The following is a 57,208-nucleotide window of genomic DNA, read 5'->3' on the forward strand; positions in this document are numbered from 1 at the left end:
CTCGGCGTCGACGACGTCGTCTTCGTCGGGAGCCCCGGCGTGGGTGGCGACACCGACCACGCCAGCGACACCGGCGTCGACCCCGACCACGTCTGGGCCGGCTCCAACAGCCGCGACCCCATCGCGGACCTCGGCAACCACGGCTGGGTCCACGGCGAGACCGTCTTCGGGGCCGGGCTGGGCGACGACCCCGCCGAGGACGACTTCGGCGCCCACCGGTTCCAGGCGGAGTCGACGACCCGGGGCGGCGCCTACTCCTTCGGCGACCACTCCAAGTACTTCGACCACGACACCGAGTCGCTGGCCAACATCAGCCACATCGTCAACGGCGACTACGACGCCGTCCAGGAGGCCGAGCACCTCCACGACCCGTTCCTGGGGCCGGTCGAGGATCCCGAGTACGACCGCGAGCCCACCAGCCCGACGACGAGCAGCCTCACGCCGTGAGGGTGATGGCAGGCTGGGTCCTCGTGGCGGCCGTGCTCAGCGGCTGCGGGGCAGGAGGCGACGGCGTGGACGACCCGGACAGTAGTCCCACGGCGAACGCGGCCCTGGAGCAGCAGCGTGAGGACGTCAGGGCCGCGGCCGCCGAGCTCGTGACCGGCGCGATCGGCGCCCTGGGCGGCCGGTCCTCGCACACCGGCGGCGGCTTCGACGGCTGCGCGTCGGCGGGCGTCGACGAGTTCGGCTCCTTCCGCTACCGCGCCAGCGGCCGGGTCGACGTGGGTCCCGGGGCCGTCCGCCCCTACCTCGACGCGCTGGGGCCGGTGCTGACCGCGGCCGGGTTCGACGAGCCGGCCCTGCGCGAGCGTCCGGGCGGGCAGACCCTGCAGGCCGAGCGCGACGGCGTGAGCGCGGCGTTCTCCGAGCTCCCGGGCAACGGCGACTACGTCCTGGTCAACCTCCAGGGCCCGTGCGTCGAGGTGCCTGAAAGCGACCGCGACACGTGGCTGCGCCGCCAGGACCCCACGCCGTACCTCTGAGCGGCTCGTCACACCCGCAACACGCGTCTCACCCGTCTCGGCGTGCCTGCGCCGTTCCGGGCCGTGGGAAACCTACGCTCGCTGTCGGGTACGGCGAGGCGTGCGCGCCGTCCTCTTCCCCGGGCGCACGCAACCGAGCTGCGAGGCTTTGGCATGGCGAACAGCTTCATCGGCCGCGACATGGCGGTGGATCTCGGCACGGCGAACACCCTCGTCTACGTGCGCCGCAAGGGCGTCATGCTCGACGAGCCCAGCGTCGTCGCCGTCAACGACACCACCGGCGAGATCCTGGCGGTCGGCCACGAGGCCAAGCGGATGATCGGGCGCACCCCCGACGACATCACCGCGATCCGGCCCCTCAAGGACGGCGTCATCGCCGACTTCGACGCCACCGAGCAGATGCTGCGCTTCTTCATCCAGCGCGTGCACAAGCGCCGCTACTTCGCCAAGCCCCGGATGGTCATCTGCGTCCCGAGCGGCATCACGCCCGTGGAGCAGCGCGCGGTCAAGGAGGCCGGCTACCAGGCCGGCGCCCGCCGCGTCTACATCGTCGAGGAGCCCATGGCCGCCGCCATCGGCGCCGGGCTGCCCGTGCACCAGCCCACCGGCAACATGGTCGTCGACGTCGGCGGGGGCACGACCGAGGTCGCCGTCATCTCGCTCGGCGGCATCGTCACCTCCCTGAGCATCCGCACCGCCGGCGACGAGCTCGACCAGGCGATCGTGACCTGGATGAAGAAGGAGCACTCCCTGATGCTGGGGGAGCGCACCGCCGAGGAGGTCAAGATGACCCTCGGCTCGGCGTTCCCGTCGGCGAAGGAGCCCGAGGCCGAGATCCGCGGCCGCGACCTGGTCACCGGGCTGCCCCGCACCGTCGTCGTCTCCGCGGTGGAGATCCGCCAGGCCCTCGAGGAGCCGCTGCACGCGATCGTCGACGCGGTCCGCGCCACCCTGGACCAGACCCCGCCCGAGCTCGCCGGCGACATCATGGACCGCGGGATCGTGCTCACCGGTGGGGGAGCCCTGCTGCGCGGCCTCGACGAGCGCCTGCGCCACGAGACCGGGATGCCGGTCCACGTGGCCGACGAGCCGCTGCTCTCGGTCGCGCTCGGCGCCGGCCGCTGCGTGGAGGAGTTCGAGGCCCTGCGCCAGGTGCTGGTCTCCGACCGGAGGCGGCCGTGAGGCGCCCCGACCTCGGCCGCGAGCGCCGCTGGCGCACCGACGTCGGCAGCAGCGGCCAGCCGCCGCGGGCGCTGGTCGTCGCCCTCGTCCTGGCCTGCGCCACCCTGATGACCCTCGACCGCTCGACCGGCGACAGCTCCCCGGTCGACGGCGCGCGCCGCGCGATGGGCGAGGTCTACGGGCCCGTCGAGGTCGGCGCCGCGGGTGCCGTGCGCCCGTTCGTCGCGATCCCCGAGTGGTTCCGCAGCCGCGGCGACATGCGCGACGAGATCGACGAGCTCGAGGCCGAGAACGCCGCGCTGCGCAGCTCGGTCAACACCTCCGGCTACGACCGCAACAAGCTCGCCGAGTACGACGGCCTCACCGCGGCCGCCGGCACCCTCGGCTACGCCCTGGTCCCGGCCCGCGTCGTGGGCATGGGCCCGTCCCAGTCGTTCTCCAGCACGGTCACGATCGACGCCGGCGCCAGCTCCGGACTGAGCCCCGACATGACGGTCGTCAACAACGACGGCCTCGTCGGCCGGGTCCTGCGCGTGACCCGCACGACCGCGACCGTCCTGCTCGTCATCGACGCCGACTCCGTCGTCGGCGGCCGCGTGGGCGACAGCATGGAGATCGGGATGCTCCACGGTCGCGGCGTCCTGGGCGACGAGGGCCGCCTGGACCTCGAGCTCATCGACCAGTCGGTCGTGCCGGCCCGCGGCGACTCCGTGGTCACGTGGGGAAGCGAGAGCGGCGCGCCGTACGTCTCGGGCGTCCCGGTCGGCAGCATCTCCAAGGTCTTCGCCAACGTGCGCGACGGCTCCCAGCGCGCGGTGATCGACCCGTTCGTCGACTTCGGCGCCCTCGACCTCGTCGGGGTCGTCGTCCCGTCCGGCACCGAGAGCGACCGCGCGGTGATCGAGGCGGACGGGAGCCTCCAGTGAACCCGCTGCGCGCCCTCCTCGCCGCCCTCGCGGTCTCCGTCGCCCTGGTCCTGCAGGTCTCGGTGTTCCCCTACGTCGCCTGGCAGGGCGTGGTCCCCAACCTGGTCCTCCTCGTGGTCGTGGGTGCGGCCGTCGTGCGCGGCGCCCAGTTCGCGATGGTGCTCGGCTTCGCCGCGGGCGTGCTCCTCGACCTGGCCCCGCCCGCCGACCACGTCGCCGGGCGCTGGGCCCTGGCCTTCGTCCTCGTCGGGTACGTCGCCGGCCGGGTCGCCCAGCACGGGCGGCCCACCGCCACCACGGTGCTCGCCACCGTCGCCGCGTCGTCCTTCCTCGGGACGTCGCTCTTCGCGCTCAGCGGCCTGGTCCTGCGCGACCCGCCGCTCACCATCCCGGACCTGCTCCAGGTCGTGCTCGTCTCGGTGGTGTGGGACGTCGTGCTCACGCCGTTCGTGCTGCCGCTGGTGATGACGATGTTCCACCGCATCGAGCCCGAGCGGGCGGTCCAGTGACCGCGGCCCCGCCCTCCCACCACGTCGCCCACAAGAGCCGGCTGCGGATGATCGTGCTGCAGGCGCTGGTCCTCTCGCTGTTCGCGACGCTCTTCGTGCGCCTCTACTACCTCCAGGTGGTCAGCGGTGACGAGTACCACGCCCAGGCCGCCGCGCAGTCCGTGCGCGAGATCGTCGTGCAGCCCGAGCGCGGCCTCATCGTCGACGCCCAGGGCCGCCCGCTCGTCTCCAACCGCACGTCCTGGGTCGTCTCGCTGGACCGCTCGGTGCTCGACAAGATGACCGACAGCGTCCGCACCAAGCTCGTCAAGCGCCTCGGCCGCACCGTCGGCGAGCGTCCCCAGCGCATCGAGCGCCGGCTCGCCACCTGCGGTGACGAGGGCAGCGTCGTCGGCGTCTGCTGGAACGGCTCGCCCTTCCAGCCGGTCCCGGTCGCCCGCGACGTGAAGCAGAACGTCGCGCTGCGCATCCTCGAGCAGCCCGAGGACTTCCCGGCGGTGCTGGTCGACCAGCAGACCGTGCGCTCCTACCCCCAGCCGTTCGGCATCAACGCCGCCCACGTGCTCGGCTACCTCAGCCCGATCACCGAGGAGGAGTACGACGCCGCGCAGGACGGCGGCGACCGGTCGGTCAACGGCGCCTCCGAGGTCGGTCGCGCGGGCGTCGAGAAGCAGTACGACCGGTGGCTGCGCGGCATGCCCGGCTACCGCAGCGTGGCCGTCGACTCGATGGGCCGGGTCCTGGGTGACGACGGCGAGGTCGAGAGCCAGCCCGGCGACACGCTGGTCACGTCCATCGACGCGAAGGTGCAGGGGATCGTCGAGGAGCAGCTGGCCGGCGCGATCACCACCGCGCGCAGCGAGCTCGACACCGTCACCGGCAAGAACTACGTCGCCGACTCCGGCGCCGCGGTGGTCCTCGAGGCCGACACCGGCCGGGTCGTCGCCATGGCCAGCCAGCCGACGTACGACCCCGGGGTGTGGGTCGACGGCATCACCAAGAAGCAGCTCGCGCGCCTCTACTCCCAGAAGGCCGGCACGCCGCTGCTCGGCCGCGCCACCCAGGGCCAGTTCGCGCCCGGCTCGACCTGGAAGCCGTTCATGACCGCCGGCGCGCTCACCAACGGCTACGGCGAGGACACCTCGCTCAACTGCTCCTCGTCGCTGCGCGTGGGCAACCGTGACTTCAAGAACTACGAGTCCGGCGCCTACGGCTACATCAGCTTCGCCAAGGCCCTCGAGGTCTCCTGCAACACCTTCTTCTACCGCGTCGGCCTGGACTTCTGGCAGCGCTACGGCTCCGACGTCGCCGACATCAACGCCCGCGACCCGCTCGTGGTCGCGGCGAAGAAGTTCGGCTTCGGCCGCGAGACCGGCGTGGACCTGCCGGGGGAGGCCTCCGGCCGCATCGCCGACCGCAAGTGGAAGCGCGCCTACTTCGAGTCGCAGAAGGACTACTACTGCGGCATCGCCGACAAGCCGAAGGACGCCGACACCAGCGACTTCGTCTACCTCTTCGCGAAGGAGTTCTGCGTCGAGGGCTTCGCCTACCGCGCCGGTGACGCCGTCAACTTCGCCATCGGGCAGGGCGACACCATCGTCACGCCGCTCCAGCTGGCCCGCGGCTACGCCGCCGTGGCCAACGGCGGCACCCTCTACGCCCCGCGCATCGGCAAGGCGATCGTCGGCTCCGACGGCCACGTGATCCGCAGGATCAAGCCCAAGAAGGTCGGCCAGGTCGACGTGCCGCCCGGCGTGTTCGGCTACATCGACGAGGCGCTCAAGGGCGTCACCCGGCAGGGCTCCATGGCCTGGCGCATGGGCGGCTTCCCGCTCGACGAGGTGCAGATCCGCTCCAAGACCGGTTCTGCGGAGGTCTACGGCAAGCAGTCGACCTCGTGGGTCGCGTCCTACTCCGACGACTACGTCGTGGTGATGATGGTCAGCCAGGGCGGCACCGGCTCGGGCACCTCGGGCCCGGCCATCCGCGCGATCTGGGAGGGCCTCTACGGCATCACCGGCGAGGAGGTGCGGCCCGCCGACGCGGCGATCCCCGGCACCCGCTCGCCGACCGAGCTGCCGACCTTCCGTCGTGACGGCACGATCCTGCCACCGGCCCGGGAGGCCAAGTGACCACCACCTCGTCCCGCCCCGTCCGCATCCCCGGCGTCGACTGGCTGCTGCTCGCCGCCGTACTCGCCCTCACCGTGCTCGGCACGCTCCTGGTGTGGTCGGCGACGAGCACCCGCGACGACCTCACCGCGGGCGACTCGGGCGCCTACCTCGCCAAGCAGGTCGTCAACGTCGCCCTCGGCTTCGTGCTGATGGTCGTGGTGATGACCACCGACCACCGCTGGGTGCGCATCCTGGCCCCGCTCGTCTACGTCGCCTCGGTCGCCGGGCTGGTCCTGGTCCTGGTCATGGGCACCACGGTCAACGGGTCCCGCTCGTGGCTGATGGTCGGCGGGATGTCCATCCAGCCCTCGGAGTTCGCCAAGCTGGCCGTCGTGGTCGGGATGGCCCTCGTGGTCGCGGAGCGCTCCGAGGGGCGCTGGCGCGGGCGCGTCGGTGGCGTGGACGTCCTGACCATGCTCGCGGTCGCGGCCGTCCCCGCGACGCTGATCATGCTGCAGCCCGACCTCGGCACGATGCTGGTCCTCTCGGCCACCGTCTTCGGCGTCCTGGCCGCCTCGGGAGCACGCCGCCGCTGGCTGGCGCTACTCGCGGCGGGCGGCGTGGCCGCGGGGGCCGCCGCGGTGCTGGGCGGCTTCCTGAAGGACTACCAGATCGACCGCTTCATGGCCTTCACCAACCCCGGCCTGGACCCCCGCGGCGCCGGCTACAACGTCGAGCAGTCGCGCATCGCGATCGGCAACGGCGGGCTCTTCGGGCAGGGGCTCTTCCACGGCTCGCAGACGCGCTCGGGCTTCGTCCCCGAGCAGCACACCGACTTCGTCTTCACGGTCGCCGGCGAGGAGCTCGGGCTGGTGGGCGCCGGCGTCCTGATCGCCCTGCTCGGCATCATCCTGTGGCGGGCGCTGGCCATCGCCTCGCGCACCGACGACGTGTTCGGCCGCATCGCCGCGGCCGGGATCGCGTGCTGGTTCGGCTTCCAGGCCTTCCAGAACATCGGCATGTGCCTGGGGATCATGCCGGTGACCGGCGTGCCGCTGCCGTTCGTCTCCTACGGCGGCAGCTCGATGTTCGCCGGCATGCTCGCGGTCGGCCTGCTGCAGAACATCCACCTGCGCGCCCTGTCCGCGCCCGCGGCGCGCATGACGCCGACCCCGCGGGTGCTGGTGCGGTCCTGACCCCGGCATGATGGGCCCATGCTGACCGCGCGCGTGGTGCCCCGTCCGGGCCTCGCCCTGCGCGCACTGCTCGCCACCGTCGAGATCATGCTCGGCACCGTGGCCGCCCACACCGCGGCCGGCGGCGCGCTGCCCTCGCCGGTCTGGGTGGCGGCGGCCTCCGCGCTTGTCCTGGGCGGCGGGCTGGTCGTACTGCGCGGGCGCGCCCCGCTGTGGCTGGTCGTCCCGGCCCTCGCGGGAGCTCAGCTGCTGCTGCACTGCTGGCTGGCGCTGACCCCCGGCCACGACATGGCCGCCCACGCCGGCATGCACACCGCCGGCGCCGGCGCGGCCCACCTCGAGCTCACCGGGCCGATGCTGCTCGCGCACCTCGCGGCCGCGCTGCTCACCGCCGCCGTCTGGCGCGTACGCCGCCGCGCCGTCCAGGTCCTGCTGGCCTGGTCGGACCTCGTCCGGACCCTGGTCCCCACCCGCCGCGCCGTCGGCACGCCGTCCGCCGCGGGCGCCGTCCTCCTGCGTGCCCTGCTCGCGGTCGCGCCGCGTCGCGGTCCTCCGGCGCTGTCGCTGCCTGCCTGACCGTCGTCGACGGCCGGGCGGCTCGACCACGCCCGACCACCCAGACGAACGAAGAGGACCACCATGTCGCACCACCTCCGCACTGCCGCACGCCTCGGCGCGCCCCTCGGGGCCGCCGCCCTGCTGACGCTCGGCCTCGCCGGCTCCGCGTCCGCCCACGTCACGATCACGCCCAGCGACACCGCCGCCGGCGCCTACGCGATCCTCACGGTCAGCAACCCGCACGGCTGCGAGGGCTCGCCGACCACGAAGGTCACCATCCAGATGCCCGAGGAGATCAACGCGGTCACCCCGACGCGCAACCCGCTCTACGACGTCACCAAGACGGTGGAGAAGCTCGACACGCCCGTCAAGGACGCGCACGGCAACGAGATCACCGAGCGGGTCGGGACGGTCGTCTACACCGCCAAGACCCCGCTCCTCGACGGCTACCGCGACGCCTTCGACCTCTCGCTCCAGCTGCCGGACACGCCGGGGGAGACCCTGGTGTTCCCGATCATCCAGACCTGCGAGACCGGCGAGAGCGCCTGGGTCGAGGTCCCGGCCGAGGGCCAGGACCCCGAGGAGCTGGAGCGTCCCGCGCCCACGGTGACCATCACCGAGGCCACCGGTGACGAGCACGGGGCCGGCGCCGAGGAGTCGGCCGCGGAGGCCGACGGCGCCGAGGCGGCCTCGCCGGCCGCCGACAGCGACGACGACGGCGGCTCCGACGGGCTCGCCTACGCCGGCCTGGGCGCCGGCGTGCTCGGCATCCTGGTCGGCGGCGCCGCGCTGGCCCGGGGGCGCCGCACCTCGTGACGTCGCCGGCGCGCCTCGGGGCGCGACGAGGAGCCACCACGCTCCTCGTCGCGCTCCTGGTCGCGCTCACGCTGCTGGCCGGGGCGGCGCCCGCCTCGGCGCACGCCACCCTGGTCAGCAGCGACCCCACGGAGGGCGAGGTCCTCACCGAGACCCCCGACGCCGTGACCTTCACCTTCGACGAGCCGGTGTCCCTCACGGCCGAGGCCGTGCAGGTCTTCGACGCGACGGGTGAGGACGTCGAGTCCGAGTCGAGCACCCGCGACGCGGTGATCACGACCGACCTGCCCGACCAGCTGGCCGACGGCACCTACGTCGTGACGTGGCGCGTGGTCTCCTCCGACGGGCACCCGATCACCGGCTCGCTGACGTTCTCCATCGGGGCGCCCAGCGAGACCGTCGTACCTCCCGACCTGTCCGAGGCCTCCGAGGCGGGCGTCAAGAGCGACCTGGGCATCGCCCAGGCCGTGCAGTACGTCGGCCTGCTGCTCGCCGCCGGGCTCGTGGTGTTCCTGTGCTGGCTGGCCGGAGGCGGCCTGCCGAGCCGCCCGCACCGCACGGTCCGCACGCTGCTGCGGGCCGCAGCCGCCCTGACGGTGCTCGCCTCGGCGGTCTCGGTGCCGCTGGCCGGCGCCTACCAGCAGGGGCTGCCCTTCGGCGACAGCCTGAGCCGCGAGGCGGTCGACCTGGACCTGGTGGGCGACGACGTGCTGGTCCTGCTCCTGCAGGTGGTCGGTCTCGGTGTCGCGCTGGCGGTCCTCCGCGGGGCGAGCCCGGGGCCTCGGGAACGCGTCGCCGCCACGGCCGGCGCCGCCGTGGCGGTCTGGTCGCCGGCCGTCGTCGGTCACACCCGCGCGTTCGAGCCGGTGCCGCTGCTGGTCGTGACCGACGTCGTGCACCTCAGCGCCGGCGCCGTCTGGCTCGGTGGCCTGGCGGGGGTCGCGCTCGCGCTGCCCGCGCTGGCCGCCCGGCCGCGCGAGGTGGCGGCGCTGGTCTCGAGGTTCTCGACCGTCGCCGCCGGCGTGCTCGTCCTGGTCGCCGCCACCGGCTCCCTCATGGCCTGGCGCATCCTGGGCTCCTGGGGCGGGCTCGTCGACACCCGCTACGGACAGCTGCTGCTGGTGAAGGTCGGCATCGTCGCCCTCGTCCTGCTCCTGGCCGCCTACAACCGCTTCCGCCTGCTCCCGCACGTGCGCTCCTCGCCCGGCCACCAGCACGCGCTCGCGCTGGCCCGCGAGGTGCGCACGACCGTGCTCGCCGAGGCCGGTCTCCTGGTCACCCTGCTCCTGGTCACCGGCTTCCTGGTCAACCAGTCACCGCGCGAGGAGACGAGCGCCGCCGCCCCGGCTCCCAGCCGCGTGGTCACGGGCTCGCTCGGCGAGGCCAAGGTGCTGGCCACCCTGGACCCCGCCACCCGCGGGCAGAACACCCTGACCCTCCAGCTGCAGGACCTGGCCGGCGAGCCCCTCGACGGGATCGACGCCCCCGAGGTCGCGGTCCGCACCGACGGCGTCGACCTCGGGCAGGTGCCCGTGGTGCCCACGGCCTCGGGGACCTACGTCGCCGACGTGGTGTTCCCCTCGTCGGGGACGTGGGAGGTGCAGGTAAGCCTGCGCGAGGACGAGTTCGACAACCCGGTCACCACGCTGACGGTCGAGGTCAGCTGACGGTCGCGGTGAACGGCACCTGGTGCAGGAAGCCGTCCACCCGCACCTGCAGGAAGAACCGGTAGAGGCCGGGCTCGCGGAACTCCGTGTGGAACGTCAGCTCGTCGCCGTCCTCGGTCGGCTCCGCGGCGCCGTAGGGGTGCACGTGCACGAACCGCCCGGTCTCCACCTGGAAGCCGGTCAGGTGGGCGAACGTGCCGAGGTAGCTGCCCAGCGAGACCCGCTCGCCGTCGGCGTCGGACACGGTCAGGACCATCCGCTGGTCGGGACCCGCCTTCAGCTGCTCCGGGGCCTCCACCCTCACGAGGCCGTCGTCGGCGGCCGGGGTGTCAGCCACGGCCACCGGCGCCCACTCGCCCGGGACCAGCTGCGTCGCGCCCAGCACCACGTGACGGGCCTCCGGGTCGTCCCCGGGAGTGAACTCGACGACGACCCGGTAGGACCCGGGCGTGGCCAGCGCGACGCGCCCGGTCCAGGTGCCGTCGGCGGCCATGGTGGGGTGCAGGTGCCGGAACTCCGCGAGGTCGGAGCGCACGACGTACATGTGCAGCTCCTTGGTCTGCTCCGGCGTGTACGTCGTGACCGCACGGCCGGCGCGGTCCAGGACGCGGAACGAGACGTCGCCGGGCCGGCCCGGCCGCGGCAGGTCGCCGACCAGCTCGAGGCGGTAGCCACCGGCCTGCGGGGTGGTCCCGGTGCCGATGGGCAGCGCGCCCGCGCCGCCGGAGTGGGTGTGGCCCGTGCCCTCCTCGGCGGGGCTCAGCACGACCCGGTCGGAGTCGACCGGCGGCTCGTCGCTGCACCCGGCGAGCACCACGCCCGCGAGCAGCAGCCCGGCAGCCAGGCGGCGGCTCATGGCTGCATCGAGAGGAACAGGAACGTCGCCAGCAGCACCAGGTGCACGAAGCCCTGGAGCGCCTTGGCGCGTCCCTGCACCACGGTCAGGGTGGCGACCGCCACGGTGATCGCGAGTAGCACCATCTGGGTCGGCTCGAGGCCGAGCACGAGGGGGCCGTCCACCCAGATCATCGCCACGGCGATCGTCGGGATGGTCAGGCCGATGGAGGCCATCGCCGAGCCGAGGGCGAGGTTGAGGCTGGTCTGGACCCGGTCGCGGGCCGCGTTGCGCACCGCTGCGATCGACTCGGGCGCCAGGACCAGCAGGGCGATGACGACACCCACGACGGCGTACGGGAAGCCGAGGCTCTCGACGCCGTCCTCGATGCTCGGCGAGAGCAGCTTGGCCAGCCCGACGACCGCGACCAGTGAGGTCACCAGCAGGGCGGCGCTGAGGCCGGCCTCCCGGCCGCTCGGCGGGTCGGCGTGGCCGTCGTCGTCCTCGTCGAGCAGGCCGGTGGCCCTGCCCTGGTCGTCGCTGCTCACCGGCAGGAAGAAGTCGCGGTGGCGGACGGTCTGGGTGAAGACGAAGGCGGCGTAGAGCGCGAGGGACGCGACCGCCGCGAAGGCCAGCTGCGAGACGGAGTACTCCCGGCCCTTGCCCGACGTGGTGAAGCTCGGCAGGACCAGGCACACCGCGGCCAGCGCCACGACCGTGGACAGCGCCGAGCCCGTGCCGGTCGCGTTGAAGCTCACCAGGTGGTGCTTGGCGGCGCCGACGAGCAGCGAGATGCCGAGGATGCCGTTGACGGTGATCATGATGGCCGCGAAGACGGTGTCGCGGGCGTAGGTGCTGGTGCCCTCGCCGCCGCTGGTCATCAGCATCACGATCAGGCCCACCTCGATGACCGTGACCGCCACGGCCAGGATCAGCGATCCGAACGGCTCCCCGACCTTGTGGGCCACCACCTCGGCGTGGTGGACGGCGCAGACGACCGAGGCCACCAGGGCCGCGGCGACCAGCACCAGGACCGGCCAGGACTCGTGGTTGGCCCAGGTGGCGGCCAGCAGGAGGAGGGCCACGACGGGCAGGGCGACGGTCCACTGGAAGCGGCCGCGGATGGTCGCTGTCATGCCTCAACCCTACGGATCGCCCCGTCGCGGTTCCGTCCTGGTGGGGGAGAGGCTCGTCGGATCGGCTCCTGGACCCCGCGCGGCTAGGCTGAGCGGATGTCTGTGAGCCTCTTCCCCCGCCTCGAGCCCCGCCTGTCGTCGGTGCAGAAGCCGATCCAGTACGTCGGCGGCGAGCTCAACTCCACGGTCAAGGAGTGGGACTGCGCGGTGGAGGGCCCGACGGTCCGCTGGGCCCTGATGTACCCCGACGCCTACGAGGTCGGGCTGCCCAACCAGGGCGTCCAGATCCTCTACGAGGTCCTCAACGAGCGCGACTGGATCCTCGCCGAGCGCACCTACTCGGTGTGGCAGGACATGGAGGCGGTGATGCGCGAGGACGGCATCCCGCAGTTCACCGTCGACGCCCACCGCGCCGTGCGCGACTTCGACGTCTTCGGCCTCAGCTTCTCCACCGAGCTCGGCTACACCAACATGCTCAACGCCCTCGACCTCGCGGGCATCCCCCTGCACGCGGTCGACCGCGGCGACGACGACCCGATCGTGCTGGCCGGCGGCCACGCGGCGTTCAACCCCGAGCCCGTCGCGGACTTCCTCGACGCCGCCGTGCTCGGCGACGGCGAGGAGGTCGTGCTCGCGATCTCCGAGGTCGTGCGCGAGTGGAAGACCGAGGGTCGCCCGGGTGGGCGCGACGAGCTCCTGCGCCGGCTCGCGGTCACCGGCAACATCTACGTCCCGAAGTTCTACGACGTCGCCTACGCCGCCGACGGCACCATCGAGGCGGTCGTGCCCAACCGTCCCGGCATCCCCTACCGCGTCACGAAGCACACGCTGATGGACCTCGACGCCTGGCCCTACCCGGCCAAACCGCTGGTGCCGCTCGCCGAGACCGTGCACGAGCGCTTCTCCGTCGAGATCTTCCGCGGCTGCACGCGCGGCTGCCGCTTCTGCCAGGCCGGGATGATCACCCGCCCCGTGCGCGAGCGCTCGATCGAGACCATCGGCGCGATGGTCGAGAACGGCATCCGCAAGACCGGCTTCGAGGAGGTCGGCCTGCTCTCGCTCTCCAGCGCCGACCACACCGAGATCGCCGAGGTCGCCAAGGGGCTGGCCGACCGCTACGAGGGCTCCAACGTCTCGCTGTCGCTGCCCAGCACCCGTGTCGACGCGTTCAACATCAACCTCGCCAACGAGTTCTCCCGCAACGGACGCCGCTCCGGCCTGACCTTCGCCCCCGAGGGCGGCAGCGAGCGGCTGCGCAAGGTGATCAACAAGATGGTCACCGAGGAGGACCTGATCCGCACGGTCTCCGCGGCGTACTCCCACGGCTGGCGGCAGGTGAAGCTCTACTTCATGTGCGGGCTGCCCACCGAGACCGACGAGGACGTGCTGCAGATCGCCGACCTCGCGCGCAAGGTGATCGCCGAGGGCCGCAAGGTCTCCGGCCGCAACGACATCCGCTGCACGGTCTCGATCGGCGGCTTCGTGCCCAAGCCGCACACCCCGTTCCAGTGGGCCGCCCAGCTCGACCACGAGACCACCGACGCGCGCCTGAAGAAGCTGCGCGACACCGTCCGCGAGGACAAGAAGTACGGCCGCGCCATCGGCTTCCGCTACCACGACGGCAAGCCCGGCACGATCGAGGGACTGCTCAGCCGCGGCGACCGCCGCGTCGGCGCGGTCATCGAGGAGGTCTGGCGCGACGGCGGCCGCTTCGACGGCTGGAGCGAGCACTTCTCCTACGACCGCTGGGTCGCCTCCGCCGAGAAGGGCCTGGCCGGCACCGGCGTCGACCTCGACTGGTACACCGTCCGCGAGCGCGACTACGACGAGGTGCTCCCCTGGGACCACCTCGACTCGGGCCTCGACAAGGACTGGCTCTGGGCCGACTGGGAGGACGCCATCGACCCGTCCTCGGAGACCGAGGTCGAGGACTGCCGCTGGACCCCCTGCTACGACTGCGGCGTCTGCCCCGAGATGAACACCGAGATCCAGATCGGCCCCACCGGCCGGCAGCTGCTGCCGCTCGCCGTCGTCTGAGGTCGCTGACCTGCGGACGACGTGGGTGCGCGGGGGGTCGATCGACGCCAAGAACGCCTACCTCGTCGACTTTCGGCCTGGCCTACGCCGACAGCACCTGACGGATCGCGCCGACACATCCGTCTGCCCCGCGATGTATACACCGAGATCCTGTTCGGCTGGTTCTGGCCCAGAGTCATCCGCATATTGCGGTGCCGAGGGTGCGAGTTGTAGCGCGGCGCTCATCGCTGGAAGCATCGGTGCAATGGTCGACGCGAGAAGTTCCGCCGTTCATCTGGAAGAAGTGGAGCGACAGTTCCTTCGCGCAGCGTTGCTGGACTGGGGTGGACCAGCCGAGCCCACCGATGCGCTCGCCATTGCCATGGGATTCTCCAGCGCCTCCAACATGTCCACTGAGACCTGGGGCCTCTGGAAACGGATCGAGGCCGGAGAGTCGCTGACAACTGCCGACTGGCGACGGGTCCTGCTGGCGGTCGAGGTGGTCTTCGCCAGCGATGTCGTGGGTTCGGGCCTTGACTGGTCGATCACGTCTGGGTTCTCGGACACCGAGTCGGTCGCGCTACTCCGAGGGCTGCAGCGCAAGCTGCCGAGGTGGCGGGGCAGCGTGCAGTTCACGGTGGGCGAGAACGGACGAGCAGCAGTGGCGAATCCCGAGCGCCCTGAGGGCTGACCTCGCCGACGACTGACAGCTCGGTCGCTCATGGCCGCTGGTTCTGCTCGCGGTGGGAACCCCACGCTTCAGGACGTCATACGGACCGTGGCACCCGTGCCCCGGTCCGCATGACGTCTCGTGCGACTACTTCGCGGGGAGCTTGGAGCCGTCCTGGTTCTCCACAATGCAGACGAAGGACTCGCCCTCCTTGGGGGAGAGGTCCGCGGTGAGGATGTTGACGTAGTCGCCCGGCAGGTCGTTCACGTCCTTGCCGTCCTCGGTGTAGCGGGTCACGCAGATCTGGCCGGGGTCGGTGCCGTAGAGGGTGACCTCGTCGGCGGTCAGGTCGCCCACGACGAACACCTCCGCCTCGTGCGCCTTGGCGCAGTCCTGCTTCATCAGGCCGACCTCGTCGCTGTCACCGGTGTCGGTCGTGACGCACTGGCCGACCTCGGCGTTGTCGACGGTGATGATGTTGTTGAAGAGCCACACGCCGCCGGCGAAGAGGACCACCCAGATCGCCAGGACGATCACGTCGATGATGATCGCGGCGATGGCCAGGCCCTTGCCGCCCTTCTTCTTCACCAGGACGACGATCGCCAGGACCAGCGAGATCAGGTTGGGGATGGCGCAGGCGATGATCGCGAGCACGAGCGCGGCGATCGCGAGGCCCTTGCCCTGGGGCTGCTCGACCGGCCCGCCGCCGGGGAAGGCCGCGCCGTAGCCGCCGCCACCCGTCGGCTGGGTCGGCGGGGCGCCGTAGGGGTTGGGGTTGGCGGGTTGACCGTACGGGCTCGGGGGCTGGCCGTAGGGGTTGGCGGGCTGGCCCTCGGGGCCGTCGGTAGGTGTGCTCACGCGGGACACCCTAGGGGGCAGGATGGGGGCCATGCGGCACATCCCCGACACCGAGCGGCGCTCCCGGCTGGCGCGGCGTCACGGGGTCGCGCCGGGGCTGAGGCAGCCCGACCCGGAGGCCGCGACCCGGGCCATGACCGTGCTGCACTCCACGGAGCCCGCGACCGTCTATCTCTCCCTCCATGCGCGCGTCGACGGCCTCAGCGTGGAGGACGTCGACCGGGCGCTGTACGTCGACCGCACGCTCGTGAAGCAGCTGGCGATGCGCCGCACGCTGTTCGTCCTCCCGCGCGACCTGCTGCCGGCCGCGTGGGGCAGCGCGTCGGCCCGGGTGGCCGCCACGGAGCGCAAGCGCGTCGCCAAGGACATCGAGCTGGCCGGCATCCACGTCGACGGGAGCGCCTGGCTCGACCAGGCGCGGGCCGCGGTGCTGCGCGAGCTCGACGCCGCGCCCGACGGGCTGACCGCGCTGGCCCTGCGGGAGGCCATCGCCCACATCGACGTCAAGATCGACGTCACCGCCGGGTCGGTGTGGAGCGCCGGCCGCGTCCTCACCCACCTCGGCCTCACGGCCGACATCGTCCGCGGCACCAACACCTCCCACTGGCGCGTCTCCCGCCCGCGCTGGACCCGGATGGCGGACTGGCTCGGCGAGGTGCCCCCGCCGCTCGACGAGCGGCAGGGCTACGCCGTGCTGGTGGGCCGGTGGCTGGCGACGTTCGGCCCCGGCACGGTCGAGGACGTGCAGTGGTGGCTCGGCGGCACCAAGGGCGCCGTGCGCGCGGCCCTGGCCGACGTCGCGGCGGTGGAGGTCTCCCTGGACGGCGGCGCGGTGGGCTGGGTGCTGCCCGACGACGTCGAGGAGGTGGCACCCGTCGAGCCGTGGGCGGCGCTGCTGCCCGTGCTGGACCCCACCGTGATGGGCTGGAAGTCCCGGGACTTCTACCTGGGGCCGCACGGCCCGCAGCTCTTCGACCGCAACGGCAACGCCGGCACCACCGCCTGGTGGGACGGCCGGGTCGTGGGGTGCTGGGTGCAGGACCCCGACGGCGTGGTGGTGCTCGGCCTGCTCGAGGACGTGCCCGCCGAGGGCCGCGCCTGCCTGGAGGTGGAGGCCGCCCGGCTCAGCGAATGGCTGCAGGGGCAGCGGGTCAGTACCGTCTACCCCTCCCCGGCCATGAAGGAGGCACGATGAGCGAGCAGCCACCCGCGGGCTCGTCGGGCCCCGCCGTGCAGCCGGTCCCGCCCACCAACGGCTATGCGATCGCCTGCCTCGGGCTCGGCATCGTCTCCCTCATGGGCTGCTCCTTCGTGACCGGGATCCCGGCCATGGTGCTCAGCCGCGTCGCCCGGCGCGACATCGCCGCCCACCCGGGCGAGACGACGGGTCAGGACCTCGCGACGATCGGCTTCGCGCTCGGGGCCGTCGCCACGGCCATCGGGGCCCTGGTCGTCGTCGGGCTGCTGATCCTGGGCACGCTGGGGATGTTCGTCTTCGACTTCTGTGGTGGTGGCAAGTGCTGAGAGAGAGTCCGTCTGATGCGTGACCAGCCCGAGCAGCAGGCACCCCCGGTGCAGAAGCTGCGGATCCGCTACGCCAAGCGCGGCCGGCTCCGCTTCACCAGCCACCGCGACTTCAGCCGCGCCTTCGAGCGGGCGATCTTCCGGGCGCGGGTGCCGATGGCCTACTCCTCGGGCTTCAACCCCCACCCCCGGATCTCCTACGCCGGCGCGAGCCCGACCGGGTCGGCCAGCGAGGCGGAGTTCCTCGAGATCGGCCTCGCGGAGGTCGTCGACCCCGCCACCGTCCACGCGGCGCTCGTCGAGGCGCTGCCCGACGGCCTGGACGTCGTCGAGGTGGTCACCTCACCCGGGGGAGCCCTCGCCGACCAGCTCGAGGCCAGCCACTGGCAGGTCGACCTGGACCTCCCGCCGGCGGAGGCGGCCACCGCGGTGGCGGCCTTCCTCGCCGCCGAGGAGGTGCCCGTGCAGCGGATGACCAAGAAGGGGCTGCGCGAGTTCGACTGCCGGGCGGCGGTCATCTCGCTGAGCGCGAGCGTGGGGGAGCGCGGCTCCCGCCTCGACCTGGTCCTGCGCCACGGCACCCCCTCCGTCCGGCCCGACGACGTGCTGGCCGGACTGGCCCACACCTCGGGCCGTCCCGAGGTGCCCTCCCCGCTGCTCACCAGGCTCACCCAGGGGCCGCTGGACCCGGACACCGGCGAGATCGGCGACCCGCTGCACCCGATGAGATAGGCCACCGGCCGGGGCTTGTGCGATACTCGCCCTGGTCGATGACCGTGCGTGTGGTTCGTGAAAGGGACCATCTGCCTGATTCGACCCGACGACGTTCTCGCCGGCTCCGCTCCTGTGGGTCGGCACAGTGGATGAGGGCCGTCGCCGGACCGCGACGCGGCCAGTGGGAGTCGGTGACAGCGACCCCCGCCTGTGGCCCTGCGACCGCGGCAGGTGACGAACCGCCGTCCAGTGACGCACCTGCGGAGGGTGTCGCCGCCACCCGAAGGCTTTGCGTCGACGACCCGCGTGACGGGTCCGCGGCGTCCGACACCCCCCGGCGGGGCTCTCCCCACCGGGTCGAGGAGCAGCACCATGGCTGACGACACCAGCACTCCCAGCGGCACCACCGACAGCACCACCGAGGGCGGCGAGGCTGCGGCCGACGCCCCCGCTCCGGCGAAGAAGGCGGCCAAGAAGGCCCCCGCCAAGCGTGCCGCCGCGAAGCGCACCACCAAGAAGGCCGCCGCCGCCCCGTCGGCCGAGACCCCCGCCGACGCGCCGGTCGACCCGGCCGCCGACGCCCCCGAGGGCGAGGCGCCGGTGAAGAAGGCGGCCGCCAAGAAGGCCGCGAAGAAGGCCCCCGCCAGGCGGGCGGCCAAGAAGGCCGCCGCGCCGGCACCGGACGCCTCCTCCGAGACCCCGAGCGCCCCCGCCGAGCCGGTGGAGCCCGCCGCAGCCGAGGCCGCCGAGACGGCGGCGCCGATGGTGCTCTTCCAGGCCCCCGAGACCAAGGTCACCACGCGCACCCGTGGGCGCCGCGCCGCGGTCAAGGTCGTCGAGGCTGCCCCCCAGCCCGAGCCGACGCTGCCCACGGACGAGGACGCCGAGGAGGAGACCGCCCCGGAGGTCGTCGAGCCCCCCAAGCGGACCCCGCGCAAGCGGGCGGCCAAGAAGGCCGCCGCCGTGCCGGACGAGGACGACCAGACCGACTCCGCCGCCCCGGAGGCCCCCGTCGAGGAGACCTCGGCCCCCGCCGAGACCGACGACGAGGCCGACTCCGACTCCGACGACGAGGGCTCCGACGGTGGTCCGCGCCGCCGGCGCCGCCGTGGTGGCCGCCGCCGCCGCAAGGCCGGTGACGGCGACGACGCCGGCTCCGCCGACGACGCGCAGGACGACACCGAAGACGCAGCCCCGGCCCCCGCCAAGAGCTCGGGCCGCGGTGGTGGCCGCGGTGCCGCCGCGCAGGACGCCGACTCCGACGACTCCGGCGAGGGCGGCACCCGCCGTCGTCGTCGCCGCCGGCGCGAGGGCGACGAGGGCGGCAACGGGGGCGACGACGCCAACACCGTCACCCGCGTCCGCAAGCCGCGCTCCGCCGAGGACGAGATCACCGCGATCGCCGGCTCGACCCGCCTCGAGGCCAAGAAGCAGCGTCGCCGCGAGGGCCGCGAGGCCGGCCGCCGCCGCGCCCCCATCGTGAGCGAGGCGGAGTTCCTCGCCCGCCGCGAGTCGGTCGACCGGGTCATGGTCATCCGCCAGCGCGAGGAGCTGACCCAGATCGGCGTCCTCGAGGACAAGGTGCTCGTCGAGCACTACGTCGCCCGCGAGTCGCAGACCTCCCTCATCGGCAACGTCTACCTCGGTCGGGTGCAGAACGTCCTGCCCTCGATGGAGGCCGCGTTCATCGACATCGGCAAGGGCCGCAACGCCGTCCTGTACGCCGGCGAGGTCAACTGGTCCTCGCTCGGCCACAAGGACGGCCAGCCCCGCAAGATCGAGTCGTTCCTCAGCTCGGGCCAGTCGATCCTGGTCCAGGTGACCAAGGACCCGATCGGCCACAAGGGCGCCCGGCTGACCAGCCAGGTCAGCCTCGCCGGCCGTTTCCTGGTCTACGTGCCCGACGGCACCACCTCGGGCATCTCGCGCAAGCTGCCCGACACCGAGCGCAACCGCCTCAAGACCCTGCTGAAGGAGATCGTCCCGGACACCGCGGGCGTGATCGTGCGCACCGCCGCCGAGGGCGCCAGCGAGGAGGAGCTCACCCGCGACGTCGAGCGCCTCAAGGCCCGCTGGGAGGACATCGAGGGCAAGGCCAAGGGCCAGGCGCCCCAGCTGCTCTACGGCGAGCCCGACCTGACCCTCAAGGTCGTGCGCGACCTCTTCACCGAGGACTTCAAGAAGCTGGTCATCCAGGGCGAGGACGCCTGGAGCAGCGTGCAGGACTACGTGTCCCACATCGCGCCCGACCTGACCGACCGCGTGGAGCGCTACGACACCAACGACGGCCCGGACGTCTTCGCGACGTACCGGATCGACGAGCAGATCGCCAAGGGCCTGGACCGCAAGGTCTGGCTGCCCTCGGGCGGCTCCCTGGTCATCGACCGCACCGAGGCCATGACCGTGGTCGACGTCAACACCGGCAAGTTCACCGGCTCCGGGGGCAACCTTGAGGAGACCGTCACCAAGAACAACCTGGAGGCGGCCGAGGAGATCGTGCGCCAGCTCCGGCTGCGCGACATCGGCGGGATCATCGTCGTCGACTTCATCGACATGGTGCTGGAGTCCAACCGCGACCTCGTCCTGCGCCGCATGGTGGAGTGCCTGGGCCGCGACCGCACCCGCCACCAGGTCGCCGAGGTCACCTCCCTCGGCCTGGTGCAGATGACGCGCAAGCGCATCGGCACGGGCCTGGTGGAGGCCTTCAGCGAGAACTGCGAGCACTGCCAGGGCCGCGGCCTCGTGCTGCACGACCAGCCCGTCGAGCCGCGCCGCAGCGAGGACTCCTCGCGCGGCGGCGGCAACGGTGGCAACGGCGGCGGCAACGGGAGCAGCGGCGGCAACGGCGGCGGTGGCCGGCGCACGCGCGGCGGCCGTGGCCGCGGCAGCGAGGACCAGGCGCCTCCCGCCCCCAAGGCGACCCCGTCGCCCAAGGACATCGCCGCGATGGCCAAGCCCGAGAACGCCGGTCGCACCGAGCCCGACGCCGACCCGGTCGGCGACGTCGACACCGTGGTCGAGACCGACATCGACACCGACGCCCCGGCGCCGGTCGAGACCGCACCCGAGCCGGCCACCGAGGCCGAGCCCGAGGTCGAGGTCGAGGCCACGCCGGAGCCGGAGACCGCCGCCGAGGTGGCGGTCGAGTCCCCTGCGGAGCCCGAGGTGGAGCCGCAGGGCGCCGCCCAGCCCGAGGCGCCTGCGGTCGTCACCCGGACCCGGCGCAAGACGCGCTCGACGGAGACGATCAGCACCACCCCGGCCCCCATGCCGGCCCCGGTGCCGGTCGTGGAGCCTGTCGCGGCCGCCGCGCCGGTCGAGGTGGCTCCGGCCGCCGGCCCGCCGAAGGTCGTGACCCGCACCCGCGGGCGCAACCGGGCGGCCCAGCCGGCCGCCGTGGTGGCCCCGGACGAGGTCGCGGACGAGGCGACGGGTGAGGTCGACGGCGACGCCGGCTCCTCGGTCGAGCACGTCCCGGTCAAGAAGCGGACCCGCAAGCGCTGAGCACGGGGCGTCGCTCGCTCCGCGTTTTGCGGTGCGAGCGGCGCATCCGTAGTATTGACTCTCGGTGCGCTCGGCGTGCCCACCTGCTTCAACTGCCCCATCCTGCCGGCAGCGCCTCCACCCCCGGGTGGTCGTCGCGTGCCGCAGCCCCAGCTTGTTCAGTGAGACCTACGAAGGAGACCGCGGTGTACGCGATCGTGCGCGCAGGCGCCACCCAGCAGAAGGTCGCCGTCGGCGACGTCATCGAGATCGACAAGGTGACGACCGGCGTCGGCGAGTCGGTGACCCTTCCGGTGGTGCTCGTGGTCGACGGCGAGTCCGTCACCTCGACCGGGCTGGACAAGGCGTCGGTGACCGTCGAGGTCCTCGGCGCCACCAAGGGCCCCAAGATCATCATCCAGAAGTACAAGAACAAGACCGGCTACAAGAAGCGCCAGGGGCACCGCCAGAAGTACACCCAGGTCAAGGTCACCGACATCTCTCTCTGAGCCTCGCTCGAGACACACCCGAAGGACTACGAAATGGCTCACAAGAAGGGCGCCGCGTCCACCAAGAACGGTCGCGACTCCAACTCCCAGCGCCTCGGCGTCAAGCGGTTCGGTGGCCAGGAAGTCAACGCCGGCGAGATCATCGTGCGCCAGCGCGGCACCCACTTCCACCCGGGCAGCGGCGTCGGCCGCGGCGGTGACGACACCCTGTTCGCGCTCGTCGCGGGCGCGGTGGAGTTCGGCCGCAAGCGCGGCCGCAAGGTCGTCAACATCGTCCCGGGCGAGTGACCTGACGCTCGCAGCACCACTTCGCGCTAAGGGCGTCCCTGCACGTGGGGGCCGCCCTTTCGCCATTTCTGCACCACCCCGTGTCAGCCCGCACCATCCCCGCACCACAACCGTCTGAGAGGCGGTGCCCCATGGCAGTCCCCACCTTCGTCGACCGTGTGACGCTCCACGTGAGCGCCGGTCGCGGTGGCGACGGCGTCGCCTCGGTGCACCGCGAGAAGTTCAAGCCCCTCGGTGGTCCCGACGGCGGCAACGGCGGCCCGGGCGGCTCGGTCATCCTGCGCGTCGACCCCGACGTGACCACGCTGATCGACTACCACCACAGCCCGCACCGGCGTGGCGAGAACGGCGGCCACGGCGCCGGTGCGCACCGCAACGGCTCGCACGGCGCCGACGTGGTCCTGCCCGTGCCCGAGGGCACGGTCGTCACCGACGCCGACGGCACCGTGCTGGCCGACCTGGTCGGTCCCGGCACCGAGCTGGTCATCGCCCAGGGCGGACGCGGCGGTCTCGGCAACGCGGCGCTGGCCAGCTCCAAGCGCAAGGCCCCGGGCTTCGCGCTGCTGGGCGAGCCCGGCGACGAGCTCGACATCGCCCTCGAGCTCAAGGTCGTCGCCGACATCGGCCTCGTCGGCTTCCCGAGCGCGGGCAAGTCCAGCCTGATCGCCTCCATCTCGCGGGCCCGGCCCAAGATCGCCGACTACCCGTTCACCACCCTGGTGCCCAACCTCGGCGTGGTCACGGCCGGCGAGACGACGTTCACCGTGGCCGACGTGCCCGGCCTGATCGAGGGTGCCAGCGAGGGCCGCGGCCTCGGCCACGACTTCCTGCGCCACATCGAGCGCTGCGCGGCGCTGGTCCACGTGATCGACACCGCGACCATGGAGCCCGGGCGCAACCCGCTCGAGGACCTCGACGTCATGGAGAACGAGCTCGCGCGCTACGGCGGGCTCGAGGACCGGCCCCGGCTGGTCGCGCTCAACAAGATCGACGTGCCCGACGGGCGCGACATCTCCGACATCACCATCGACGACCTGCGCGAGCGCGGGCTCCGCGTCTTCCCCGTCTCGGCCGCGAGCGGCGAGGGCATGCGCGAGCTGACGTTCGCGATGGCCGAGATCGTGCTGGCCGCCCGCGCCGAGCGCGAGGTCGTCGAGGCCCAGCGCATCGTCCTGCGCCCGCCCAGCGCCGGCGGCGGCGACGACTTCACCGTCAGCGACAGCGAGGACGGCTGGCGCGTGCGCGGCACCAAGCCCGAGCGCTGGGTGCGCCAGACCAACTTCAGCAACGACGAGGCCGTCGGCTTCCTGGCCGACCGGCTCAACCGGCTCGGGGTCGAGACCCGCCTCCTGCAGCTGGGCGCGAAGCCCGGGGACACGGTCATCATCGGCGCCGAGGACAACGCGGTCGTCTTCGACTTCAAGCCCGGCATCGACGCCGGCGCGGAGAACCTCGCCCGCCGCGGCGAGGACGAGCGCTTCGAGGAAAAGCGTCCCGCCCACGGTCGGCGCCGCGCGATCCAGGAGGCCATGCCCGAGCGGGCCGAGACCGAGACCCGCGCCGACGTGGCCCGCCGCCTCGACAAGCCCGAGAAGTTCGGTCCCAAGGCCTACACGATCGGCTCGCCCGAGGACCCTGACTGGGCTGAGAGCGACCCCGAGGCATGACCGCGGAGCGGCTCGCGGTGACCGGCGCGCGCCGGATCGTCGTGAAGGTCGGGTCGTCCTCGCTCACCTCCGCCGCGGGTGGGATCGACCCGGCCACGGTCAGCCGCCTCGCCGACGTCCTGGCCGCCGCGCGCGCCCGGGGCGCGGAGGTCGTGCTCGTCTCCTCCGGTGCCATCGCCGCCGGCCTCTCGCCGCTCGGCCTCGCCCGGCGCCCGCGGGGCCTGGCCGCCCAGCAGGCGGCCGCCTCGGTCGGCCAGGGGCTGCTGATGCACCGCTACACCGAGGAGCTGGCCCGCCACGGCGTCGTCGTCGGCCAGGTGCTGCTCACCCTCGACGACGTGACCCGCCGCTCGCACTACCGCAACGCCTTCTCGACCTTCGCCAAGCTCCTCGAGCTCGGGGTGCTCCCCGTGGTCAACGAGAACGACACCGTCGCCACCAACGAGATCCGCTTCGGTGACAACGACCGGCTGGCCTCCCTGGTCGCCCACCTGGTCCACGCCGACCTGCTGGTCCTGCTCTCGGACGTCGACGGTCTCTACGACGCCGACCCGCGGCTGCCGGGCAGCTCGCTGGTGCCCGAGGTGACGTCGTTCGACGAGCTCGACCACGTGCAGATCGGCAAGGCCGGTGCCGCCGGCGTCGGCACCGGCGGCATGCAGACCAAGGTCGAGGCGGCCAGGATCGCCACCGGCGCCGGGATCCCGGTGCTGCTGGCCTCGGCCGAGCACGCCGCCGAGGCGCTCGCCGGGGAGCCGGTCGGCACCTTCTTCCACGCCACCGGCCGCCGCCGACCCATCCGCCTGCTGTGGCTGGCCCACGCCACGAACCCCAAGGGCACGCTCCTGCTGGACGCCGGCGCCGTCCGCGCCGTCGTCGAGCGCCGGGCCTCGCTGCTCGCCGCCGGCGTCACCGGCGTCCTGGGCGGCTTCACCGCCGGCGACCCGGTCAACCTGGCCGGCCCCGACGGGGAGGTCGTCGCGCGCGGCCTGGTCAACTTCGACGCCGACGAGGTGCCGCAGCTGCTCGGCCGCACCTCCCACGACCTCAAGCGCGAGCTCGGCGCGGCCTACGAGCGTGAGGTCGTCCACCGCGACGACCTCGTGCTGCTCTAGGACTCGCTAGGTTGGCGCCATGACCTGGGGGCGCACCTTCTACTGGTGCGCCGTGGCGGTGCTGCTGCTGCCGGCGCTCGCGCTGAGCGGCGTGCGGCTGCTCGAGCCCGACCACGCCCGGGCCATCCAGCTGGGGGCGTTCACGCCCTACGGCCTCCCGCTGTACGCCGCCGCGCTGCTGCTCCTGCTGGCCGGGCTGCTGCGCGGGGCCGGTCGGCGGGCGGTCGTGCTCGGGGGAGCGGCGCTCGCTCTGGCGGGCCTGCTCCTGCACGCGTGGTGGTACGCGCCGCTGGTCACGGGCGCGACGCCCGCCGCGGCCGCGGACGCGACGCCGGTGCGGCTGGTGACCGCCAACCTCTTCAAGGGCGCGGGCGACGCCGTCGAGCTGCTCGAGACGGCCGTGGATGCCGACGTCGACGTGCTCGTGGTCAGCGAGCTCACCACTGGCGCCGTGGCCGAGATGGAGGCCGCCGGGCTGGACGAGGCGTTCCCGCACCGCACCGGCGAGGCCGGCGGCGGCACCGAGGGGACCATGGTGTTCTCCCGGCAGCCGGTCGAGGTGGTGCAGACCCTGGACACGACGTTCGACGGGCTCCTGGTGCGCACCGCCGGCCTGTCCCTGCTCGCGGTCCACCCCTACCCACCGGTGGACCCCGAGGCGTGGCGCGACGACCATGCGCAGATCCGCGCGCTCGCGGCCTCCGGCGACGCCACGGTGATCGCCGGCGACCTCAACGCCACGCTCGACCAGGCGCCGCTGCGCGCGCTCGTCGACGACGGCTTCCGCGACTCCGCCGAGCTGGCCAACGCCGGCGTCGAGGCCACGTGGCCGGTCGGCGGCGACTTCCCGGTCCTCAGCGCCCTGCCGCCCACCGTCGGGATCGACCACGTCCTGGTCACCGACGAGTGGACGGTCACCGAGACCCGCACCGTCGACGTCTCCGGCGCCGACCACCGCGCCGTGCTCGTCTCGCTGGCGGCGAGGGGCGACGGGTGAACGGGCCGCCATCGCCGCCGCCCACCCCGGCCACCCCTGGCTCGAGCGGCTCGGATGAGTCGGCCCCGAGGGGTGAGCCGTACGCTTGACCACGCCATGAGTCACGCCAGCCCCGACCCGGTCGTCTACCTCGACCACGCCGCCACCACGCCGATGGTGCCCGCGGCGGTCGACGCGCTCACCGCGCACCTGCTCGACGTCGGCAACCCGAGCTCGCTGCACGCCTCCGGGCGGCGCGCGCGCCGCATCGTCGAGGAGTCCCGCGAGACGATCGCGCAGGCGCTCAACTGCCGTCCCGGCGAGGTCGTCTTCACCGCCGGTGGCACCGAGGCCGACAACCTGGCTCTCAAGGGCATCTTCTGGGCACGCCAGGGCGCCGACGCGCGCCGTACCCGCATCCTGGTGTCCGCCATCGAGCACCACGCCGTCCTCGACCCGGTCTTCTGGCTCGGCGAGGACGCCGGCGCGCAGGTCGACCTGGTCCCCGTCGACCGCGACGGGCGCCTGGACCTCGACGCCCTGCGTGCGCTCATCGAGCAGGACCCCGCCACGGTGGCGCTGGTCTCGGTCATGTGGGCCAACAACGAGGTCGGCACGATCCAGCCGATCGACGAGGTGGTGGCCCTCGCCGCGGCCCACGGCATCCCGGTGCACACCGACGCCGTGCAGGCCGTCGGCACCCTGCCCATCGACTTCGCCGCCTCCGGCGTCGACGCCCTCACCCTCACCGGCCACAAGCTCGGCGGGCCCTACGGCGTCGGCGCGCTCGTCGTACGCCGCGAGCTCGACGTCACCGCGCTCGTCCACGGCGGCGGCCAGGAGCGCGACATCCGCAGCGGCACCATCGACACCCCCGCCATCGCCGGCTTCGCCGCGGCCGTGGAGCTCGCGGTCAAGCACCAGCCCGACCACGCCTCGCGGGTCGCCGCGCTGCGCGACCGCCTCGTCGCGGGCGTCCTGGAGGCGGTGCCCGATGCCCAGGTCAACGGCGACGCGGTCCACCGGCTCCCCGGCAACGCCCACCTGAGCTTCCCCGGCTGCGAGGGCGACTCGCTGCTGATGCTGCTCGACGCCCGGGGCATCGAGTGCTCCACCGGCTCGGCCTGCTCCGCGGGCGTGCCCCAGCCGTCGCACGTGCTGCTCGCGATGGGCCGTGCCGACCACGAGGCGCGCAGCTCGCTGCGCTTCTCGCTGGGCCACACCTCCACCGAGGCCGACGTCCGTGCGCTCGTCGAGGCGATCGGCCCGTGCGTCGAGCGGGCCCGGGCAGCGTCTCGGTGAAGGTCCTCGCCGCCATGTCCGGCGGCGTCGACTCGGCCGTCGCCGCCGCGCGCGCCGCCGAGGCCGGCCACGACGTCACAGGCATCCACCTCGCGCTGTCGCGCAACCCGGCGTCCTACCGCTCCGGCGCGCGCGGCTGCTGCACGATCGAGGACAGCAACGACGCCCGCCGCGCGGCCGACGTCATCGGCATCCCGTTCTACGTCTGGGACCTCAGCGAGCGCTTCCACGAGGACGTGGTCGAGGACTTCATGGACGAGTACGCCGCCGGGCGGACCCCCAACCCGTGCCTGCGCTGCAACGAGAAGATCAAGTTCGCCGCGGTGCTCGACCGGGCGCTGGCGCTGGGCTTCGACGCCGTCGCGACCGGCCACTACGCCCAGCTGCGCACCGGCGCGGACGGGCTGATCGAGATGCACCGCGCCGTCGACCACGGCAAGGACCAGTCCTACGTGCTCGGCGTCCTCGACCAGCACCAGCTGGCCCACTCGCTGTTCCCACTGGGCGACTCGCCCAAGTCGGCGGTCCGGGCCGAGGCCGCCGAGCGCGGCCTGCTCGTCGCCGACAAGCCCGACAGCCACGACATCTGCTTCGTCGCCGACGGCGACAACGCCGGGTGGCTGCGCGAGAAGCTCGGCGACCGCGCCCCCAACCACGGCGGCGCGATCGTGGACGAGGCCACGGGGGAGGAGCTGGGCCGTCACCAGGGCAGCTACGGCTTCACGATCGGCCAGCGCAAGGGCCTGCGGCTGGGCACCCCCGCCGCCGACGGCAAGCCGCGCTTCGTCCTCGACATCGAGCCGGTCTCCGGCACGGTCACGGTCGGTCCGCGCGAGCGCCTCGCCGTCCACCGCCTGAGCGGCATCAAGCCGCGCTGGTGCGGCAGCGTGCCCACCCGCCTCGACGCCACCGTCCAGCTGCGCGCCCACGGCGACGAGCACCGCGCCGTGGTGGCGACCGCCGGCGACCGGGTCGACATCGAGCTGCTCGACCCCGCCTTCGGCATCGCGCCGGGGCAGGCGGCCGTGATCTACGACGGCAGCCGCGTGGTCGGCTCGGCCACGATCGCGACCACCGCATGATCGCGACCGGCGTCGGGTCGATGCCCGGCGACGACCAGTCGGCCTACGACGAGGCCGTGCGGCTCGTCCTGGGCGAGCTCGCCGACCTGCCCCACCTGCCGGAGGTGCCCGGCCGCGGCGCGCCCGCGGGGATGCTCGGGCGTGGGCTGGCCGTCACCGACGGCCTCGGCGTCGACCTGCAGCCCGCCGGCTGGCGGCTCACCGACGCCTCCGGCGTCGACCACCGCCGCGCCCGCAGCCTGCTCGCGCGGGACCTCGACGGGCTCGAGGAGCAGGGCCAGGACTACGCCGGCGCCTTCAAGATCCAGGTCGCCGGGCCGTGGACGCTGTCCGCGACCGTCGAGAAGCCGCGCGGCGACAAGGTGCTCTCCGACGTCGGCGCGCGCCGCGAGCTGGCGCAGGCGCTGGCCGAGGGCCTGCGCGGCCACGTCCGCGACGTACGCCGCCGGCTGCCGGGCGTCGACCGCCTGGTCGTGCAGGTCGACGAGCCCATGCTCGCGGCGGTCCTGGGCGGCCGGGTGCCGACGGCCTCGGGTTTCGGCCGGCACCGCACGGTCCACCCGCCGGAGGCCTCCGAGCACCTCGGCTGGGTGCTCGACGCCGTCAGCGCCGAGGACGCCGAGCCGTGGGTGCACTCGTGCGCGCCCGAGACCCCCTGGGCGCTGCTGCGCGGCGCCGGCGCCCGCGGCCTCTCGGCCGACCTGGACACCCTGGCCGCACGCGACCACGAGGCGCTCGCCGAGGCGCTGGACGCGGGGGAGAGCGTCGCCCTTGGCGTCGTCCCGTCGGTGGACCCCGGCGTGGCTCCTACCGAGACCGAGGTGACCGAGCGGGTGCTGCGCTGGCTCGACTTCGTGGGCCTGGACCCGGTGAGCGTCGCCGGCTCGCTCATCCTCTCCCCGACGTGCGGCCTCGCCGGCGCCACCCCGGCGTGGTCGGCCCAGGCGCTGCGCCTGCTCTCGGCCGCTGCCCGTCACCTGACCTGAGGGTCGTGTGCCGCAGGCAGCGCAGGGGCGCTGTCCGGGACACACGACCCACACCACCCGTCCACCGGTCCACGAGACGCCGACGGCCCGGCCCCCTTGCGGGGACCGGGCCGTCGACCGTGCGGTGCTGCGGTGTCGGGGTCAGCCGACGTGGACGCCGCCCTCAGGGCCGTCCGTGGCGAGCTCCTCGTGCTTGACGTTGAGGAAGGCCCAGATGGCCGCCGAGCCGAGCGCGATCAGGACCGCGCCGACCAGGAAGGCCGCCGTGGCGCCCTCGGTGAAGGAGCCGAGGAAGGCCAGCTGGCCCGCGTCCGCCGGGGAGGCACCCTTGGAGACGAGGTCGCCGAACAGGTCGGTCTTGGTCCCGTCGGCGTAGTGCAGCGAGACGGTGCCGAGGATCGCCAGGCCGAGCGCGCCGCCGACCTGCTGCATCGTGTTGAGCACGCCCGAGCCGATGCCGGAGTCCTCGGCGCGCAGGTGGTGCACCGCGGTCAGCGTGAGCGGCACGAACACCATGCCCATGCCGACCGACATCAGGATGATGTAGGGGAAGATCGACGCCCAGTAGTTCACGTCGGCACCGAGCGGGTTGTCCGGGGTGACGGCGAGGAGCGCCTCGGTGCTGTTGGGCACGTCGAGCAGGGAGAAGCCCACGAGCGCGGCGGCGGCCATGAGCGTGCCGATGCCGGCGATGAAGCGCGGGTTGATCCGGTTGACCAGGTTGGACGAGAGGCCCGCGCCGATCACGATGCCGAAGGAGAACGGCAGGAACGCGAAGCCCGTGCGCAGCGGGCTGTAGCCCACCACGAGCTGGATGAACAGGCTCAGGAAGTAGAACATCGCGAACATCGCGGCCGGCACGAGCGCCATCACCAGGAAGCTGGTGGCGCGAGTGCGGTTGGCGAAGACCCGGACGGGCAGCAGCGGGTGCTTGACCCGCGACTCGATGAAGGCGAAGACCGCGAGCAGCACGACGCCGGCCGCGAGGGACGCGATCGTCCAGGTGTCGCCCCAGCCGTGGGCCTCCTCGCCGGCGCGGCTGAAGCCGTAGACCAGGCCGAGCAGGCCGAGGGTTCCGGTGATCGCGCCGGGCACGTCGAGCCAGCCCGGGTGCGACTCGGACTCGTTGAGGTAGCGCGGAGCCAGCGAAGCGGCGATGAGGCCGATGGGGACGTTGATCAGGAAGGTCCAGCGCCAGCCCTCGAGGCCGAGGACCGGGTCGAGACCGGTCAGCCAGCCACCGAGGATCAGACCGACCGCCGCACCCGCGCCGGACATGGCCGCGTAGACCGCGAACGCACGGTTGCGGGCCGGGCCGGCCGGGAAGGTGGTGGTGATCAGGGCGAGCGCGGCCGGGGAGGCCAGTGCGGCGCCGAGACCCTGCAGGCCACGCGAGGCGAGCAGCATGGCCTCGTTCTGGGCGAAGCCACCCACGAAGGAGGCGACCGCGAAGATGACCAGGCCGGTCATGAAGATGCGGCGGCGGCCGTAGAGGTCGCCGAGGCGTCCACCGAGGAGCAGCAGGCCACCGAACGCCAGCGCGTAACCGGTGACGATCCAGGTGAGGTTGGCCTGCTCGATGTTGAGGTCCTTGCCGATGAACGGCAGGGCGATGTTGGCGATGGAGGCGTCGAGCACCACCATGAGCTGGGCCATGGAGATGAGGACCAGCGCCCATCCGAGGTGGAGCTTCCTCTCCTCGGTGGGCTCGGGGGCGTGCCCCTCGAGGGCTTGTACGTCGGTCATGATTCTTCTTTCTGGACGGGCACGGACTGCACGCCGCAGGTGGCGGCGGGCAGGATGATCTGGTCGATGACGCGGGTGACGAGGTCGGCGTCGGGGATCTCGCCGAGCATGAAGAGGCGCTGCAGCACGATCCCGGGGATGGCCGGGGCGAAGAGGTCGATGTCGAGATCGGCGCTGATCTCGCCACGGGCCTGGGCCCGCTCGTAGACGACGCGACTGAGCGCCGCCTTGGGTCCGATGAAGTCGCTGCGGAACTTCTCCGCGAACTGCGCGTCACGGCTGATCGCGGTCAGCACGCTGGCGAAGATCGAGATCTGCCGGGGGTCGGTGACGCCCCCCATGCCGCAGAACGACGCCACGAGGTCGTCGCGCAGGTTGCCGGTGTCGGGCGTGGAGAACTCCTCCTTCATCGACACCAGGGCGTCGATGACGAGGCTCGCCTTGTCGTTCCACCGGCGGTAGAGGGTCGCCTTGGACGCCCGCGCACGGGTGGCCACGGCGTCCATGGTGAGGCGGTCGTAGCCGACCTCGGCGAGCGCCTCGAGCGCCGCGTCGAGGATCTGCTGCTCGCGGTCGCCCTCGACACGGGGTCGCTGGTGGGTGGCCCCGGTGTCGCTCGTGAGACTGGTGCTGGTGTCGTGATCGGTGCTGGTCATGGGGCCCTCCCCTCGAATGTGACGACCGTTACTGGATGAAACGAAACGGTTCCGTTTCATGCCGAACAGCGTAGGCAGGGCGCCCATTCCCGGCCAAGCCATTTTTCTTTTCGGGCCGGTGAACACTTCCGCACGCGCCCGCGCGGATCCCGCCCCGACCTGCCCCGGAGGGGTGTGCGCGGTGTCGGCGGCACGCGGCAGGATGTGCCCATGAGCGACGCCGCCGACGAGCAGCCTCAGCAGCCCGCCAGCCCCGTGGATCCGGCGACCCCCGAGGCTCGCGACGAGCACCAGCGCCTGACCGAGGAGGTCGAGGACGCCCGCTGGCGCTACTACGTCCTCGACGATCCCACGCTGTCCGACGCCGACTTCGACCACCGGATGCGGCGCCTGGAGGAGCTCGAGGAGGAGTTCCCCGACCTGCGCACCCCCGACTCCCCGACGCAGAAGGTCGGGGGAGCGGTCTCGACGGAGTTCACCGCCGTCGACCACCTCGAGCGCATGGAGAGCCTCGACAACGCCTTCTCCTTCGAGGAGCTCGAGACCTGGCACGCCCGGCTGGCGCGCGACGGCATCGAGTCGCCCGACCTGCTGTGCGAGCTGAAGGTCGACGGCCTGGCCATCAACCTGCTCTACGAGAAGGGCCGCCTGGTCCGCGCGCTCACCCGCGGCGACGGGCGCACCGGCGAGGACGTCACCCCCAACGTCAAGACGATCGACGCCATCCCGCACCGGCTGGCCGAGTCGGCGACGTACGCCGTGCCGGACCTGCTCGAGGTCCGCGGCGAGGTCTTCCTGCCCCGCGACGCCTTCGACCGGCTCAACGCCTCCATGGCCGACGCCGGCAAGGCGATGTTCGCCAACCCGCGCAACGCCGCCGCCGGGTCGCTGCGGCAGAAGGACCCCCGGGTCACCGCCACCCGCGCGCTCGGCATGGTCTGCCACGGCATCGGCGCCCGCCGCGGCTTCGAGCCGACCGCGCAGTCCATGGCCTACGACGCGCTGCGCGAGTGGGGGCTGCCGATCTCCGAGCAGGTCAAGGTGCTGCCCACGCTCGAGGAGGTCCAGGGCTACGTCACCCACGCCGGCGAGCACCGCCACACGATCGTGCCCTACGAGATCGACGGGGTCGTGGTCAAGGTCGACGACGTGTCCCTCCAACGACGTCTCGGCTCGACCAGCCGCGCGCCGCGCTGGGCGATCGCGTTCAAGTACCCGCCCGAGGAGGTCAACGCCCGGCTCCTCGAGATCCGCGTCAACATCGGGCGCACCGGCCGCGCCACGCCCTACGGCGTGATGGAGCCGACGCTGGTGGCCGGCTCCACCGTCGAGAACGCCACGCTCCACAACTTCTACGAGGTCGACCGCAAGGACGTCCGCCCCGGCGACCCCGGTGACACGGTCATCCTGCGCAAGGCCGGCGACGTGATCCCGGAGATCCTGGGGCCGGTGCTCGCCCTGCGGCCTCCCGGCCTCGAGCCGTGGGTGCCACCCACGGTGTGCCCGACGGAGTACGGCGGCTGCGGCACCCCGCTGGTCGAGCAGAAGGAGGGCGACAAGGACCGGCGCTGCCCCAACCACCAGTTCTGCCCCGCCCAGGTCCGCGAGCGCGTCTTCCACGTCGCCGGCCGCGGCGCCTTCGACATCGAGGGCCTCGGCTACGAGGCGGCCACGGCCCTGCTCGAGGCCGAGGTCATCGGCAACGAGGGCGACGTGTTCGACCTCGACGAGGACCGCCTGCTGCGCACCGACCTCTTCACCCGCGCCGCCAAGAAGACCGAGCTGGACGACGCCGTGGAGGGCCGGGTCCTCTCGGCCAACGGCCGCCGCCTGCTCGACAACCTCGGCAAGGCGCTCGGCGTCCCCCTCTGGCGGGTCCTGGTCGCGCTCTCCATCCGCCACGTCGGCCCCACCGCCGCGCGGGCGCTGGCCCAGGAGTTCGGCTCCATGGCGGCCATCCGCGGGGCCGCCGAGGCCGAGCTGGCCGCCGCCGAGGGCGTCGGGTCCACGATCGCCGAGGCCGTCATCGAGTGGTTCTCCGTCGACTGGCACCGCGAGATCGTCGACAAGTGGGAGGCCGCCGGCGTCACCACGGAGGACGAGCGCGACGCCTCGGTCGACCGCACCCTCGAGGGACTCAGCATCGTCGTGACCGGCTCGCTGGTCGACTTCAGCCGCGACTCCGCCAAGGAGGCGATCCTCAGCCGCGGCGGCAAGGCATCGGGCTCGGTGTCGAAGAAGACCGACTACGTCGTCGTGGGCGACAACGCCGGCTCCAAGGCCGACAAGGCCGAGCAGCTCAAGGTGCCGATCCTCGACGAGGACGGCTTCAAGCAGCTGCTGGCCGAGGGGCCGCCGGCTTCGGCTCCCGACGAGGCCTCCGACGGGTGACGCGCCGGCCGGACGGCCACCCTAGGATTGACCCATGCCTGAAATCTCCAGGGACGAGGTGGCCCACCTCGCCGACCTCGCCCGGATCGACCTCGACGACGCCGAGCTCGACCACCTCGCCCCGCAGCTGTCGGTCATCCTCGAGTCGGTGGCCTCGATCAGCGGGGTCGCGGGCGACGACGTACCGCCCACCTCGCACCCGATGCCGCTGACCAACGTCTTCCGCGAGGACGTCGTCACGCCGAGCCTCACCGCCGAGCAGGCGCTGTCCGGCGCCCCGGCCAGCGACCAGCAGCGTTTCATGGTCCCGCGCATCCTGGGGGACGAGCAGTGAGCGCCGGAGCCGACCTGACCCGCAGGACCGCCGCCCAGCTGGCCGACGCGCTGGCCGCGGGGGAGACCACCTCGGTGGAGGTCACCCAGGCCCACCTCGACCGCATCGGCACGGTCGACGGTGCCGTCCACGCGTTCCTCCACGTCGACGCCGAGGGAGCCCTCGCCCAGGCGGCCGAGTCAGACGCCCGTCGCGCCGCGGGCCGCCCCGCCGGCGCCCTCGACGGGGTCCCGATCGCGGTCAAGGACGTCCTCGCCACCGAGGGGCTGCCGACCACCTGCGGCTCCAAGATCCTCGAGGGCTGGGTCCCGCCCTACGACGCCACGGTGGTGAGCCGGCTGCGCGCCGCCGGGCTGCCGATCCTGGGCAAGACCAACATGGACGAGTTCGCGATGGGCTCCTCCACCGAGCACTCCGCCTACGGCCCGACCCACAACCCCTGGGACCTCGACCGGATCCCCGGCGGCTCCGGTGGCGGCTCGGCCGCCGCCGTCGCCGCCTTCGAGGCGCCGTTGGCGCTCGGCACCGACACCGGCGGCTCGATCCGCCAGCCCGGCGCCGTCACGGGCACCGTCGGCGTGAAGCCGACCTACGGCTCGGTCTCGCGCTACGGGCTGGTCGCGCTGGCCAACTCGCTCGACCAGGTCGGTCCGGTCACGCGCACGGTGATGGACGCCGCGCTGCTGCACGAGGTCATCGGCGGGCACGACCCGCGCGACTCGACGTCGATCACCCAGTCGGTCCCCGACCTCACCGACGCGGTCCGCCGCGGCGCGACTGGCGACCTGACCGGCGTACGCATCGGCGTGGTGAAGGAGCTCGGCGGCGACGGCTACCAGGACGGCGTGCAGGCGCGCTTCGCCGAGGCCGTCGACCTGATGGTCGCCAACGGCGCCGAGGTGGTCGAGGTGTCCTGCCCGACCTTCGTGCACGCGCTGGCCACTTACTACCTGATCCTGCCGGCCGAGGCGTCGAGCAACCTCGCGAAGTTCGACGCGATGCGCTACGGCCTGCGGGTGCTGCCCGAGGGCATCGACAGCCCGAGCGCGGAGGACGTCATGCGCGCCACCCGCGACGCCGGCTTCGGCGACGAGGTCAAGCGCCGGATCATCCTCGGCACCTACGCGCTGTCCAGCGGCTACTACGACGCCTACTACGGGCAGGCGCAGAAGGTCCGCACGCTGATCTCACGCGACTTCGACGCGGCCTTCCAGCAGGCCGACGTGCTGGTCTCGCCGACGGCGCCGACCACGGCGTTCAAGCTGGGGGAGAAGCTCGACGACCCGATCGCGATGTACCTCAACGACCTCGCGACCATTCCCGCCAACCTCTCCGGCGTGCCCGGCATCTCGGTGCCCGGAGGCCTCGCCGAGGAGGACGGCCTGCCGATGGGCGTGCAGATCCTCGCCCCGACGATGGCCGACGACCGCGTCTACCGCGTCGGCGCGGCGCTCGAGACGCTGCTCGCCGACCAGTGGGGCGGCCCGCTGCTCGACCGCGCCCCCGCCCTGAACGGAGCATCCTGATGACCGACACCCTCGTCCCGTGGGACGACGTCCTGGCGGCGTACGACCCCGCGCTCGGCCTGGAGGTCCACGTCGAGCTCAACACCCACACCAAGATGTTCTGCGGCTGCCCGGCGGTCTTCGGCGGTGAGCCGAACACCCAGGTGTGCCCGACCTGCCTCGGCCTGCCCGGCGCGATGCCGGTCGTCAACGGCAAGGCGGTGGAGTCGGCGATCCGCATCGGCCTCGCGCTCAACTGCGAGATCGCCGAGTGGTGCCGCTTCGCGCGGAAGAACTACTTCTACCCGGACATGCCGAAGAACTTCCAGACCTCCCAGTACGACGAGCCGATCTGCTTCGAGGGCTGGATCGACGTCGAGGTGGAGGGTGAGACCTTCCGCGTGGAGATCGAGCGCGCCCACATGGAGGAGGACACCGGCAAGTCGCTGCACGTCGGCGGCGCCACCGGTCGCATCCACGGCGCCGACTACTCGCTGGTCGACTACAACCGCGCCGGCATCCCGCTCATCGAGATCGTCACCAAGCCGATCATGGGCGCGGGCGCCAAGGCCCCGGCCGTCGCGCGCGCCTACGTCAGCCAGCTGCGCGACCTGATCCTGGCGCTCGGAGTGTCCGAGGCCCGCATGGACCAGGGCAACCTGCGCGCCGACGTCAACCTGTCGCTCGCGCCCAAGGGCACCGGTGGCCTCGGCACCCGCACGGAGACCAAGAACGTCAACTCCTTCCGCTCGGTCGAGCGGGCGGTGCGCTACGAGATGCAGCGCCACGCGGCGGTGCTCGACGCCGGCGGGGCGATCTTCCAGGAGACGCGCCACTGGCACGAGGACACCGGCGTGACCACCGCCGGTCGCGCCAAGTCCGACGCCGACGACTACCGCTACTTCCCCGAGCCCGACCTGGTGCCGGTCGCGCCGAGCCGCGAGTGGGTCGAGGAGCTGCGCGGGACCCTGCCGGAGAACCCGGTCGAGCGCCGGGCCCGACTCCAGTCCGACTGGGGCTACACCGACCTCGAGATGCGCGACGTCGTCGCCTCGGGCGTGCTCGTGCCGATCGAGGAGACCGTCGCCGCCGGCGCCTCCCCGCAGGCCGCCCGCAAGTGGTGGAGCTCCGAGCTGGCCCGCCGCGCCAACGACGCGGGCGTCGACGTCGTCGACCTCGGCGTCAGCCCCGCGCAGGTCGCGGCCGTCCAGGCGCTGGTCGACGCCGGCACGGTCAACGACAAGCTGGCCCGTCAGGTCTTCGACGGCCTCATCGCCGGCGAGGGCACGCCCGAGGAGATCGTCGCCGCCCGTGGGCTCGCGGTGGTCTCCGACGACGGCGCGCTCGGTGCCGCGGTCGACGCCGCCATCGCCGCCAACCCCGACGTGGCCGACAAGATCCGCGACGGCAAGGTCGCCGCGGCCGGCGCCCTCATCGGTGCGGTCATGAAGGAGATGCGCGGCCAGGCCGACGCCGCCCGCGTGCGGGAGCTGGTGCTCGAGAAGCTCACCTGAGGGCCCTTCCCGCCGCCGGCCGACCGCCGTAGCGTGCGCGGGGTGACGCCCTCCGAGTCCCCGCTGCTCGACCCGGTGACCCTGGAGATCCTCGAGACGGCGTACCTGCAGCGCTGCGCGAGCGTCGACGAGCTGCGAGGCGCCCTGCCGGCGCCGCCCGGTGACCTCCAGGCGCGCCTCGAGGCGCTCTACGCGGGCGGCTTCCTCGCCGAGGCGGACGGCCGGCTCGACTACACCTCGCCCTACACGGCGTTCGTCGCGATCGGCGCGGCCAGGGCCGAGCGGATCGTGGACGAGGCGGTGCGGACGACGGCGCTGATGCAGGCGCTGCCGCGGCTGATCCGGGCCTGGGACATCAGCGAGGTCGAGGACGGCGGCCGGCACCCGCTGGCGGTCAACATCATCCACGCGGTCTCGGACTCCGGGGACGCCTGGTTCCGCCACGCCGCCGCGGAGACGACGTCGCGCCCGTCGATGGTCTTCCCCGAGGAGGGCCCCCTGCTCGCGGCGCTGCGGGCCGGCCACCTGGCCGACCTCCAGGGCCGGATGGAGGAGGGCCACCTCCGGGTCCTGGTCAACGTCGACCTCCACCCGACCGGTGAGCTGGCGGAGCGCCTCGACGACGTACGCCGGCGGGGGGTGCAGCTGCGCCGCTCGCGCAACACCCCGAGCTGGCTCTACGTCGACGCCGGCAGCATCGTCGGGGTGCCCATCCTGTGGGGCTCGCCGGCGCCGACGCGGCTGCTGGCGGTGCGGACCCCACCCGTCGTGGCCGCGGTCGCCCTGGTCTTCGACGAGCTCTGGCACGCCGCGGACCGCTGGGAGGAGTCGGAGTCGCCGTGGGTGCCGATCCTCGGCCTCATGGGCCAGGGGCTCACCGACGACGCGATCGCGCAGCGGCTCGGGCTGACCGACCGCACGGTGCGCCGCCGGATCGCGGAGGCCATGGTCGAGCTGGGCGTCACCAGCCGCTTCGCGCTCGGGATGGCGTGGGAGCGGCTCTCGGCGCCCTGAGTGCCCGGACCGCGGTCAGCCCCGGCCGAGCCGGCCGTCGGTCGCCTTCGCCAGCTTGCGCGCCAGGGCGGCGGTGGCGGTCTCGGCGTAGGTGTCGGTGATGTGGTCACCGCCGCGGTAGACCAGCACGTTGCCGATCACCGCCGCGCAGCGGTCGCGGTCCGGGCACAGCAGCGGCGTCAGGTCGACGACGTGAGCGTCGGGGACCTGCTCGGCCGCCTCGCGCTGGGTCGGGGCGCCCGAGAGGCGGACGCCGCGCTTCTTGCGGCTGACGCACTGGGTGAGGTCGTCGGAGTGGTCCTGCACGCAGTCGGGGATCGTGCCGTTCATCGGCACGGGGGTGTCCAGGATGGGCACGAGCGTGGCGCCCGTGGCCAGCACCCGCTCCCAGTAGCCGACCAGCCCGTCGACCATCGGCTCGTGCCGCTCATCGGTCGACGACGCGTCGTCGGGAGGCAGGGCGTCGCGGAAGCGCGTGACCGTGAGGACCACGTCGGGGGCCAGCTCCTCCACGGTCTCGATCGCCCAGGGCGACCAGGCGTCGCAGGAGGGGTTGCGCTGGCCCTCCGCGAGCCGGGTCACGTCGGCGAACGCGCAGCCGTTCTTGGTGACCACGACCAGGCGCCAGCCCTCCCGCTCGGCGATGGCCCGGACGGGGGCGAACCACTGCGCGGCCTTGGAGTCCCCGACCAGCGCCACCGTGCGGTCGGAGTCGACGTCGCCGAACTCGCAGACCTGGAAGTCCTCGACGTAGCGGCCCACGACGCAGGGCGCCGAGCCGCGGTAGATCTCGGGGAGGTCGCGGTAGGCCTCGAGGGGCGAGGGCCGCAGCTTGTCGACGCTCCGGATCGCCGCCCAGTCCGTGTCGGCGTAGCGCGGGTCGCTCAGCGCCACCGCGCCGATCGCCTCGTCGGGGGAGGCCTGCTCCACGGTGTCGATGAGCCCGAACGACGCCACCAGGGCCAGGCCGGCGACGGCCGACACCGCCATCGAGGACGCGCCCGCGAGCAGCGCGGGCCGGGGCAGCGCGAGACGCGGCGCCCGGCGCAGCGGCCCCTCGACGTAGCGGTAGGACAGCCACGCCGGAACCACGGAGGCCGCCACGACGAGCAGTCCGTCCCGCACGCGCAGCTCGCCCCACAACCCCTCGGCCGCGACCAGGAAAGGCCAGTGCCAGAGGTAGAGCGAGTAGGAGAGGCCGCCGACCCACACGGCCGGTCGCAGGCCGAGCAGCCGGCCCACGCCCCAGGTCGCCGCGACGCCGCCGCCGGCCAGGATGGCCGCCGCCGTGCCGAGGACCGGCAGCAGCGTGGCCGTGCCCGGCCACCGCGTCGTCTCGTCGAGGGTGAGGACCGCGTAGGCCACGAGCCCCAGGCCGACCCACCCGAGCACGCCGCGCGCGGCCGCGGGCAGGCGGACCAGCGAGGGGAGGGCCAGCGCCAGCAGCGCGCCGACGCCCAGCTCCCAGACCCGGGTGGTGGACACGAAGAACGCCAGGCCCGGCTGCTCGGCGGCGTACGACAGGGTGAAGAGGAACGACGCCAGGGTGACCACGGCGATGCCCACGACCAGGGCGAGGCGCCACCGGGCGCGGAAGAGGCCCACCATCGCGGCGATGAGCAGCGGCCAGACGACGTAGAACTGCTCCTCGACCGCCAGCGACCAGTAGTGCTGCACGGGCGAGGCGCCGACGTTCTCGGCGAGGTAGTCGACCGCGCGCAGGCCGAGGCGCCAGTTCACGACGTAGCCGGCCGCCGCCACGATGTCGCCGCCGAACTCCTTGCGGTTGTTGACCGGCAGGCACACCAGCGCCACGAGCGCGCTGAACACCAGGACCAGGGTGCTGGCCGGAAGCAGGCGCCGCGCCCTCCGGGCCCAGAAGCCGGCCAGGCTGAGCCGGCCCGTGCGCTCCACCTCACGCACCATGAGCGAGGTGATGAGGAAGCCCGAGATGACGAAGAAGACGTCGACGCCCACGAAGCCGCCGGGCACCCACGCGAGATCGGCGTGGTAGATCAGCACCGATAGCACCGCCACCGCGCGCAGGCCCTCGATGTCGGGGCGGAAGCCGGTGCGCGCGCCGGGGGGCACGGCATCACCAGTCGCGGCAGTCACGACGCGCAAGGCTAGTGCGGGGTCCGGGGGATCGGGCAATCACGCGCCGGTGGCCCGCCCGGGGCCGGGACGCCGCGAAGACGGCGGGAGGGCGCGTCGTTGGTAGGGTGCCGCCCGGACACTCATCACGCCCACACCAGGGGAAGCCGGTCCGAGTCCGGCGCTGACCCGCAACCGTAGGCACCACGGTCTCTCGAGACCGGGGTGCGAGCCGGAGCACCTGGGGTGACGCGTCCTGATCACTCGCTGTCGCGGACCAGCAGCGGTGGCGCCCCCCGGGCAAACGGCTCGGACGCCTCCGCTGCGTGCAGCGGAGAGGAACACATGAACAAGCCCGTCCTCCGACGCGCGGCCGCTCTCCTGGCCACCCCGGCCCTCGCGCTGGCGACCGTCGCCGCACTGCCCTCGGCGCCGTCGTACGCCGCCGAGCCCGACCCGGCGCCCGTCCAGGCCGGTGCCGCCTGGCTCGCCGAGGTGCCGCCCGCCTACGGCTTCCTGACCGGCAACACGATCGACCAGCAGCTGGCCCTCGCGTTCGTCGGCGGGTACGACGAGCAGGTCGACGTCATCGGCGCCGGTGTCGCCGACAACCTCACCGCCTACACCGACTACGCCTACTGCGACGACCCGACCTTCGCCGAGTCGCCGCCCTGCGAGACGACGCCGCTGATCGAGGGCGTCGCGGCCGGCAGCCTCGGCAAGGCGCTCGTCTCCTTGCAGGCGGCGGAGATCGACGCCACCGACGTCGACGGCGTCGACCTGGTGGCCAAGCTCGAGGGGGTCATCCCCGACGCCGGCCCCCTCACGGGTCGCGCCGTCTCTCCGCAGACCAGCAACGGTGGGCCGACCGTCAGCGGCTTCACCAACGTCCTCGGACAGGCCTTCGCCGTCCGCGGCCTCGCGGCCGCCTCGAGCCTCGAGGCGCAGCGGGCCGCGACGTACCTGATCGGCCTCCAGTGCGCCGACGGGTCCTTCATGGAGGACCTGCCCGGCGAGGAGGTCGCCCAGACCTGCGCGGCCACGACCTTCAGCCGGACGAGCGTGGACGCCACGGCGCTCGCCGTCCTCGCCCTGCGCGGCGTGGACACCTCCCCCGCCCAGACCGCGGTCACCGCCGCTACCGCCTGGCTGACCTCCGTGCAGCGCGCCGACGGCGGCTTCACCGACGACGGCTCCGCCGGCACGCCCAACGCCAACAGCACCGGCCTGGCCGGCTGGGCGCTCGGGGTCACCGGCCAGGACCCCGCGGCCGCCAAGGCCGCGACGTGGGTCCGGGCGCACCAGGCCAGCAATGACGGCACCTGCGCGGCCTACGCCGCCGGTGACCTGGGCGCCATCGCCCTCAACGACAAGGACCTCGCCGCCGGCGTCGGCGGCATCGGCTCCGAGGCCGCCGGCCGGTGGCAGCGCGCCACCGTGCAGGCGCTGCCGGCGCTCACCTACGCGCCCGCCGCCGTGGGCACCCCCGTGGTCACCGGCACCAGCGCCTACGTGCCCGCCGGGTCGGTCCAGACCGTGACCGTCCGCAACGTGGCGCCGGGCGACGCCGTCTGCGGCACCCTCGGCACCACCTCGCAGCGCGCGGTCGCGAACGTCGCCGGGGTGGCGACCTTCCGGGCCACCACGCCGCTGCGCACCGCGGCCACCCCGTTCCGGGTGGTGAACGGGAGCTCGGCCGTGGGCGCGACGACGTTCAGGACCCTGGCCCGCAAGAAGCTGCCGTTCACGCTGAAGAGCGCGGTCGCGCGCGGCAGGAAGCAGGTCGTCCGAGTCTCCGGGCTCGCCGCGGGTGAGCGCGTCACCATCACCTTCCGCGGCAAGCGGGTCGCTGCAGGGAAGGCGACCGCCAAGGGCACCTTCGCCAAGCGCTTCACGGTCACCGGCAAGGCCGGCAAGGCCGCCGTCTCGGTGCGCGGGGAGTTCCCGGCGATCCGGTCCCACACCAAGAAGTTCCGGGTGACCCGCTGATCATGCTCGCTCCGATGTCTCGTCTCGTCGCTGCGGCCGCCCTGGCCGCGGCGATGCTGGTGTGGCCCTCCAGCGCGCCGGTCCAGGCGACGGGCTGCTCGAGCGGCAGTGGCGTGAGCGTCGTCGTCGACTTCGCCGGCCTCGGCGGCGGCGGCGTGCAGTCGGCGTGCGTCGGCGGCTCGGGCGGCGACGCCCGCGAGCTCTTCGGGGCCGCGGGCTTCGCGCTGACCGACGTCGCCACCACCCCCGGCTTCGTGTGCCGGGTGTCCGGGGTGCCGCAGCGGTCCTGCGCGGACACGCCGCCCGCCAGCTCCTACTGGGGCCTGTGGTGGTCCGACGGGCGCGGCGGCGGCTGGGTCTACGCCTCCGAGGGCGTGGACTCCCTCACGGTCCCGGCCGGTGGCTACGTCGCCTTCGCCTGGGACGCCGTCGACGGCTCGCCCCAGCCACGCTTCGACCCGGCCAAGCACGCCGCGGCTCCGTCGCCGTCACCCGCTCCCAGCGCGGGGGGCGCCGGCAACGGCGGATCCGGCACCGGCAACGGCGCCGGCAACGGCAACGGCGGTCAGTCCTCAGGCAACGGGTCGGGCTCGGGCGGCGGCCAGGGCGGCGGCGCCACGACAGGTCCGAGCGCCTCGGGATCGGCAGCGCCCTCGGCGTCTCCGAGCGCGTCGTCCACCGCTGCGCCCGGCAAGCCGGGCAAGCCCGGCAAGGCGGACAAGCGCCGCGTGCCCCGCACCACACCGGCACCTTCGGGCTCGCCCAGCGCGACGCCGACCATCCCGGCGGACGACGGCGAGCTGACGGGCACGGCGCCGACGGCGGCCGAGCCGCAGGACGACGGGCTGCCGGCGTTCGTGGCACCGGTGCTGATCGGTGGCCTGTTCGCCGTGGCCGGGATCGTGTTCCTGCTGCGGCGGCGGTCCGGCCCCGCGTGACCGACCCGGCATGAGCGGGGCCAGGCTCCCGCGCGACGTCCATCCCGTGGCCTGGTGGCTGTGGGCGATCGGACTGTGCACGGCGGCCTCGCTCACCACCAACCCGCTCGTGCTCCTGCTCCTCGTGGGGGTCGCGACCGTGGTGGTCATCGCCCGACGCTCGGACCAGCCGTGGGCCCGCTCGTTCCGCCTCTACGTCTGGCTGGGTGCGGCCATCGTCGTGCTGCGCGTGGTGTTCCGCCTGGTCTTCGGCGGGACCTACCCCGGCACCGTCCTGCTCGACCTGCCGACGGTCCCGCTGCCCGACTGGGTCCTCGGCATCACCCTGCTCGGACCGGTCACGCGGGAGGCGCTGCTCGCCGGGCTCTACGACGGCATGCGCCTGGCGACGATCGTGATCTGCATCGGCGCCGCCAACGCGCTGGCCAACCCCAAGCGGCTGCTGCGGTCCATGCCGCCCGCGCTCTACGAGATCGGCACCGCGCTGGTCGTGGCGGTGACCGTGCTGCCGCAGTTCGCCGACAGCGTCCGCCGGGTGCGGGCCGCGCAGTCGCTGCGGGCGGGGGAGAGCGGGCGGGTCCGCCGGCTGCGGCGCTTCCTGGTGCCCGTGCTCGAGGACGCCCTGGAGCGCTCGCTCGCGCTGGCGGCCGGCATGGACACGCGCGGCTACGGCCGCGCCGGCGGGCTCACCCCGGCCCAGCGGCGTACGACGGGGGCGCTGATGCTGGCCGGTCTCTGCGGCGTCTGCGTGGGCGTCTACGCCCTGCTCGACCAGACCGCACCCCGACTGCTCGCGCTCCCGATGCTCGCCCTCGGGCTGGTCGTCGCGGTGGCCGGGCTGGTGAGCGCCGGGAGCCGGGTGCAGCGCACGCGCTACCGCCCCGACCGCTGGCGCTGGCCGGAGCTGGCGGTGGTGGCCGCCGGCCTGGCCGTCGGCGTCGTCGGGTGGTGGGTCAGCACCCACCAGGTGCTGATCGCCTACCCCGACCTGGACCGCGCGCCCGAGATCAGCCTGCTCGCCCTGGTGGGCGTCCTGCTGGGCGCCTCGGCCGCCGCGACGGCGCCCCCGCCGCGGGAGGTCGGCGCATGATCGAGCTGAGGGGTGTCTCCTTCTCCTACGGCGACCGGCCGGTGTTCGACAGCGTCGACCTGGAGGTCGAGGAGGGCGAGCTCGTGCTCGTCTCGGGTCCGACCGGCGTCGGCAAGTCCACGCTGCTGGGCGTGGTGACCGGGCTGGTGCCGCGCTTCACCGGCGGCGACCTGCGCGGCGACCTGCTCCTCGACGGGGTCAGCATCCTGCACACGCCACCGCGCGAGCGCGCCCACGTCATCGGGTACGTCGGCCAGGACCCGGCGGCCGGCTTCGTCACCGACACCGTGGAGGAGGAGCTCGCCTACGGGATGGAGCAGCTCGGCCTCGCGCCGGGCAGCATGCGCCGCCGCGTGGAGGAGACCCTCGACCTGCTCGGCATCGCCGACCTGCGCGACCGGGACCTGCGCACCCTCTCGGGTGGTCAGCAGCAGCGGGTCGCGATCGGCTCGGTGCTGACGACCCACCCGCGCCTGCTCGTGCTCGACGAGCCGACCTCGGCGCTGGACCCGACGGCCGCCGAGGACGTCCTGGCCACCCTCACCCGGCTCGTGCACGACCTCGGGGTCTCCGTCCTGGTCGCCGAGCACCGCCTCGAGCGCGTGGTGCCCTTCGCCGACCGGATGTGTCTGCTCACCGGTGACGGCCGGGTCGCGGTCGGTGCCCCGGCCGTGCTGCTGGCGCACTCGCCGGTCGTGCCGCCCCTCGTCGAGCTGGGTCGCGCCGCCGGGTGGGACCCGCTGCCGCTCACCGTCCGCGAGGCGCGACGCGCGGCCCGCGGCCTCGACCTCGCCCCTCCCGCGGACGAGCCGGTCGTCCCCGTCACCCCGGCGCTGACGGCGCGCGGCGTCACGGTCAGCCACGGCCGCACCGTGGCCGTGCGCGAGCTCGACCTCACGCTGGGCGCCGGGCGCGTGACGGCCCTCATGGGCCGCAACGGCTCGGGGAAGTCCTCGCTGCTCTGGGCGCTGCAGGGCACCGGTCGGCGCCAGCACGGCTCGGTCGCGGTCCGCGACACCGACCCCGCCCGGCTCGAGCCGGCCGAGCGTCGCGCGCTGGTGGGGCTGCTGCCGCAGACCTCCGCCGACCTGCTCTACCTCGAGACCGTCGACGAGGAGTGCGCCGCCGGCGGCGAGGGCACCCGCGAGATCCTCGACGGCCTGGTCCCCGGCATCCCCGGCGACAGCCACCCGCGGGACCTCTCCGAGGGTCAGCGACTGGCCCTCGCCCTGGCGCTGGTGCTGGTGGCCCGTCCCCACGTCGTGCTCCTCGACGAGCCCACGCGCGGCCTCGACTACGCCGCCAAGCGGTCGCTCGCCCGCATGCTGCGCGGGCTCGCGGACGACGGCCACGCCGTCCTCGTGGCGACCCACGACGTGGAGTTCACCGCGCTGGCCGCCGACGACGTCGTGGTGATGGCCGAGGGTGAGGTCGTCTCGTCCGGTCCGGTACGCCGCGTGGTGGCCGAGTCACCCGCCTTTGCCCCGCAGGTCACCAAGGTGCTGGGCGCGCCGTGGCTGCGGGTCGACGAGGTCGTCACCGCCCTGGAGGGCCGATGAGCACCCCGGCCGTCCCGGTCTCGCTGCGCTCTGCGGCGGTCCTCGGCGTGGCGTCGGTCGCCGGCCTGATGATGTTGTGCTGGCCGCTGCTGCTCAAGGTCTCCGAGGACACCCGGGTCGACCCGCCGTTCCTCTTCCTGGCGCTGCTGCCGATCGTCGTGGCGGTGGTCCTCGCCGAGCTGAGCGAGGGCGGCATGGATGCGCGCGTGCTGGCCGTCCTCGGCGTGCTCAGCGCGGTCAACGCGATCCTGCGCACCGTCTCGGCCGGCACCGCGGGCGTCGAGCTGGTGTTCTTCCTGCTGATCCTCGGCGGCCGGGTCTTCGGCGCGGGCTTCGGCTTCGTGCTCGGCTGCACGTCGCTGTTCGCCTCGGCGCTGATGACCGCGGGCGTCGGGCCGTGGCTGCCGTTCCAGATGATCGTGTCGGCGTGGATCGGCATGGGAGCCGGGCTGCTGCCGCGACGGGTGACCGGTCGTGCGGAGATCGCCATGCTCGCGGCCTACGGCGTGCTGGCGGCGTACGTCTTCGGGCTGCTGATGAACCTCTCGGGCTGGCCGTTCCTGCTGGGCGTCCAGGTCCCGGGCCACGAGGGCTCGCTGTCCTACGTGCCCGGCGCCCCGCTGGCCGACAACCTGGCGACGTTCCTGAGGTACACGCTCCTCACGTCCACGGGCAGCTTCGACACCGGCCGGGCGATCACCAACGCCGTCGCGATCGTCGTGCTCGGCCCGGCGATCCTCACGACGCTGCGGCGTGCCGCGAAGCGGGCGACCGTCACGGCCGGCTAGCCGACCGGGCGACCGACCGCCTCGCGCAGCTCGAGGGAGTGCGCCACGACACGCGCGGGTACGGGGCGTGATGCGCATCTTCTTCACCGGCGGCAGCGGGAAGGCCGGCCGACACGTCGCGCCGTACCTCGCCGACCGGGGCCACCACGTCACCAACGCCGACCTCGTTCCCTTGGGGCACCCCGCGATCGCCGACCTCCGCGTCGACCTCACCGACGGTGGGGAGGTCTACTCGGCGCTCGCCGGCACGGCCACGCTGGAGGAGCTGGACCTGCCGGAGCCGCCTCGCTACGACGCGGTGGTCCACTTCGCCGCGGTGCCGCGGATCGCGCTGACCTCGGACGCGGCGACGTACGCCACCAACGTCCTCAGCACCTATCACGTGCTGGAGGCCGCCACCCGGCTCGGCGTGCGCAAGATCGTGTTCGCGTCCTCCGAGACCACCTACGGCGTCTGCTTCGCGCAGGGCGAGCGCCGGCCGCTCTACGTCCCGGTCGACGAGGAGCACCCGACCGTGCCCGAGGACGCCTACGCGATGTCGAAGGTGGCCGGCGAGGCGACGGCACGCTCCTTCCAGGCCCGCACGGGCGCCGACGTCTACGGCCTGCGGATCAACAACGTCATCGAGCCGCACGAGTACGCCGAGCTGTTCCCGCGCTTCCTCGAGGACCCCTCGCCGCGCCGCCGCAACCTGTTCGCCTACATCGACACCCGTGACCTGGGCCAGATGGTGCAGCGCTGCCTGGAGACCGACGGGCTGGGCTACGAGGTCTTCAACGTCGCCAACGCCGACATGTCGGTGGCGGCGAGCACCCAGGAGATCCGGGACCGCTTCTACGCGGGCGTGCCGGTGCGCCGGGAGATGGGCCGGGACGAGACGTTCTACGCCATCGACAAGGCGCGTGACCTCGTCGGCTTCGACCCGACCCACTCCTGGCGCGACGTCCTCGCCGACCCCGGGGCCGCCTGAGCCGTGGCTCAGGCGGCGACCGCGAGCTCGGACACGATCATGGCCGGCTTCCGGGGTCAGGCGCCCTCCGTCTGACGCGCCGCGGCGCGCTCGGCGCGGCTCCCCGCGACGAGCAGCAGCACGCACAGCGCGATCAGCGCGGGCTCGACCGTGAACGCCCAGGTGAGCCCGACCCGGTCGGCCAGCGTGCCCAGCAGGTACGGCGCGGTGACGACGAGCAGGCCGCCGAGCAGCTGGGAGCGGGAGTTGGCCTGGTCCTCGCGGCCGGGGGCGGCCGTCAGGCTGAGGGCGACCGCGAGGGGGTAGAGGTTGGCGATGCCGAGCCCGGCCACGAAGAGCCCCACGACCGCCACCCAGACCGTCGGCGCCAGCCAGAACAGGGTGAACCCGACGGCGGTCGCGGCCAGGGACGCCCAGAGCAGGAGCGCGGTGCGACCGGGTCGCCGCGTCGCGACCGAGCCGGCGACCCGGCCGACGAGCAGGCCGACGTAGTGGCTGCTCATCGCCAGGACCGCGGCACCCGTGGTCAGGCCGGTGTCCTTGAGCTCCTCGGTGCCGAAGTAGGCCAGGCAGAACTCCACGGCCATGCTGGCCGCGGCCAGTCCGGCGTAGAGCCAGCACGCCGGGGGGAGCGGGCCGGGACGGTCGGTGTCGCGCGGGGCCGGGTCGGGGAGCGGGAGGCGCCGGTAGCGCACGAACAGCGCGAGCAGCGCGACGGCCGGCAGGGCGAACGCCGCCCGCCACCCCAGCGCCCCCGCCGCGAGCGCCCCCAGCGCGAGCGGGGCCGCCACGGCGCAGGCGGCGGCGCCGATGTTGGCCTCGACCAGGGCGCGGTCGCGCTGCTCGCCGTGGGTGTCGGACAGCAGCGCCTGGATCGCGGTGAGGAGCATGGTGCCGCCGACGCCGAGGACGGCGCCGCCGGCCAGCGTCGCCGCCACGCCCGAGCCCAGCACGAAGAGGGCGAGCCCGGCCACCGCGAGCAGGGAGGACCCCCACAGGAGCGTGGCGCGGGGGACCCGCCGGGCGAGGGGCGCGAAGAGCAGCCCGGTCACGACCGTGCCGGAGGACCAGGCCGCGGTGTAGACGCCGAGCGTCGTGTAGGAGAAGTGCAGCTCGTCGCGCAGCAGCGACAGCGCGGGGCCGTAGCCGTAGACCCAGAACGCGAAGCAGAGGAGGGCGGCGTACGAGAGCACCGTGGGCGCGCCGCGCACGAACCGAGTCATGTGTGTAACGCTACACATCTATGCTGGCCGTATGCAACCGCCTGGCTCGTCGCGCCGCGTCACGATGACCGAGGTGGCCCGGGCGGCGGGGGTGTCGCCGATGACGGTGTCCTACACCTACAACCGCCCCGAGCGGGTCTCGCCCGAGAGCCGGGCCAAGGTGCTCGACGCCGCCGCCGCGCTCGGCTACGCCGGCCCCGACCCCAGCGCCCGGTCGCTGCGCTACGGCGCCACGCGCACGCTCGGGGTGGTGATGGGCGAGCACCTCACCTACGCCTTCGACGACGCGCAGGCGGTCGCGTTCCTCGCGGGCGTCGCGGAGGTCTGCGCCGAGCGCGGCTACGGCCTGCTCATCGTGCCGACCGGGACGGGGGAGGAGGACCCCTCCCGGGTGGTCGCCGCGGCCGTGGACGCCTACGTCGTCTGGACGACCACGGCCGACGACCCGGTGCTCGAGGCGGCCTGCAGCACCCGCCGTCCGGTGGTCGTCCACGGCGGCCCCGAGCGTGAGGGCACCACGCTGGTCAGCATCGACAACCGCGCCGCCGCCCGCGCCGTCGCCGCCGAGGTCTGGTCGGGCACGCGTCGTCCGGTCGTGCTGAGCCTGCCCGTCGACCGGAGCCGGGAGACGTTCCTCGCGCACGGGCTCGACCCCGCGTCGGTCGCCTACCCGGTCACCCGGGAGCGGCTCGCCGGCTACCGCGACGCCGCGACCGACCTCGGCCTCGACTGGTCCGCCGTGCCCGTCGGCGTGTGCCGCGGCAACGACGAGTCCGACGCGGAGGCGGTCACCACGAAGCTGCTGGCCGACACCCCGGACCTCGACGGGGTCGCGGCGATGAGCGACCGGCTGGCGGTCGGGGCGCTGCGGGTCTCCCCGGCGCTGCGGGTCAGTGGATGGGACGACTGCCACCTCGCCGGGCAGCACGGACTGACGACCGTCGCCCAGGACATGCGCGCGCAGGGGGCCGCGTGCGCGAGCGCCGCGCTGGGAGGCGCCGCCACCGACCACGGCGACGCGTGGCGCGTCGTCAGCCGGGCCTCCACGGGCGGCTGAGCCGGCTCAGGGCTGGACGAGCAGGATCTTGTCGTCGCCCTCGCGGGGCGTGCCGCGCCCGTCGCGGTTGCTGGTCATCACCCAGAGCCCGCCGTCGGGGGCGACCGCCACGGTGCGGACCCGGCCGTACTCACCGATGAAGAAGCCCTCGGGCTGGACGGCGCGGCGGCCGTCGACGCGCACTCGCCACAGCCGCTCGCCGTTGAGGGCGGCCATCCACAGGTGGCCGTCGAGGTAGGCGAGGCCGGAGGGGGAGGAGTCGTCGGGGTCCCAGACCTGCTGGGGGTCCACGAAGCCGCGGTCCGTGCCGCCCTCGCCCTCGACCTCGGGCCAGCCGTAGTTGGCGCCCGCGTCGATGCGGTTGAGCTCGTCGAACTCGTCCTGCCCGAACTCCGAGGCCCACAGCGTCCCGGCGTCGTCGAAGGCCAGGCCCTGCACGTTGCGGTGGCCCCAGGACCACACGGGGGTGCCGAACGGGTTGCCTGGTGCCGGCTGACCATCGGGGGTGATCCGCAGGATCTTGCCCGCGAGGCCGTCGCGCTCCTGGGCGAGCGGTCCCTCGCCGGTCTCGCCGGTGGAGACGTAGAGGAAGCCGTCGGGTCCGAACTGCAGGCGGCCTCCGTCGTGGATGAAGCCGTTGGGGATGCCCGTGAGGATGGGCTCCGGCTCACCGAGGCCGTCACCCGTGAGCGTCGCCCGGACCACGCGGTTGTCCTCCTCGGTGGTGACGTAGAGGTAGACCAGCGAGTCCTCCGCGAAGGTGGGGGACACGGCCACCCCGAGCAGCCCGGCCTCGCCCTCCGGAGCGGCGGCGTCGATCGTGGCGACCTCGGTGACCGCGTGGTCGGGGCCGCTGATGCGCAGGATCCGGCGGGTGTCGCGCTCGGTCACCAGGGCGTCGCCGTCGGGCAGGAAGGCCAGCCCCCACGGCGCCTCGAGCCCGGTCGCGACCTCCTCGACCACCTGTGGCGGTCCGGCGGGTGCGGCCGGTACGGGCGGCGTCGTGGGGCCGCTCCCCGTCGCAGTGGCGCTCGGGCCCCCGTCGCTGGGCTCGGGCGAGACGGTGCCGCTGTACGACTCGCCGCTCCCGTCCTCCTGCCCGCAGCCGGCGAGCAGGAGGACGCCCGCGGCCACCGCCGCCGTCAGCAGCCGCACCTCAGCCGACCTTCGCCAGGAAGTCGAGCAGCAGCCGGTGCACCTGCTCGGGCTGCTCCATCTGGATGAAGTGCGAGCCCCGGATCTCGTCGTACGTCGCGTCGCGGAGCCGCTCCGCCGCCGACGCCATGTCGCGGGCACCGGCCAGCACGTCGTAGGTGCCGGCGACGAAGGCGCACGGCACGTCCACCTGGCTCAGCGAGACCCGCGCGTGCCGGGACGTGCTGAGGGCCAGCTGCATGTACCAGCCGATCGGGGTCGTGAGGAACTCGCGCACCGCCGTCGCCGCGAGCTCGGGGTCGGGCACGGGGAACATGAAGCCGGTGTGGCTCAGCGCGGCGATCGTGCGCCGCCCGACGGGCAGCCGGGACGCCACCGGGGTCAGGGCGAAGCCGCCGAGCCGCAGCACGCGGGTGAGGTTGACGGTCAGCAGCCGGGCGAGTGGGCGAGGAAGTCGCAGCGGGCCGAGCATGGTGGCGAAGGTGTCGCCCGGCACGCCGGCGACGGCGAACAGGCCGCGCACCCGCTCGGGGTGCCGCACCGCCATCTCGAACATCGTGTTGACGCCCATCGACCACCCCATCAGCACGGCCCGGTCGACGCCGAAGTGGTCCATGACCGAGAGCGCGTCCTCGACGAAGTGCTCGATGTCGATGTGGCGGGGGTCCGCCGGCCGGTCCGAGCCGCCGGTGCCGCGATGGTTCCACGACACCACCCGGACGCCGCAGTCGGGCCGCAGCAGCGCGGGCCAGGCGTGGGCGCTGGTGCCGAGCCCGTTGCAGAGCACGACGGTCGGCCCGTCGGCGAGGCCGTCCGGGTCGTTGGTCCAGGCCCGCAGCACCGTGCCGTCGTCGGACAGGACGTCGTGGAACGCCAGGCTCGCCGGGGTCGTCGTCCGCGCTGCTGGGGTCGGCATGGACCGATTGTGCCCCAGCCGGCGTGAACGCCGGGCTCACCGGGTGGGAGGCAGGGAAGCCCGGTGAGCCCGGCATGAGGGGAGTGGTCAGGCGTGCGCCGTACGGCGAACGGTCTCGTCGGTCCGTGGTGCGGCAAGGGCGACGAAGAAGTCGTCGACCTCCTCGCGCTCGGCGCGCCGCTGCGCGCACTCGGTCGCGGCGATCATGGCGTTGCGCCGGCCCTGCTGCTGGGACTCGACCGACCATCGGTGCACGCGACCCGCGGCGGAGCCGAGGAGGGCGAGCGGAGCGATCGAGACGAGCATGGCGACTCCCGAGCTGGCTGGCGGCGTACGCCCGACGCTAGGCGCGGGGTGCGACGACGGCGTCTCTCCCACGTGACATCGAGGTGAACTCGCCCGCACCGCAGGCGCGTCAGTCGGGGACGGGGGCGGGCACGGCGGAGCCGGAGCGGGTGGCGCCGATGCTGGCGGCGACGACGCAGGCCATGGCGACGAGCTGGATCGGGCTGAGGAGCTCGTGGAGGACGACGAGGCCGGCGAGGGCGGCGGCGGCGGGCTCGAGGCTCATCAGGATGCCGAAGACGGCCGGGCGCAGCGTGCGGAGGGCGACCAGCTCGCAGGTGTAGGGGATGACCGAGCTGAGCAGGCCGACCGCGGCGCCGATGAGCAGGATGCGCGGGTCCGCGAGGTCCGAGCCTCCGGAGTGCAGCGCGAAGGGCAGCAGCAGGGCGGTCGCGACGACGCTGGCCAGGGTGAGGCCGTCGAAGCCGGGCCAGCGGCGTCCGGTGGAGGCGCTGAGGAGGATGTAGGAGCCCCAGGCGACGCCGGCGAGCAGCGCGTAGAGGACACCGGCGACCGAGAGGTCGGCGCGCTCGAAGCCGAGCAGCAGGACGCCCACGGCCGCCAGCACCACCCACACCAGGTCGCGGGCGCGCCGGGAGCCCACCACCGCCAGCGTCAGCGGTCCGACGAACTCGATGGTCACCGCGATGCCGAGCGGGATGCGCGAGAACGACTGGTAGATCGCCCAGTTCATGACGCCCAGGCTGAGCCCGAACCCGAGCACCACCTGCCAGTCCTCGCGGGAGCGGCCGCGCAGCGTCGGCCGGGCCAGCAGCCACAGGATGACCGAGCTCGTGACCAGCCGCAGCCACACGATGGCGGTGGGTGAGATCTCGTCGAAGAGGCTCTTGGCGAACCCGGCGCCCAGCTGGACCGACAGGATCCCGACCAGGACCAGCCAGATCGGCGAGACGACGACTCCGCGCGGCCGCACCGATGATTCAGGACTGGTCACCGGGTCAATGTAGGAGAACAGTGAGGTCGGTCGAGACGAGGGAGTCACGGATGAGCACGGTGCTGTTGGTCGGGACCCGCAAGGGGCTGTGGATCGGGAGGTCCGACGACGCGCGCACGGACTGGGAGTTCACCGGTCCCCACCAGGACATGGAGGAGGTCTACTCCTGCATGGTCGACGTCCGCGGCGACGCGCCACGGCTCTACTCCGGCGCCTCGTCGACCTGGCTCGGCCCGCAGGTGCGCTGGTCCGACGACCTCGGCGAGACCTGGCAGGAGGGCTCCGGCGTGCGCTTCCCCGAGGGCTACGACGCCTCGGTCGAGCGGGTCTGGCAGCTGGCGCCCGGCGTCGAGCCCGGCGTCGTCTGGGCCGGCACCGAGCCCGGCGCGGTCTGGCGCTCCACCGACAGCGGTCGCAGCTTCGCGTTGGAGGAGGCGCTGTGGAACCACCCCCAGCGCGCGGAGTGGGGCGCCGGCTTCGGCGGCCAGGCCTTCCACACGATCCTCCCGCACCCCACCGACCCTGCCTCGGTGACCGTGGCGATCTCCACCGGAGGCGTCTACCAGTCCACCGACGGCGGCGGCTCGTGGACGGCACGCAACCAGGGCATCCGCGCGGAGTTCCTGCCCGAGGGCGAGCAGTACCCGGAGTTCGGGCAGTGCGTGCACAAGGTCACCCGGCACCCGTCGCGCCCCGAGCGGCTCTACCTGCAGAACCACGGCGGCGTCTACCGCTCCGACGACGAGGGCGGCACCTGGGACTACATCGGGCACGGGCTGCCCTCCGACTTCGGCTTCCCGGTCGTCGTGCACCCCCACGAGCCCGACACGATCTTCGTGTTCCCGATCGGCGCCGGCGACGGCCGCTACCCGCCCGGCGCCAAGGCCCGCGTCCACCGCTCCCGCGACGCCGGGAACACCTGGGAGGAGCTCGGCAACGGCCTGCCCGACGACTTCTACGTCGGCGTCATGCGCGACGCGATGACCGCCGACGGGCACGACGCAGCCGGTCTCTACGTCGGCGCGCGCAACGGCGCCGTGTGGGGCTCGGCCGACGCCGGCGAGACGTGGCGTCAGCTGGTGTGCAACCTGCCCGACGTGCTGGTGGTGCGCGCCGCGAAGGTGTAGGCCCTCACTCCTGCGGGACGTGCGGGCCCATCGGCGGGGGGTCCGCCGGCAGGTAGGTCTCGTCGTTGTCCTCGCCGAAGTCGATCGGGTCCGGCACGCCGGCGGTGATCTGCGTGCCGTCGGCGCGGTGACCGCCGACCAGCGGCCGGTAGCCGAGGTCGCCGTCGATGCGGGCGCCGTGGCCGTCCAGCTCGACCTCGAGCGGACGGCCCGGTCGCACGACGTGCTGGGTGCCGCGCACGCGCAGCACGACCCGGTCCTCCTGCGTGACCGGCAGCCCGTCGCGGTCGTCGGTGACCTCCTCGCCGGGCTCGGTGTTGGGGCCGTCGACGGTCACCCGGAAGTGGCTCGGCGTCACCTCGACCCGCATCCGGCAGCCGCGCCAGGTGAGCGGGAAGCGCAGGGCCTCCCAGTCGTCGGGCAGCCGCGGGTCGAAGGTGAGCTCCGCGCCGTAGGCGCGCATGCCCGCGAAGCCGAACACCAGCGCGCTCCACACGCCGCCGGCCGACGCGACGTGCATCCCGTCGACGGTGTTGCCGTGCAGGTTGGCGAGGTCGACGTAGAGCGCGGAGCGGAAGTAGCCGAGCGCCTCGTCGTGGTAGCCCACCTCGGCGGCCATGATCGCCTGGGCGACGGCCGACAGCGTCGAGTCGCCGGTCGTGATCGGGTCGTAGTACTCGAAGTCGGCGCGCTTCTCCTCGGCGGTGAAGCGGTCACCGTGGAGGAACAGCGCCATGACCACGTCGGCCTGCTTGAGCACCTGGAACCGGTAGATGACCAGCGGGTGGTAGTGCAGCATCAGCGGCCGGTTCTCCTCGGGGGTGCGGGAGAGGTCCCACACCTCGCGGTCGAGGAAGAAGTCGTCCTGCGGGTGGATGCCGAGGCCCTCGTCGAAGGGGATGTGCATCCCGACGGCGCACGCGCGCCACTCCTCGATCTCCTCCGGCCCCACGCCGAGGCGGTGCACGAGCTGGGAGTACTCCACCGGGTGGTGGTCGCGGATCAGCTCGACGGTCGCGACGGCCTGCTCGAGGTTGAAGCGCGCCATCACGTTGGTGAACAGGTTGTTGTTGACGACGGTGGTGTACTCGTCGGGCCCGGTGACGCCGTGGATGTGGAACGAGCGGTCGCCGTTGCTGCGCCAGAAGCCGAGGTCGGCCCACATGCGTGCGGTCTCGACCAGGACGTCCACGCCGTCGCGCAGCAGGAAGCCCAGGTCGCCGGAGCCGGCGACGTACTGCATGAGGGCGTAGACGATGTCGGCGTCGATGTGGACCTGCGCGCTGCCGGCGGCGTAGTAGGCCGAGGCCTCCTCGCCGTTGATCGTGCGCCAGGGGTAGAGCGCGCCGCTCTGGGCCATCTCGCGGGCGCGGGTGCGCGCGGCCGGCAGCATCCGGGTGCGGAAGTGCATCAGGTTGCGGGCCAGGTGGGGCTGCGTGTAGGTCAGGAACGGCGCGACGTAGATCTCGGAGTCCCAGAAGTAGTGGCCCTCGTAGCCGGAGCCCGAGACGCCCTTGGCCGGGACCCCCTGCTGGTCGGCGCGCGCGCTGGCCTGGGCGAGCGTGAAGAGGTTGAAGCGGATCGCCTGCTGCTGGGCCTCGTCGCCGGGCACCTCGACGTCGGCGTGGCGCCAGAAGCGGTCGTACCAGTCGCGCTGCTCGGCGTGGTAGTGCTCGATGCCATGGCGCCCGACGCGGTCCAGGGTGCGGTCGCAGCGGTCGGACAGCTCGGCGACGGGCACGCCGCGGGAGGTGTGGTAGGCCACGACCTTCTCGAGGCGGACCGTGCGGCCCTCGGTGGCCTCGACCCGGACGACCAGCTTGGTGATGTCCTCGTGCTCGCGCACGACCACCTCGTGCTCGTCCTCGGTCGTGAGGTGGTGGTCGGCCGCGACGGCGATCGTCATCTGCGAGTTGGCGCATCGGTAGCCGAGCATCATCCGGTCCTCGCGGGCGTAGTGGCCCTCGGGCAGGAGGACCCGGCCCTCGAACGCCGCCGCCTTGCGAGGGTCGCCGGACTCGCCCATGGCGGCCTCGGGGACGTGGTACTCGTCCTCGCCGTCCTGCCGGTTGAGCACCTGCGAGGAGATGACCAGGGGCGCGTCGCCCTCCAGCATCGTGACCTCGAAGGTCATGATCGCGAGATGGCGCTGGGTCATGGAGACCATGCGGGTCGAGTCGATGCGCACCCGCTTGCCCGAGGGGGTGCGCCACACCATGCTGCGCCGCAGGACGCCGTCGCGGAAGTCCAGGCTCCGCTCGTAGTGCTCCAGGTCGGCCGTGCCGAGGATGAGCGGCTCGTCGTCGACGTACAGCTTGAGGAGCTTGGCGTCGGGCGCGTTGACGATCGTCTGGCCGGTGCGGGCGAAGCCGAACGCCGTCTCGGCGTGCCGGATCGGCCAGGTCTCGTGGAAGCCGTTGACGAAGGTGCCGTGGGCGAAGGCGTCGCGGCCCTCCTCGGGGTTGGCGCGCATGCCGAGGTAGCCGTTGGCCACGGTGAAGAGGGTCTCGGTGACGCCGAGGTCCTCCGCGCGGTGGGAGCACTCGACCAGGCGCCACGGGTCGACCGGGAAGCGGCCGCGGTCCATCGGGTCCGCGGCCACCGGGGTACGGCTCACGGGAGGGTCTCCGCCAGGTCGGAGACGACCACGTCGGCGCCGGCGTCGGTCAGGGTCGCGTGGCCCGCGCCGCGGTCCACGCCGATCACCAGCCCGAAGCTGCCGGCCCGGCC

The 57,208-nt window shown here is 73.3% G+C and carries 50 protein-coding genes and 1 riboswitch (2 of these 51 only partly in view); of the genes, 37 read left to right on the plus strand and 13 right to left on the minus strand.

Translation table 11 applies throughout. The features are described 5' to 3' along the window. From E4622_RS02030 to E4622_RS02075, 10 genes are all read left to right on the plus strand, one after another. Nucleotides 1-447, plus strand: partial view of an alpha/beta hydrolase gene (locus E4622_RS02030; protein WP_134738423.1) — the 3' portion only. 1,320 nt of this gene lie to the left of the window's left edge; the window shows 447 of its 1,767 coding nt (coding positions 1,321-1,767); its start codon lies beyond the left edge, outside the window; the stop codon is at nt 445-447. Next, nucleotides 444-983: a hypothetical protein gene (locus E4622_RS02035; protein ID WP_134738424.1), complete on the plus strand. Its 540-nt coding sequence runs from the start codon at nt 444-446 to the stop codon at nt 981-983. Before E4622_RS02030 ends, E4622_RS02035 begins: the two co-directional genes overlap by 4 nt. Nucleotides 984-1,136: 153 nt before the next feature. After that, nucleotides 1,137-2,165: a rod shape-determining protein gene (locus E4622_RS02040; protein ID WP_167735948.1), complete on the plus strand. Its 1,029-nt coding sequence runs from the start codon at nt 1,137-1,139 to the stop codon at nt 2,163-2,165. Continuing rightward, the gene (gene mreC / locus E4622_RS02045) at nt 2,162-3,091 is read left to right on the plus strand and encodes a rod shape-determining protein MreC (RefSeq protein ID WP_134738425.1); all 930 of its coding nucleotides are present in this window, start codon (nt 2,162-2,164) and stop codon (nt 3,089-3,091) included. The genes E4622_RS02040 and mreC overlap by 4 nt, the downstream gene beginning before the upstream one ends. Beyond that, complete coding sequence (gene mreD, locus E4622_RS02050) at nt 3,088-3,600, plus strand: rod shape-determining protein MreD (RefSeq protein WP_134738426.1); 513 nt, start codon at nt 3,088-3,090, stop codon at nt 3,598-3,600. The genes mreC and mreD overlap by 4 nt, the downstream gene beginning before the upstream one ends. Next, nucleotides 3,597-5,732 (plus strand): penicillin-binding protein 2, encoded by a 2,136-nt coding sequence (mrdA, locus tag E4622_RS02055; RefSeq protein WP_245155842.1) that lies wholly within the window; start codon nt 3,597-3,599, stop codon nt 5,730-5,732. Before mreD ends, mrdA begins: the two co-directional genes overlap by 4 nt. Next, nucleotides 5,729-6,910 carry a rod shape-determining protein RodA gene (rodA, locus tag E4622_RS02060; protein ID WP_134738427.1) on the plus strand — a complete coding sequence of 394 codons (1,182 nt, stop codon included), beginning with the start codon at nt 5,729-5,731 and terminating at the stop codon, nt 6,908-6,910. Before mrdA ends, rodA begins: the two co-directional genes overlap by 4 nt. A gap of 18 nt (nt 6,911-6,928) precedes the next feature. Then, nucleotides 6,929-7,486 carry a cell division protein FtsQ gene (locus tag E4622_RS02065; protein WP_134738428.1) on the plus strand — a complete coding sequence of 186 codons (558 nt, stop codon included), beginning with the start codon at nt 6,929-6,931 and terminating at the stop codon, nt 7,484-7,486. A 63-nt stretch (nt 7,487-7,549) separates the two neighbouring features. After that, nucleotides 7,550-8,284, plus strand: coding sequence for a YcnI family protein (locus E4622_RS02070; RefSeq protein ID WP_134738429.1), 735 nt, complete (start codon nt 7,550-7,552; stop codon nt 8,282-8,284). After that, a complete protein-coding gene (locus tag E4622_RS02075) occupies nt 8,281-9,951 on the plus strand; it encodes a copper resistance protein CopC (protein ID WP_134738430.1) in 1,671 nt (556 codons plus the stop codon). Before E4622_RS02070 ends, E4622_RS02075 begins: the two co-directional genes overlap by 4 nt. On the opposite strand, the gene E4622_RS02080 is transcribed toward E4622_RS02075, so the two are convergent. Both E4622_RS02080 and E4622_RS02085 read right to left on the minus strand, forming a co-directional pair. Then, a complete protein-coding gene (locus tag E4622_RS02080; protein WP_134738431.1) occupies nt 9,944-10,807 on the minus strand; it encodes a hypothetical protein in 864 nt (287 codons plus the stop codon). The genes E4622_RS02075 and E4622_RS02080 overlap by 8 nt on opposite strands. Continuing rightward, a complete protein-coding gene (locus E4622_RS02085; RefSeq protein ID WP_134738432.1) occupies nt 10,804-11,922 on the minus strand; it encodes an ionic transporter y4hA in 1,119 nt (372 codons plus the stop codon). Before E4622_RS02085 ends, E4622_RS02080 begins: the two co-directional genes overlap by 4 nt. Before the next feature lie 96 nt (nt 11,923-12,018). On the opposite strand from E4622_RS02085, the gene E4622_RS02090 reads away from it, so the two are divergent. Next, entirely contained in the window at nt 12,019-13,959 is a 1,941-nt protein-coding gene (locus E4622_RS02090; protein WP_134738433.1) for a TIGR03960 family B12-binding radical SAM protein, read from the plus strand. 244 nt (nt 13,960-14,203) lie between these two features. Then, nucleotides 14,204-14,629, plus strand: coding sequence for a hypothetical protein (locus E4622_RS02095; RefSeq protein ID WP_209021747.1), 426 nt, complete (start codon nt 14,204-14,206; stop codon nt 14,627-14,629). 126 nt (nt 14,630-14,755) lie between these two features. Here E4622_RS02095 and E4622_RS02100 read toward each other — a convergent pair whose 3' ends face one another. After that, the gene (locus tag E4622_RS02100; RefSeq protein ID WP_134738434.1) at nt 14,756-15,466 is read right to left on the minus strand and encodes a hypothetical protein; all 711 of its coding nucleotides are present in this window, start codon (nt 15,464-15,466) and stop codon (nt 14,756-14,758) included. Nucleotides 15,467-15,497: 31 nt separating this feature from the next. On the opposite strand from E4622_RS02100, the gene E4622_RS02105 reads away from it, so the two are divergent. From E4622_RS02105 to E4622_RS02160, 12 genes are all read left to right on the plus strand, one after another. Then, the gene (locus E4622_RS02105; protein WP_134738435.1) at nt 15,498-16,661 is read left to right on the plus strand and encodes a winged helix DNA-binding domain-containing protein; all 1,164 of its coding nucleotides are present in this window, start codon (nt 15,498-15,500) and stop codon (nt 16,659-16,661) included. Next, nucleotides 16,658-16,990 (plus strand): DUF4190 domain-containing protein, encoded by a 333-nt coding sequence (locus tag E4622_RS02110; RefSeq protein ID WP_134738436.1) that lies wholly within the window; start codon nt 16,658-16,660, stop codon nt 16,988-16,990. The genes E4622_RS02105 and E4622_RS02110 overlap by 4 nt, the downstream gene beginning before the upstream one ends. A gap of 15 nt (nt 16,991-17,005) precedes the next feature. Next, nucleotides 17,006-17,722, plus strand: coding sequence for a TIGR03936 family radical SAM-associated protein (locus E4622_RS02115; RefSeq protein ID WP_134738437.1), 717 nt, complete (start codon nt 17,006-17,008; stop codon nt 17,720-17,722). A gap of 354 nt (nt 17,723-18,076) precedes the next feature. After that, entirely contained in the window at nt 18,077-21,208 is a 3,132-nt protein-coding gene (locus E4622_RS02120) for an Rne/Rng family ribonuclease (protein WP_134738438.1), read from the plus strand. 185 nt (nt 21,209-21,393) lie between these two features. Further along, complete coding sequence (rplU, locus tag E4622_RS02125) at nt 21,394-21,696, plus strand: 50S ribosomal protein L21 (protein WP_134738439.1); 303 nt, start codon at nt 21,394-21,396, stop codon at nt 21,694-21,696. Between the two features lie 33 nt (nt 21,697-21,729). Continuing rightward, nucleotides 21,730-21,984 carry a 50S ribosomal protein L27 gene (gene rpmA, locus E4622_RS02130; RefSeq protein WP_091027082.1) on the plus strand — a complete coding sequence of 85 codons (255 nt, stop codon included), beginning with the start codon at nt 21,730-21,732 and terminating at the stop codon, nt 21,982-21,984. Nucleotides 21,985-22,115: 131 nt separating this feature from the next. Then, complete coding sequence (gene obgE / locus E4622_RS02135; RefSeq protein WP_134738440.1) at nt 22,116-23,651, plus strand: GTPase ObgE; 1,536 nt, start codon at nt 22,116-22,118, stop codon at nt 23,649-23,651. Further along, the gene (gene proB / locus E4622_RS02140) at nt 23,648-24,766 is read left to right on the plus strand and encodes a glutamate 5-kinase (protein WP_209021748.1); all 1,119 of its coding nucleotides are present in this window, start codon (nt 23,648-23,650) and stop codon (nt 24,764-24,766) included. Before obgE ends, proB begins: the two co-directional genes overlap by 4 nt. A gap of 19 nt (nt 24,767-24,785) precedes the next feature. Next, nucleotides 24,786-25,763 carry an endonuclease/exonuclease/phosphatase family protein gene (locus E4622_RS02145; RefSeq protein WP_134738441.1) on the plus strand — a complete coding sequence of 326 codons (978 nt, stop codon included), beginning with the start codon at nt 24,786-24,788 and terminating at the stop codon, nt 25,761-25,763. A 96-nt stretch (nt 25,764-25,859) separates the two neighbouring features. Continuing rightward, complete coding sequence (locus E4622_RS02150; RefSeq protein ID WP_134738442.1) at nt 25,860-27,044, plus strand: cysteine desulfurase family protein; 1,185 nt, start codon at nt 25,860-25,862, stop codon at nt 27,042-27,044. Continuing rightward, a complete protein-coding gene (gene mnmA, locus E4622_RS02155; protein WP_209021807.1) occupies nt 27,041-28,126 on the plus strand; it encodes a tRNA 2-thiouridine(34) synthase MnmA in 1,086 nt (361 codons plus the stop codon). Before E4622_RS02150 ends, mnmA begins: the two co-directional genes overlap by 4 nt. Then, complete coding sequence (locus E4622_RS02160; RefSeq protein ID WP_134738443.1) at nt 28,123-29,112, plus strand: methionine synthase; 990 nt, start codon at nt 28,123-28,125, stop codon at nt 29,110-29,112. Before mnmA ends, E4622_RS02160 begins: the two co-directional genes overlap by 4 nt. 141 nt (nt 29,113-29,253) lie before the next feature. Here the strand turns inward: E4622_RS02160 and E4622_RS02165 are convergent, their stop codons facing one another. Together E4622_RS02165 and E4622_RS02170 are read right to left on the minus strand one after the other, a co-directional pair. Then, nucleotides 29,254-30,858 carry an MFS transporter gene (locus E4622_RS02165; protein WP_134738444.1) on the minus strand — a complete coding sequence of 535 codons (1,605 nt, stop codon included), beginning with the start codon at nt 30,856-30,858 and terminating at the stop codon, nt 29,254-29,256. Further along, entirely contained in the window at nt 30,855-31,514 is a 660-nt protein-coding gene (locus E4622_RS02170; protein ID WP_134738445.1) for a TetR/AcrR family transcriptional regulator, read from the minus strand. Before E4622_RS02170 ends, E4622_RS02165 begins: the two co-directional genes overlap by 4 nt. A gap of 210 nt (nt 31,515-31,724) precedes the next feature. Between E4622_RS02170 and ligA the strand changes: the two genes are divergently transcribed. The 5 genes from ligA to E4622_RS02195 are packed head-to-tail and all read left to right on the plus strand — an operon-like array spanning nt 31,725 to nt 38,272. Further along, nucleotides 31,725-33,905 (plus strand): NAD-dependent DNA ligase LigA, encoded by a 2,181-nt coding sequence (gene ligA / locus E4622_RS02175; RefSeq protein WP_134738446.1) that lies wholly within the window; start codon nt 31,725-31,727, stop codon nt 33,903-33,905. Nucleotides 33,906-33,939: 34 nt separating this feature from the next. Beyond that, nucleotides 33,940-34,239: an Asp-tRNA(Asn)/Glu-tRNA(Gln) amidotransferase subunit GatC gene (gatC, locus tag E4622_RS02180; RefSeq protein WP_134738447.1), complete on the plus strand. Its 300-nt coding sequence runs from the start codon at nt 33,940-33,942 to the stop codon at nt 34,237-34,239. Beyond that, on the plus strand, nt 34,236-35,765 hold the full coding sequence (gatA, locus tag E4622_RS02185) for an Asp-tRNA(Asn)/Glu-tRNA(Gln) amidotransferase subunit GatA (protein WP_134738448.1): 1,530 nt from the start codon (nt 34,236-34,238) through the stop codon (nt 35,763-35,765). Before gatC ends, gatA begins: the two co-directional genes overlap by 4 nt. Next, entirely contained in the window at nt 35,765-37,258 is a 1,494-nt protein-coding gene (gene gatB, locus E4622_RS02190) for an Asp-tRNA(Asn)/Glu-tRNA(Gln) amidotransferase subunit GatB (RefSeq protein WP_134738449.1), read from the plus strand. The genes gatA and gatB overlap by 1 nt, the downstream gene beginning before the upstream one ends. Before the next feature lie 42 nt (nt 37,259-37,300). Continuing rightward, nucleotides 37,301-38,272 (plus strand): helix-turn-helix transcriptional regulator, encoded by a 972-nt coding sequence (locus E4622_RS02195; RefSeq protein ID WP_134738450.1) that lies wholly within the window; start codon nt 37,301-37,303, stop codon nt 38,270-38,272. A 15-nt stretch (nt 38,273-38,287) separates the two neighbouring features. On the opposite strand, the gene E4622_RS02200 is transcribed toward E4622_RS02195, so the two are convergent. After that, the gene (locus tag E4622_RS02200; protein WP_167735949.1) at nt 38,288-40,387 is read right to left on the minus strand and encodes an acyltransferase family protein; all 2,100 of its coding nucleotides are present in this window, start codon (nt 40,385-40,387) and stop codon (nt 38,288-38,290) included. 140 nt (nt 40,388-40,527) lie between these two features. After that, nucleotides 40,528-40,608: riboswitch (cobalamin riboswitch) on the plus strand. Nucleotides 40,609-40,711: 103 nt separating this feature from the next. On the opposite strand from E4622_RS02200, the gene E4622_RS02205 reads away from it, so the two are divergent. From E4622_RS02205 to E4622_RS02230, 6 genes are all read left to right on the plus strand, one after another. Further along, nucleotides 40,712-42,355 carry a prenyltransferase/squalene oxidase repeat-containing protein gene (locus tag E4622_RS02205; protein ID WP_134738452.1) on the plus strand — a complete coding sequence of 548 codons (1,644 nt, stop codon included), beginning with the start codon at nt 40,712-40,714 and terminating at the stop codon, nt 42,353-42,355. Between the two features lie 14 nt (nt 42,356-42,369). Beyond that, a complete protein-coding gene (locus tag E4622_RS02210) occupies nt 42,370-43,293 on the plus strand; it encodes a hypothetical protein (RefSeq protein WP_134738453.1) in 924 nt (307 codons plus the stop codon). Nucleotides 43,294-43,303: 10 nt separating this feature from the next. After that, the gene (locus E4622_RS02215; RefSeq protein WP_134738454.1) at nt 43,304-44,383 is read left to right on the plus strand and encodes an energy-coupling factor transporter transmembrane component T; all 1,080 of its coding nucleotides are present in this window, start codon (nt 43,304-43,306) and stop codon (nt 44,381-44,383) included. Continuing rightward, nucleotides 44,380-45,942 (plus strand): ABC transporter ATP-binding protein, encoded by a 1,563-nt coding sequence (locus E4622_RS02220; RefSeq protein ID WP_134738455.1) that lies wholly within the window; start codon nt 44,380-44,382, stop codon nt 45,940-45,942. The genes E4622_RS02215 and E4622_RS02220 overlap by 4 nt, the downstream gene beginning before the upstream one ends. Then, the gene (locus E4622_RS02225) at nt 45,939-46,730 is read left to right on the plus strand and encodes an ECF transporter S component (RefSeq protein ID WP_134738456.1); all 792 of its coding nucleotides are present in this window, start codon (nt 45,939-45,941) and stop codon (nt 46,728-46,730) included. Before E4622_RS02220 ends, E4622_RS02225 begins: the two co-directional genes overlap by 4 nt. 70 nt (nt 46,731-46,800) lie before the next feature. After that, nucleotides 46,801-47,700 carry an NAD(P)-dependent oxidoreductase gene (locus E4622_RS02230; RefSeq protein ID WP_134738457.1) on the plus strand — a complete coding sequence of 300 codons (900 nt, stop codon included), beginning with the start codon at nt 46,801-46,803 and terminating at the stop codon, nt 47,698-47,700. A gap of 56 nt (nt 47,701-47,756) precedes the next feature. Here the strand turns inward: E4622_RS02230 and E4622_RS02235 are convergent, their stop codons facing one another. Beyond that, on the minus strand, nt 47,757-48,923 hold the full coding sequence (locus E4622_RS02235) for an MFS transporter (protein ID WP_167735950.1): 1,167 nt from the start codon (nt 48,921-48,923) through the stop codon (nt 47,757-47,759). A 31-nt stretch (nt 48,924-48,954) separates the two neighbouring features. Here E4622_RS02235 and E4622_RS02240 point away from each other — a divergent pair, with 31 nt between their 5' ends. After that, a complete protein-coding gene (locus E4622_RS02240) occupies nt 48,955-49,980 on the plus strand; it encodes a LacI family DNA-binding transcriptional regulator (RefSeq protein ID WP_209021749.1) in 1,026 nt (341 codons plus the stop codon). 6 nt (nt 49,981-49,986) lie between these two features. Here the strand turns inward: E4622_RS02240 and E4622_RS02245 are convergent, their stop codons facing one another. From E4622_RS02245 to E4622_RS02260, 4 genes are all read right to left on the minus strand, one after another. Beyond that, the gene (locus E4622_RS02245) at nt 49,987-51,135 is read right to left on the minus strand and encodes a PQQ-dependent sugar dehydrogenase (RefSeq protein WP_245155843.1); all 1,149 of its coding nucleotides are present in this window, start codon (nt 51,133-51,135) and stop codon (nt 49,987-49,989) included. Between the two features lies 1 nt (nt 51,136). Then, nucleotides 51,137-52,051 carry an alpha/beta hydrolase gene (locus E4622_RS02250; protein WP_134738459.1) on the minus strand — a complete coding sequence of 305 codons (915 nt, stop codon included), beginning with the start codon at nt 52,049-52,051 and terminating at the stop codon, nt 51,137-51,139. A gap of 87 nt (nt 52,052-52,138) precedes the next feature. Then, a complete protein-coding gene (locus E4622_RS02255; protein ID WP_134738460.1) occupies nt 52,139-52,357 on the minus strand; it encodes a hypothetical protein in 219 nt (72 codons plus the stop codon). Nucleotides 52,358-52,466: 109 nt separating this feature from the next. Further along, nucleotides 52,467-53,351: an EamA family transporter gene (locus tag E4622_RS02260; protein WP_134738461.1), complete on the minus strand. Its 885-nt coding sequence runs from the start codon at nt 53,349-53,351 to the stop codon at nt 52,467-52,469. 50 nt (nt 53,352-53,401) lie between these two features. On the opposite strand from E4622_RS02260, the gene E4622_RS02265 reads away from it, so the two are divergent. Next, nucleotides 53,402-54,478 (plus strand): exo-alpha-sialidase, encoded by a 1,077-nt coding sequence (locus tag E4622_RS02265; protein ID WP_134738462.1) that lies wholly within the window; start codon nt 53,402-53,404, stop codon nt 54,476-54,478. 4 nt (nt 54,479-54,482) lie between these two features. Here E4622_RS02265 and E4622_RS02270 read toward each other — a convergent pair whose 3' ends face one another. Beyond that, nucleotides 54,483-57,065, minus strand: a complete 2,583-nt coding sequence (locus E4622_RS02270) for a glycosyl hydrolase family 65 protein (protein ID WP_134739365.1) — start codon at nt 57,063-57,065, stop codon at nt 54,483-54,485. A gap of 26 nt (nt 57,066-57,091) precedes the next feature. After that, nucleotides 57,092-57,208: the final stretch of a beta-phosphoglucomutase family hydrolase gene (locus tag E4622_RS02275; protein WP_134738463.1), read on the minus strand. The gene runs 624 nt beyond the window's last position; 117 of the gene's 741 nt are visible here — the last part of the coding sequence; its start codon lies off the right edge, out of view; it ends in the stop codon at nt 57,092-57,094.

The organism is Nocardioides sp. 503, from assembly GCF_004522095.1.
GTDB lineage: Bacteria > Actinomycetota > Actinomycetes > Propionibacteriales > Nocardioidaceae > Nocardioides.

What these genes read in the sequence shown, in the direction of transcription:
- E4622_RS02040 (WP_167735948.1), top strand. Translation starts at nt 1,137, where the DNA reads ATGGCGAACAGCTTCATCGGCCGCGACATGGCGGTGGATCTCGGCACG.
- E4622_RS02065 (WP_134738428.1), top strand. Translation starts at nt 6,929, where the DNA reads ATGCTGACCGCGCGCGTGGTGCCCCGTCCGGGCCTCGCCCTGCGCGCA.
- E4622_RS02070 (WP_134738429.1), top strand. Translation starts at nt 7,550, where the DNA reads ATGTCGCACCACCTCCGCACTGCCGCACGCCTCGGCGCGCCCCTCGGG.
- E4622_RS02080 (WP_134738431.1), bottom strand. Translation starts at nt 10,807, where the DNA reads ATGAGCCGCCGCCTGGCTGCCGGGCTGCTGCTCGCGGGCGTGGTGCTC.
- E4622_RS02085 (WP_134738432.1), bottom strand. Translation starts at nt 11,922, where the DNA reads ATGACAGCGACCATCCGCGGCCGCTTCCAGTGGACCGTCGCCCTGCCC.
- E4622_RS02090 (WP_134738433.1), top strand. Translation starts at nt 12,019, where the DNA reads ATGTCTGTGAGCCTCTTCCCCCGCCTCGAGCCCCGCCTGTCGTCGGTG.
- E4622_RS02095 (WP_209021747.1), top strand. Translation starts at nt 14,204, where the DNA reads ATGGTCGACGCGAGAAGTTCCGCCGTTCATCTGGAAGAAGTGGAGCGA.
- E4622_RS02105 (WP_134738435.1), top strand. Translation starts at nt 15,498, where the DNA reads ATGCGGCACATCCCCGACACCGAGCGGCGCTCCCGGCTGGCGCGGCGT.
- E4622_RS02110 (WP_134738436.1), top strand. Translation starts at nt 16,658, where the DNA reads ATGAGCGAGCAGCCACCCGCGGGCTCGTCGGGCCCCGCCGTGCAGCCG.
- E4622_RS02115 (WP_134738437.1), top strand. Translation starts at nt 17,006, where the DNA reads ATGCGTGACCAGCCCGAGCAGCAGGCACCCCCGGTGCAGAAGCTGCGG.
- E4622_RS02120 (WP_134738438.1), top strand. Translation starts at nt 18,077, where the DNA reads ATGGCTGACGACACCAGCACTCCCAGCGGCACCACCGACAGCACCACC.
- rpmA (WP_091027082.1), top strand. Translation starts at nt 21,730, where the DNA reads ATGGCTCACAAGAAGGGCGCCGCGTCCACCAAGAACGGTCGCGACTCC.
- obgE (WP_134738440.1), top strand. Translation starts at nt 22,116, where the DNA reads ATGGCAGTCCCCACCTTCGTCGACCGTGTGACGCTCCACGTGAGCGCC.
- proB (WP_209021748.1), top strand. Translation starts at nt 23,648, where the DNA reads ATGACCGCGGAGCGGCTCGCGGTGACCGGCGCGCGCCGGATCGTCGTG.
- E4622_RS02145 (WP_134738441.1), top strand. Translation starts at nt 24,786, where the DNA reads ATGACCTGGGGGCGCACCTTCTACTGGTGCGCCGTGGCGGTGCTGCTG.
- E4622_RS02150 (WP_134738442.1), top strand. Translation starts at nt 25,860, where the DNA reads ATGAGTCACGCCAGCCCCGACCCGGTCGTCTACCTCGACCACGCCGCC.
- E4622_RS02160 (WP_134738443.1), top strand. Translation starts at nt 28,123, where the DNA reads ATGATCGCGACCGGCGTCGGGTCGATGCCCGGCGACGACCAGTCGGCC.
- E4622_RS02165 (WP_134738444.1), bottom strand. Translation starts at nt 30,858, where the DNA reads ATGACCGACGTACAAGCCCTCGAGGGGCACGCCCCCGAGCCCACCGAG.
- E4622_RS02170 (WP_134738445.1), bottom strand. Translation starts at nt 31,514, where the DNA reads ATGACCAGCACCGATCACGACACCAGCACCAGTCTCACGAGCGACACC.
- ligA (WP_134738446.1), top strand. Translation starts at nt 31,725, where the DNA reads ATGAGCGACGCCGCCGACGAGCAGCCTCAGCAGCCCGCCAGCCCCGTG.
- gatC (WP_134738447.1), top strand. Translation starts at nt 33,940, where the DNA reads ATGCCTGAAATCTCCAGGGACGAGGTGGCCCACCTCGCCGACCTCGCC.
- gatB (WP_134738449.1), top strand. Translation starts at nt 35,765, where the DNA reads ATGACCGACACCCTCGTCCCGTGGGACGACGTCCTGGCGGCGTACGAC.
- E4622_RS02205 (WP_134738452.1), top strand. Translation starts at nt 40,712, where the DNA reads ATGAACAAGCCCGTCCTCCGACGCGCGGCCGCTCTCCTGGCCACCCCG.
- E4622_RS02210 (WP_134738453.1), top strand. Translation starts at nt 42,370, where the DNA reads ATGTCTCGTCTCGTCGCTGCGGCCGCCCTGGCCGCGGCGATGCTGGTG.
- E4622_RS02215 (WP_134738454.1), top strand. Translation starts at nt 43,304, where the DNA reads ATGAGCGGGGCCAGGCTCCCGCGCGACGTCCATCCCGTGGCCTGGTGG.
- E4622_RS02220 (WP_134738455.1), top strand. Translation starts at nt 44,380, where the DNA reads ATGATCGAGCTGAGGGGTGTCTCCTTCTCCTACGGCGACCGGCCGGTG.
- E4622_RS02225 (WP_134738456.1), top strand. Translation starts at nt 45,939, where the DNA reads ATGAGCACCCCGGCCGTCCCGGTCTCGCTGCGCTCTGCGGCGGTCCTC.
- E4622_RS02230 (WP_134738457.1), top strand. Translation starts at nt 46,801, where the DNA reads ATGCGCATCTTCTTCACCGGCGGCAGCGGGAAGGCCGGCCGACACGTC.
- E4622_RS02235 (WP_167735950.1), bottom strand. Translation starts at nt 48,923, where the DNA reads ATGACTCGGTTCGTGCGCGGCGCGCCCACGGTGCTCTCGTACGCCGCC.
- E4622_RS02240 (WP_209021749.1), top strand. Translation starts at nt 48,955, where the DNA reads ATGCAACCGCCTGGCTCGTCGCGCCGCGTCACGATGACCGAGGTGGCC.
- E4622_RS02250 (WP_134738459.1), bottom strand. Translation starts at nt 52,051, where the DNA reads ATGCCGACCCCAGCAGCGCGGACGACGACCCCGGCGAGCCTGGCGTTC.
- E4622_RS02255 (WP_134738460.1), bottom strand. Translation starts at nt 52,357, where the DNA reads ATGCTCGTCTCGATCGCTCCGCTCGCCCTCCTCGGCTCCGCCGCGGGT.
- E4622_RS02265 (WP_134738462.1), top strand. Translation starts at nt 53,402, where the DNA reads ATGAGCACGGTGCTGTTGGTCGGGACCCGCAAGGGGCTGTGGATCGGG.
- E4622_RS02270 (WP_134739365.1), bottom strand. Translation starts at nt 57,065, where the DNA reads ATGGACCGCGGCCGCTTCCCGGTCGACCCGTGGCGCCTGGTCGAGTGC.